Source organism: Streptomyces sp. NPDC028635, from assembly GCF_040637635.1.
GTDB lineage: Bacteria > Actinomycetota > Actinomycetes > Streptomycetales > Streptomycetaceae > Streptomyces.
Map to the genome: position 1 here is coordinate 1 of NZ_JBEZWX010000008.1, position 57,092 is coordinate 57,092.

Sequence of the window (57,092 nt, forward strand, 5' to 3'; positions counted from 1 at the left end):
GTCCGTCCTCGGTCCGGCCGGCCGTCACTCGATACGGCGCCCACCGCCGGTGCCGGCCGCTGCGGGCGGACACCCCCCACCCCGTCCCCTTCCCGCCGTCGGCGGCTGCGGGCCGTCGCCCCTTCCCGTTCGGGGGGGGCGGTCGCCCCTTCGGGTCCGGCGCGGGGCGCGGGGAACTGCGCGATCAGCCGCGGCGCGTCTGCGCATGGACAGCGAAACGCCGGGCGCTTCGTCGCGCGCCCGGCGTTTTCGGGGTCAGGCCGTGAGGCGGGTGATTGCCTCGGCGACCGGGAGTTCCTCGCGGTCGCCCGTGCGGCGGTTCTTCAGTTCGACGACGCCCTCACCCGCGCGGCGGCCCGCGACCAGGATCCAGGGGACGCCGATCAGTTCCGCGTCGGTGAACTTCACGCCCGGGGAGACGCCCGCGCGGTCGTCGACGAGGACGCGGACGCCGGCCGCGGCCAGCTTGTCGGAGACGTCGAGGGCCAGCTCGGTCTGCAGCGCCTTGCCCGCGGCGACCACGTGGACGTCGGCCGGGGCGACCTCCTTGGGCCAGCACAGGCCCTTGTCGTCGGCGGTCTGCTCGGCGAGGGCCGCGACCGCGCGGGAGACGCCGACGCCGTAGGAGCCCATGGTGACGCGGACCGGCTTGCCCTGCTGGCCGAGGACGTCCAGCTTGAGCGCGTCGGCGTACTTGCGGCCCAGCTGGAAGATGTGGCCGATCTCGATGGCGCGGTCCAGCTTCAGGCCGGTGCCGCACACCGGGCAGGGGTCGCCGTCCTGGACGACCACGACGTCGACGTACTCGTCGACCTCGAAGTCACGCCCGGCGACGACGTTCTTGGTGTGGGTGTCCGCCTTGTTCGCGCCGGTGATCCACGCCGTGCCGGGGGCGACGCGCGGGTCGGCGAGGTACTTCACCTTGTCCAGGCCCTGCGGGCCGACGTAGCCGCGGACCAGGTCGGTGCGGGTCGCGAAGTCCTCTTCGGTGACCATCTCGACCGTGGCGGGCGCGAAGTGCGCCTCGACCTTGTCCATGTCGACCTCGCGGTCGCCGGGCACGCCGACGGCGACGATCTCGCCGTCCACCTTGACCAGGAGGTTCTTGAGGGTGGCGGAGGCGGGGACGCCGAGGTGGGCGGCCAGGGACTCGATGGTGGGGGTGGCGGGGGTCGGGATGTCCTCGGCGGCGGGCGCGTCCGTGGCGTCGACCGGCTGCAGCGTGTAGTGGACCGCCTCGGTGTTGGCCGCGAAGTCGCAGTTCGGGCAGTCGGCGAAGGTGTCCTCGCCGGCCTCGGCGGGGGCGAGGAACTCCTCGGACTTGGAACCGCCCATCGCCCCGGCGGTCGCGGCGCAGATGCGGTAGTCCAGGCCCAGGCGGGCGAAGATGCGCTGGTAGGCCTCGCGGTGCAGGGCGTAGGACTGCGCCAGGCCCTCGTCCTCCAGGTCGAAGGAGTAGGAGTCCTTCATCAGGAACTCGCGGCCGCGCAGGATGCCGGCGCGGGGGCGGGCCTCGTCACGGAACTTCGTCTGGATCTGGTAGAGGATCACCGGCAGGTCCTTGTAGGAGGACGCCTGGTCCTTCACCAGGAGGGTGAAGATCTCCTCGTGGGTGGGGCCGAGAAGGTAGTCGCCGCCCTTGCGGTCCTGCAGGCGGAACAGCTCGGCGCCGTACTCGTCCCAGCGGCCGGTCGCCTCGTAGGGCTCGCGGGGCAGCAGGGCGGGCAGGAGCACCTCCTGGGCGCCGATGGCGTCCATCTCCTCGCGCACGATGCGCTCGACGTTGGCGAGGACCTTCTTGCCGAGCGGCAGCCAGGTCCAGATGCCGGCGGCGGTGCGGCGGACGTAACCGGCGCGGACGAGCAGCTTGTGGCTGAGGACCTCGGCGTCCGCCGGGTCGTCGCGCAGCGTCTTCGCCATCAACTGGGACATGCGCTGGACCGGTGCGTTCGCCATGGCTCTCTTACTCCCGCTACGTGTAGGTGATGGCTAGGAGGTTAGCCGGGCGGCCGCCGTGGCCGGAAATCCGTTTCACGGGCGGCGCAGCGGCAGGGGGGCGCCCATCACGGCGTACGGCTTGGGGGCGCTCGGGAAGTGAACCTGGCGGGCGAGGTCGCGGTAGCCGAGGGAGCGGTAGAGCGCGCGGGCGGGGCTCTCGCTGTCGATCGCGGAGAGGATCGAGCGGGGTTCGGTGGCGCTGTCGGTGATCGTGGTGATCAGACGGCGGCCGATGCCGCGGTTCTGGTGGTCGGGGTGCACGTGCAGCTCGGTGATCACGAAGGAGTCGTCGAGCCACTCCTCGTGGCCCTGGGCGCGCAGGTAGGGCTCGACGACCGTCGACCACCAGTGCGCGCGGTCGTTGGGCATGCCGTAGACGAACCCGACGAGGCGGCCCTCGACGGTGGCGCCGAGGGCGCGGGCGCCGGGGTGGGTCATGTGGCGGACGACGATCTGACGGCGTACGGCGACCTCGTCGGGGCCCAGTCCGAAGGCGACGGCCTGGACGGCCAGTGCCTCGTCGACGTGGGCGGACAGGTCCATCGGGCCGATCACGACATCCATGCCGGGAGCCTACAGGGGGGCCTCGCCGCCGGGTTCAGAAAAGCACGCTCATGAACTCGCCGACTTCCCTGAAGCCGACGCGCCGGTACGTCCTGCGTGCCGGGGTGTTGAAGTCGTTGACGTACAGGCTCACCACGGGGGCCACGTCGGCCAGCGCGTAGCGCAGGACGGCCGCCATGCCGGGGGCGGCGAGGCCCTTCCCGCGGTAGCGGGGGTCGACCCACACGCCCTGGATCTGGCAGGCGTGCGGGGTGGCCGCGCCGATCTCCGCCTTGAACATCACCTTGCCGTCTTCGTCGACGCGGGCGAAGGAGCGGCCGGAGCCGACGAGTTCGGCGACCCGGGCCTGGTAGAGCAGGCCGCCGTCACCGGCCATCGGGGAGACGCCGACCTCCTCGGTGAACATCGCCACGCAGGCCGGCATGATCGTCTCCATCTCGTCCTTGCGGACGCGGCGGACGTAGGGGTCCGGGGCGATGTCGTCGGGCATGCGGTCGGTGACCATCAGCGGCTGGTGCGCGCGGACGTCGCGGGCGGGGCCCCAGCTGGGTTCGAGGAGGCGCCACAGCTCGGAGGTCGGGCCGGAGGGGCCGACGATCGAGGAGCAGCGGCGGCCGGCCCGCCGGGCGCGGTCGGCGAAGGCCCGCACCGCGCGCGGGGTGGCGCAGATCGGCACCAGGTTGGCGCCCGCGTAGCACAGGGACGTGAGCATGCCGTCCTCGTACCAGCCCCACATCTCGCCGCCGAGCCGCCACGGGTCGAGGCCCGCGATCTGGACGCGCGAGGTCACGAAGGCGTTCGCGACCGGCTCGCGGTGCAGGACGGCGAGCGCGGCGTCCAGGTCGCTCGGTTCGAGGACCCGTGAGGTGGTCTGGGTCAGCACGGGTGGGGCCTCACGGTCGGGTGTGCACTGATCTCCGCACTATAGCTGCGCCGCATCGCCGGGCGCCTTCTCGATCAGGGGGCTGTGCGGCTCGGCGGGTGCGGGTCGCCGGTGGCCGGTCGCGCCCGTGTGACGGAGCCGCCCGGCGCGGGAATGCTCAGCCCGCCACCGTCACCGAGGGTTCGCCGGACTCGGTGCCCTCGGACTGCATCTGCTCGGCGAGCTTCAGCGCCTCTTCGATCAGGGTCTCGACGATCTTGGACTCGGGGACGGTCTTGATGACCTCGCCCTTGACGAAGATCTGGCCCTTGCCGTTGCCGGAGGCGACGCCGAGGTCGGCTTCGCGGGCCTCGCCGGGGCCGTTGACGACGCAGCCCATGACGGCGACGCGCAGCGGGACGTCCATGCCGGTGAGGCCGGCGGTGACCTCCTCGGCGAGCTTGTAGACGTCGACCTGGGCGCGGCCGCAGGACGGGCAGGAGACGATCTCCAGGCCGCGCTGGCGCAGGCCGAGGGACTGCAGGATCTGCAGGCCGACCTTGACCTCCTCGGCGGGCGGCGCGGACAGCGAGACGCGGATGGTGTCGCCGATGCCCTGGGAGAGCAGGGCGCCGAAGGCCACGGCCGACTTGATCGTGCCCTGGAAGGCGGGGCCGGCCTCGGTGACGCCGAGGTGGAGGGGGTAGTCGCACTGCTCGGCGAGCTGGCGGTAGGCCTCGATCATGACGACCGGGTCGTTGTGCTTGACCGAGATCTTGATGTCGCGGAAGTCGTGCTCCTCGAAGAGGGACGCCTCCCACAGGGCCGACTCGACCAGGGCCTCGGGGGTCGCCTTGCCGTACTTCTGGAGCAGGCGCCGGTCCAGGGAGCCGGCGTTGACGCCGATCCGGATCGGGGTGCCGTGCTCCTTGGCGGCCTTGGCGATCTCCCTGACCTTGTCGTCGAACTGCTTGATGTTGCCGGGGTTGACGCGCACGGCGGCGCAGCCGGCCTCGATCGCGGCGAAGACGTACTTCGGCTGGAAGTGGATGTCGGCGATGACCGGGATCTGCGACTTGCGGGCGATGGTGGCGAGCGCGTCGGCGTCGTCCTGGGTGGGGCAGGCCACCCGCACGATCTGGCAGCCGGAGGCGGTGAGCTCGGCGATCTGCTGGAGCGTGGCGCCGATGTCGGACGTGCGGGTCGTCGTCATCGACTGCACCGACACGGGGGCGTCTCCGCCGACGGCCACGGATCCGACCTGGATCTGCCGGCTCTTCCGGCGCTCGGCGAGCTTGGTCGGAACGGACGGCATGCCGAGAGAAATCGCAGTCATCTGCTGTGCAACCCCAAGTCGTGGATCAAGGTCCCGGTCCCGTCAGCGGCGGGCTCCGGACTTCGAGATTACGGCACGGGCGATCGCGCGGGCACATCACACCCGTAAACCCACTCGATGGGAGGCGGCCGGGCCCGCGCGGGTGCCCGGCCGCCGTGAACGCCGTGTGGCTAGGAGATTCTCACCGGGTTGACGACGTCCGCGATGAGGACGAGGACGGTGAAGCAGATGAAGATCCCGGCCACCACATAGGCCACCGGCATCAGCTTCGCCACGTCGAACGGGCCGGGGTCCGGGCGGCGCAGCACCTTGGCGGTGTTGCGGCGCAGGGCCTCCCACAGGGCGCCCGCGATGTGCCCGCCGTCGAGCGGGAGCAGCGGGAGCATGTTGAACAGGAACAGGGAGAGGTTGAAGCCGGCGACCAGCATCAGGGCCATGCCGAGCTGCTGGGTCGGCGGGATGTGCAGGGTGAAGATCTCCCCGCCGACACGGGCCGCGCCGACGACGCCCATGGGCGAGTCGGGGGCGCGGGGGGCGCCGTGGAAGGCGGAGTCCCACAGGGCGGGGATCTTGGCCGGGAGGGCTGCGAGGGAGTCGACCGCGTCGCCGACCCGGTCGGTCATCCAGGTGACCGACTGGCCGAGGTCCTGCTTGACGACGCCGGTGGCCGCGCTGAAGCCGAGGAAGCCGGCCTTGACGTACTGGCCCTGGACGTAGGCGCCGGAGGCGTCCTTCTTGGCGACCATGTTGGTGGCGATCTTCGCGTGCAGGGTCACTTCCTGGCCCTTGCGCTCGACGGTGATCGGCACGGTCTTGCCGGCGCTGTCGCGGATGAGGTCGGACAGCGTGTTCCAGTCCTCGGTGCGCCGGCCGTCGAAGGCGACGATCTTGTCGCCGGCCTTCATTCCGGCGGCCGCGGCCGGGGAGGCGGGGTCGCCCTTCTTGCACGTGTCGCGGTTCTCGCTCTGGGAGATCACGCAGGGCGAGACGGAGCTGACGGCGGTGGTCTGCTGCTGGATGCCGAAGCCCATGAGGACGACGAGGAAGAGGGCGACGGCGAGGATCAGGTTCATGAAGGGGCCCGCGAACATCACGATGACCCGCTTCCACGGCTTGCGCGTGTAGAAGAGCCGTGACTCGTCACCGGGCTGCAGTTCCTCGAAGGCCGCGGAGCGGGCGTCCTCGATCATGCCGCGCCACGGGGAGGTGGAGCGGGCGGTGATCCGGCCGTCGTCGCCGGGCGGGAACATGCCGATCATGCGGATGTAGCCGCCGAAGGGGATGGCCTTGACGCCGTACTCGGTCTCGCCCGTCTTCCGCGACCAGATGGTCGGGCCGAAGCCGACCATGTACTGCGGCACGCGGATGCCGAACAGCTTGGCCGTGGACAGATGCCCCAGCTCGTGCCAGGCGATCGAGACGAGCAGGCCGACCGCGAAGACCACTATGCCGAGGATCATCATCAGGGTCGTCATGCACGGGCCTCCGCCGTCTTCGCTGTCAGTTCCCTGGCCCGGGCCCTCGCCCAGGTCTCCGCTTCGAGGACGTCCGGCACGGTGAGTGAAGTTCCCGTGACCGGCGTGTCGTGTTCCTCGACCACCCGGATGACGGTGTCCATGATCCCGTTGAACGGCAGCGCGCCGCGCAGGAACGCGTCCACGCACTCCTCGTTGGCCGCATTGAACACCGCCGGGGCGGTGCCCGCGAGCGTACCCACATGCCGGGCGAGGTTCACGGAGGGGAAGGCGTCGTTGTCCAGCGGGAAGAACTCCCACGTGGAGGCCTTGCTCCAGTCGAAGGCGGGGGCGGCGTCGGGGACGCGTTCGGGCCAGCCGAGACCGATGGCGATCGGGCCCCGCATGTCGGGGGGCGTCGCCTGGGCCATCGTCGATCCGTCCGTGAACTCCACCATCGAATGGACATACGACTGCGGGTGCACGACGACCTCAATGCGGTCGAAGGGAATGTCGTACAGCAGGTGTGCCTCGATGACCTCCAGGCCCTTGTTGACGAGGGTCGCGGAGTTGATCGTGATGACGGGTCCCATGGCCCAGGTGGGGTGGGCGAGGGCGTCCTCGACGGTGACCTGGGCGAGGTCGGCGCGGGTGCGGCCGCGGAAGGGGCCTCCGGAGGCGGTGACGACGAGCTTGCGCACGTCCGCGCGCGTGCCGGCGGCGAGCGCCTGGAAGAGCGCCGCGTGTTCGGAGTCGACCGGGATGATCTGACCGGGCTCGGCCAGCGCCTTGACCAGCGGGCCGCCGACGATGAGCGACTCCTTGTTGGCGAGCGCGAGGGTGCGGCCCGCCTCCAGGGCGGCGAGGGTGGGCGCGAGGCCGATGGAGCCGGTGATGCCGTTGAGGACGGTGTGACAGTCGGAGGCGGCGAGCTGCGTGGCCGCGTCGGGTCCGGCGAGGATCTCGGGCAGCGGCTCCCCGGCGCCGTACTGCGCGGCGAGCGCTTCGCGCAGGTGCGGTACGACGTCCTCGCGGGCCACCGCGACGGTGCGCACCCTCAGCCGGTGGGCCTGCTCGGCGAGCAGGGCGACGCGGCCGCCGTTGGCGGACAGGCCGGTGACCCGGAACCGGCCGGGGTTGCGCAGCACGAGGTCGACGGCCTGGGTGCCGATCGAGCCGGTGGAGCCGAGGATCACGACGTCCTTCGGGCCGTCCGCCGTCACCGGGTCGTAGACGAGGTGCGGATCGGCGAGGGGTGCGGGACTGTCACTCATGCCCCCCATTCTTGCCCCTCCCGGGCCGCGGACGTGTTCACGGGGTGGCGCGCCGGAACTTGTGCCACTGCGCGTCCACCACGTCCTGCGGTACGCCGCCGACGTCCTCGGTGCTGTGCGTGTCAGCGCGGAAGGAGAGGGTGGTGGAGCCGGAGCGGATGACGGTGAGGTAGTCGTACAGCTTCAGGTGTGCGTCCTCGACGTCCTGCGTGGTGATGCGGAAGGCGTACGCCTCGTCGCCCGCGGCGGGCGGCCGGAGGGTGTCGACCCGCAGAACCCTGGCGTCGGTGAGCGCCCGCTGTTCGGTGAAGCCGTGCGCGCACTCCCGGCCCGCCCGGGCGAGGGCCCGCATGACGGCGGCGGCGTCCCGGGCGGTGTAGGAGCGCAGGTGCAGGTCGACGTCGACGCCCCGTTCGGCGTCCGGGTCCCAGACGGTGCGGACGATCTCGGCGGCGGGATCGTACGGTGTGGCGCCCTTGGCGAGGCTGACGAGGGGCTGGCAGACGGCCGGTTCGGCGGTGAACATGTCGCCCGCGGGCGGCTCGCCGTCGACGGGTTCGTCCGCGGTGTAGGCCCCGGCGTCGTCGTCCTCGGAGAGGGCCACGGCCAGCAGCTGCGTCCGGGTGAGTGGCCGCGGGCCGGCCGGGGCGGCGGCGTGCGGGGCGGGCGAGGAGGCGGCCGGTGCGGCGGGTGACGGGGCGGCCGGCCGGCCGGCGCCGTCCCCGCCGCAGGCGGCCGTGGCCATGAGGACGGCCGCCGCGAGTGCGGCGGCCGCCGTCTGCCGGGCCCGTGCGCCGAGCATCCCCACCCCCGGGGGTCGTGTGCCGTTGGTCGATCGGTCGACGATTGTGCACCACGCACCGGGGCGGGGGACGCGGGATGTCACCGGATCGGGCGGTGCACGTTCTCCTTCGTGCTCGGGCCGGGGGTGGTGTCGGCGATCCAGGGGCCGTCGCCGGAGGCGTCGATCACGCCGTCCTCCAGCCACGCGTACGTGCCGCTGAGGACGCCCTTGACGACCGTGCGATCCATGTCGTCGGTGTTGTTCCACAGGCGGCCGAAGAGTTCCTCGACGCGCAGCCGGGACTGGTGGCAGAAGGCGTCGGCGAGCTGGTACGCCTCGCGGCCGTTGCGGCCCTGGGCGCGCAGCAGTTCGGCACGCACGCAGGCGGCGCTCATGGCGAACAGTTCGGCACCGATGTCGACGATCCGGCCGAGGAAGCCCTGCTTGGACTCCATGCGGCCCTGCCAGCGGGACATGCCGTAGAAGGTGGAGCGGGCGAGCTTGCGGGCGGTGCGCTCGATGTAGCGCAGGTGCGGGGAGAGGTCCACCTCGTGCCTGAACTGCGCGTAGGAGGTGGGCAGCTGGCCCGGTCCGGCGACCAGCTTCGGCAGCCACTTGGCGTAGAAGACGCCGGCGTTCGCGCCCGCCCTGGCCTTGTCGGACAGGGACTTGCCGGGGTCGATGAGGTCGCCCGCGACCGACAGGTGCGCGTCGACGGCCTCCCGCGCGATCAGCAGGTGCATGATCTCCGTCGAGCCCTCGAAGATGCGGTTGATGCGCAGGTCGCGCAGCAACTGCTCGGCGGGTACGGCGCGTTCGCCGCGGGCACGCAGCGACTCGGCGGTCTCGAAGCCGCGGCCACCGCGGATCTGGACGAGTTCGTCGGCCATCTTCCACGCCATCTCCGAGGCGTAGAGCTTGGCCAGCGCGCCCTCGATGCGGATGTCGTTGCGGTCCTCGTCGGCCATCTGGGAGGCGAGGTCGGTGACGGCCTCCAGGGCGAAGGTGGTGGCGGCGATGAAGGAGATCTTCGCGCCGACCGCCTCGTGCTCGGCGACGGGCTTGCCCCACTGCTCGCGGGCCGCCGACCACTCGCGGGCGATCTTCAGGCACCACTTGCCGGCGGCGACGCAGGAGGCGGGCAGGGAGAGCCGGCCGGTGTTCAGGGTGGTCAGGGCGATCTTCAGGCCCTGGCCCTCCTCGCCGATGCGGTGGGCGGCGGGGACACGGACCCGGTGGAAGCGGGTGACGCCGTTCTCGATGCCGCGCAGGCCCATGAAGGCGTTGCGGTTCTCCACCGTGATGCCGGGCGAGTCGGCCTCCACGACGAAGGCGGTGATGCCGCCCTTGTGGCCCTCGCCGCGCGGCACCCGGGCCATGACGACGAGCAGGTCGGCGACGACGCCGTTGGTGGTCCACAGCTTCACCCCGTCGAGGACGTAGTCGTCCCCGTCGGGTACGGCGGTGGTGGCGAGCCGGGCCGGGTCGGAGCCGACGTCGGGCTCGGTGAGCAGGAAGGCGCTGATGTCGGTGCGCGCGCAGCGCGGCAGGAACGTCTCCTTCTGCTCCTGGGTGCCGAACATCTTCAGCGGCTGGGGCACGCCGATCGACTGGTGCGCGGACAGCAGCACGCCGATCGCGGGGGACGCCGAGCCGGCCAGGGCGAGCGCCTTGTTGTAGTACATCTGGGTGAGGCCGAGCCCGCCGTACTTGGGGTCGATCTTCATGCCGAGGGCGCCGAGCTCCTTGAGGCCGTCGATCACCTCGTCGGGGATGCGGGCCTCGCGCTCGATGCGGGCCGCGTCGACCCGGGTCTCGACGAAGTCGCGCAGCTTGGCGAGGAAGGCCTCGCCGCGCTGGACGGCGTCGTCGGCGGGCAGCGGGTGCGGGTGGATGAGGTCGAGCCGGAAGCGGCCGAGGAACAGCTCCTTGGCGAAGCTGGGCTTGCGCCAGTGCTGTTCCCGGGCGGCCTCCGCCACCTCACGGGCCTCGCGCTCGCTGACGGCGGGCCGGGAGGGCGGTGGGGTGGCGGGAGAGGAGGAGGGAGTGGTGGGGGCGGACATGAGGGTCACCTCGCCGCGAAGAGGGATGTTCGGGGACCGTTCGTTACCGACCAGTGCTACTGGATCGTTGGTACCCGAAAGCGGACGTCCCCACCAGTCCTCGCGCGTCCGTTCAGCCGATGCCGGTACCTTCGGGCCACGGGCACGGGCCGGCGGCCCGAGATGCGCGCGCCGGTCGGCCGAGGTGCGCGAGCCGGTCGTTCGATCTGCGTGAGCCGGGCGACCGAGCCGAGAACCCGGTCGTCGAAGCGCTTCGACGCGCCGCGTGGACAGCCATGCGGAGGCGAGCTAGGGTCGCACCACTCAGAAATCCCGCCCATCACAAGCGCAGTCGAAGCGCTTCACACCGCCTGGAGCACCGGATGGTCACCCTCGCCGAGGTCGCCCGGCACGCCGGAGTCTCGGCGAGCACGGTGAGCTACGTCCTCAGCGGCAAGCGGTCCATCTCCGCGACCACCCGCCGGCGCGTCGAGCAGAGCATCCGGGAGCTGGGCTACCACCCCAACGCCGGAGCGCGTGCCCTGGCCAGCAGCCGCTCGAACATCATCGCGCTGATGATCCCGCTGCGCACCGACATGTATGTGCCGGTGATGATGGAGATCGCCATCGCGGTCGCCACCACCGCCCGCACGCACGGGTACGACGTGCTGCTGCTCACCGGCGAGGAGGGCCCCGACGCCGTACGCCGGGTCACCGGCAGCGGGCTCGCCGACGCGATGATCCTCATGGACGTGCAGCTGGAGGACGAGAGGCTGCCCCTGCTGCGCGAGAGCCGCCGGCCCGCCGTACTGATCGGCCTTCCCGCCGACACCACCGGCCTGACCTGCGTCGATCTCGACTGGAGCGCGACGGGCGCGCTGTGCCTGGAGCATCTGGCGGAGCTCGGCCACCGGGACGTCGCCATCATCGGCGAAGCACCGGCCGTCTACGAACGGCACACCGGCTTCGCCGAGCGCACCCTGGACGGGCTGCGTGCGCGCGCCCGCGAGCTGGGTCTGCGCGTGCTGCACCGCCCGAGCGAGGGCGGGTACGACGCGGTGGCCGCCACCCTCGCCCGCATCCACGACGAGCGGCCCGGCACGACCGGGTTCGTCGTGCAGAACGAGGCGGCGGTCGAGCCGCTGCTCGCAATTTTGCGCCAGCAGGGCCGTGCCGTGCCGGAGGACGTGTCGGTGGTGGCCATCTGCCCCGAACCGGTCGCCACCCAGGGCTCGGTGCGGCTCACGTCGGTCGCCGTGCCCGCGCAGCAGATGGGCCGCAACGCCGTCGAGCGCCTGGTCGCCAAGCTGGACGGGCGGGAGGGCGAGGACGTCGTACTGATCACGCCGGAGCTGACGGTCCGGGCGAGTTCGGGACCGGCGCCGCTCCGAGGGCCGAACGGGTGAGCACGGACGCTCGGTGACGGAACACCGGATCCCGGCACGACAACGGCCCGAGCTCCCGCACAGTGAGCTCGGGCCGTTGGCCTTGGGGGGTCGGTCAGAGGGCGATGCCCGTCAGGACCAGGACCCGCTCGTAGGTGTAGTCGTCCATCGCGAACCGCACGCCTTCGCGGCCCACGCCGGACTGCTTGACGCCGCCGTACGGCATCTGGTCGGCGCGGTAGGAGGGGACGTCGCCGATGACGACGCCGCCGACCTCGAGGGCGCGGTGGGCGCGGAAGGCGGTCTGCAGGTCGTGCGTGAAGATGCCCGCCTGGAGGCCGAACTTGGAGTTGTTGACCGCGGCGAACGCCTCGGCCTCGCCGTCGACCTTCTGCACGGTGAGGACCGGCCCGAAGACCTCCTCGCAGGCGATCGTGACATCGGCCGGGACCTCGGCGAGGACGGTCGGCGCGTAGGAGGCGCCGTCGCGCTTGCCGCCGGCGAGCAGCTTCGCGCCGGCCGCCACGGCCTCGTCCACCCAGGACTCGACGCGCTGGGCGGCGGCCTCGCTGACCAGCGGGCCGACGTCCACCTTGTCGTCGGACGGGTCACCGGTGACCTGCGCCTCGACGGCGGCGACGATGCGCGGCAGGAGGCGGTCGTACACCGACGCGTCGGCGATCACGCGCTGCACCGAGATGCAGGACTGGCCGCCCTGGTAGTTGGAGAAGGTCGCGATGCGGGTCGCGGCCCAGTCCAGGTCCTCGTCGCTCGCCCAGTCGCCGAGGACGACGGCCGCGCCGTTGCCGCCCAGCTCCAGGGTGCAGTGCTTGCGCGGCACCGAGTCCATGATCGCGTAGCCGACCGTGTCGGAGCCGGTGAAGGAGATGACCGGCAGGCGCTCGTCCTTGACCAGGGCGGGCATCCGGTCGTTCGGGACCGTCAGGACGGACCAGGACCCGGCCGGCAGGTCCGTCTCGGCCAGCAGCTCGCCGAGGATCAGGCCGGAGAGCGGGGTGGCCGGGGCCGGCTTGAGGATGATCGGGGCGCCGGCGGCGATCGCGGGGGCGACCTTGTGCGCGCACAGGTTCAGCGGGAAGTTGAACGGCGCGATGCCGAGCACGACGCCCTTCGGGAAGCGGCGGGTGATCGCCAGGCGGCCCTGCCCGCCGGCGTCGGTGTCCAGGCGCTGGCCGTCGCCGCCGTTGAAGCGGCGGGCCTCCTCGGCCGCGAAGCGGAACACGGACACGGCACGGCCGACCTCGCCGCGGGCCCACTTGATCGGCTTGCCGTTCTCCGCGGAGATCAGCTGGGCGATCTCCTCGGTGCGCTCGACGAGCCGCTTGCTCACGTGGTCCAGGGCGGCGGCGCGTACGTGCGCCGGGGTGGCGGCGAACTCGTCCCGCACGGCGTACGCGGCGGCCACGGCCTCCTCGACCTGCGCCTCGGTGGGCACGGCGACCGTGCCGACCAGCCGGCCGTCCCACGGGGAGGTGACGTCGAAGGTGTCGTCGCCGGTGGCCTGGCGGCCGGCGAGCCAGAAGGCGTGGGTGGAAGTCATAGTGGCGAGTCCCGGCCCTTCCGCGTAGGGGGTGTGCGTGCTTTCGCCACCACGGTAGGGCCGGGACGGGCGGCGGTCGTTTGTCCGACCCGTATTAGTCGGAGGCGAGCATGCGCCGCTTTGGCGTACGACTATTCGGTCGATGTCGCCTTCAGCGCCAGCCACAGCTCCATGCGGACGTCCGGGTCGTCCAGGGAGCGGCCGAGGATCTCCTCCACGCGGCGCATCCGGTAGCGCAGGGTGTGCCGGTGCACGCCCAGGTCGGCGGCGGCCGCGTCCCACTGCCCGTGCCGGGACAGCCAGGCGCGCAGGGAGGCCACGAGGTCGCCGCGGCCCGTCGCGTCGTGCTCGTGCAGGGCCCGCAGCAGACCGTCCGCGAACGCCTTGACGGCGTCGTCGGCGAGCAGCGGCAGCACCGACCCGGAGGCCAGGTGCTCGTGCTCCACGCACACCCGGCCGCGCCGGCGGGCCACCGACAGTGCCTGTTCGGCCTGCTTGTACGCGGCGGCGGCCGCGATCGGCCCCGAGGGCGCGGACAGGCCCACGATCAGCTCGTCCTCCTCGCCGCCGGCCTGTTCATGCAGCTCCGTGGTGCGCCCCGCCTCCAGGGCCGCCGCGTACGCGGTGCAGGCGCCGACCGCGGCGCCGCCGTCGGTGGCGAGCACCACGAGCCGTTCGCCGTCGGGGACGACGAGCACGGCCTCCCCGGCGCGGGCGGCGGCCGCCTCGACGGTCTCCGCGAGGGCGCCGAGCGGGTCCCCCGAGGAGTCGACGGCGGCCGCGGGTCCGGCCGCGGCCGGTTTCGCCGCGGTCACGTGCGCGTGGGCGTCGGCGTGCGCCCGCGCGGCGGAGGCGGACGCCGACTCGGCGACGATCACCCGGAACGGCGCGTCCAGCAGCGTCCCGTACAGGTCCCCGGCGACGGCCCGCGCGTGGTCCGGTTCGCCGGCGAGCAACATCCGCAGGACGGCGGTGCCGACGCGCTGCTCGGCGGCGTGCAGCGAGCGGGAGCGCTCGGTGGTGAGGGTGAGCAGGGCGATCGCGGAGTGCACGGCGTAGCGCTCGGCGGTGCCGAGGGTGGCGGCGGTGCCGACGGCGAGGGCGGCGCGGGGGCGGCGGCCGGTGCCGATGGAGTGCAGTTCGACGCGGTCCTCGTGGTCGGGGCCGCCGACCACGGAGGAGGCGGGGGCGGGCCGCTCGCGCAGCCGTTCCACGTCCGCGGTGAGCCGGGCCGCCCGGCGTACGGCCCAGTCGGGCGCGGTGGCGACGACGGCACCGGAGGCGTCGTACAGCGCCGCCCAGCCGTCGACCTGCGCGGCGAGCGCGGCGAGCAGCCCCTCGGGGCCTGAGTTCAGAGCCTGTTTGGTCAGCTCGCGCTGGGCGGCGAAGCCGGCGGTGACGGCCCGGTACTGGTCGGCGGCGATCGCGGCGGACACGGCCTTGCTGATCGCGAGGAAGGGGGTGCGGCGGGGCACCTCCAGCAGCGGCAGGCCCTCCTCGGCGCAGGCGTCGACCAGGGCCTTGGGGGTCTCCTCGTAGTTCACGCCGACGGCGAAGCCGATGCCGACGACGCCCGCGCCGGCCAGCCGCCGCACGTACCGCCGCATCGCCTCGGGGTCCTCGGCGTCCAGCTTCAGCGCGGTGATCAGCAGCAGCTCCCCGCCCTCCATGTACGGCACGGGGTCGGCGAGCTCGCTGACGTGCGCCCAGCGCACGGGCACGTCCAGGCGGTCCTCGCCCGCCCGCACGGTCAGCTTGAGCGCCGAGTGGTGGACGAGGGAGGCGAGCGTCAGGGGCATGGGGCCTTCAGGTCTGCGGCAGGGCTGCGGATGTCGTGGGAGCGCTGTGATCGCTGTGATCCTTTGGCCGCCACGTATGAACGACCTATGTCGATTCTGCCTCACCGTACGGTCGCCGCGCGCCGCTCGCCCGGAGTTCCGGTCAGCCGCGCAGGTCCACCAGCAGCGGTGGGGCGTGCTCGCCCGTCACCGTGGTCAGCGACAGCACCGCGTGCCCCGGCGGCACCGAGTGGGCCAGCTCGGAGGCGGACCACCGCTCCCGCTCGACCTGCCGGACGGTGACCGCCTCGGTGGTGACGGCCTTGCCGGTGACCAGCTTGCGCAGCGCGTGCAGGGCCCGGGTCATGGGCTGGTCGGCGAAGACGGTGTGCTGGGCGACGTCCCGGGTCTCCACCCACTCGGTGCCCCACGCCCCGGCGAACCGGGTGCCGTCCCAGGTGCTGACCCCCGACAGTGCCATACGGCAGCCGACGGCGGCGTACAGCGGCCCGTGCAGCGCCTCGGGCACGTCGGCGACGGTGCGCAGGGCGAGGACCACGCCGGCGTTCTGCGAGCGCAGCCGCTGGACGCGGCGGACGGACTCGGCGGTGACGGCCCCGGTGGCGTCGTCCAGGACGAGGCAGGCGAAGTGGTCGCGGCCGCCCTCCCGGGCGACGGCGGCGAACTGGGCGAGGACGAGCCGGGTGAGCAGCCGGGCGGCTTCCTCGTGGCCGTGCTCGGGCAGGTCGATGCGCACCCGCAGCGGGTGGTGGGCGAGGGCGCGCAGGGAGAACGGCCGGATCGTGTCGTCGCCCGCACCGCTCGCGGGTGAGCCGGCGCCGAAGAACTCCGCGAACACCGGCCGGTCCAGCAGTGCGAGCCGGTCGGCGAGGGCGAGCCCCGGGTCGCCCGGGGTGCCGGACTGGCGGACCCGGGCGTCCAGCTCGCGCCGCATCACGGCGTGCCGCTCCTCGGTGAGGGCGGCGCGCAGGTCGGTGAGCGGCGCGGGTTCCCCGGCGAGGAGTTCGCGCAGCACGGGCAGGGCGGGGAAGGTGCCGTAGGCGGCCCGGTAGGGGCCGAGCAGCTGGGCCAGCGCGGTCGCGGCACGCTGGGCGCCGACGGTGTCGAGGTCGCCGGCGAGGGCCTCGGCGAGCAGGGCGGCGGCTTCGTCGGGGTCGGTGGTGCCGGCGTAGGGGTCGAGGTCGTGCACGGAGGCGGGGTCGCCGATGCGGACCACCACGTCGAAGGAGGTGTCGGGACCGGTGCCGGAGCCCACCGCGACGACGGCGCACTGCCCGGTCAGCGCCTGCAGGGCGAGGGACTCGACCAGGGGCGCGATCACCTGCCGGGTCTTGCCGGCGCCGGAGGGACCGACGACCAGCAGGGAAGTGCCGAGGGCGGCCGGGTCGAGGGCGGCACCGGCGTCGCCGTACGCCGGTGGGGTGCGCTCCCCGGCGACCCAGCGGCCGATGCGCACCTGCCCGGCGCGCAGGTCGTGCCGGGCGGTGCGGGCGGGCAGGTCGCGGGCGCCGGAGGGGTGGGTGAGCGCGGCGGAGCCGTGGCGCAGGACGGCGTCGGTGAACTCGGCGAGGCGGCCCCGGCCGCGGGCCAGGGTCCAGGCGTGCTCCAGCCGGGCGCAGTCCACGTCGTTCATCCGTCCGGCGAGCACGTCGGCGGTGAGCAGATCGGCGGCCTGGTACTGGCCGGCCTCGCGCAGCGCGGGCCACTGCGTGGGCGGGACGGGCTTGTCCGGCACGGCGGCGGTGGTCTGCGTCTCGCGGCGGGCGGTGAGCCGTTCCCTGGCGTACGGCAGCCAGGCGCCCAGGCGGGCGAAGGGCCACACCACGAGGGCGGTGACGACGGCGTAGAGCAGGTCGGTGACCCAGGGCGAGGTGAAGACGTCGTAGCCGCCGGTGACCAGGGCGACCAGGGAGAACACCGGTCCGACGACGGGCAGCGCGTCCCAGCCGACGCCGGGGAAGGCGCTGGGGAAGACGAAGCTCAGAGCGACCAGGGCGAACAGCAGCGCGAGCAGGGCGCGGGCGGGCTGCGGGCGGCGCGCCACGACGTGCCGGACGACGCCGGGCCAGCTGCCGAGCCGGCCCATGGCGTAGACGAGCACGCCGAAGAAGACGCCGCCGTAGACGACGGTGGCCTCGGCGCCCTGCCAGCCCTTGGGGGAGGCGAAGGTGCCGCCCCACCACCAGTCGTCGGGCGTGACCAGGCGCAGCAGGCTCCACTGATAGGGGACGCTGCCGTGCCGCCACAGCGACCACAGCAGCAGCCCCACGACCAGGGGGACCGCCATGCCGACGAGGGTGACGGGGGCGAGCCGCTCGCGGCCCGTCCCGGGGTCGGGGCGGCGGTAGCCGAGCCGCCAGATCCCCGGCTCGGCGTCCGGACGGGGCGCGTCCAGCCACTCGGCGACGGGGGACGCGGGGGCCTGGCCCGGTGCCTGGCCCGGCAGGGGGGCCTGCCCCGGGGCGTGCGCGGGCCGTGGCGGCACGCCAGGAGCCCCGGGCGCGCCGGAGACGTGTGCGCCTTCGGATCCCGCACCGGCCCCCGGCACCTGCGGCGGCCCGGCCGGGCGTGGCACCGGGTGGGCATGGGTGCCCGGCCGGGCGCCCGGCCAGGCACCCGATCGGGCGCCCCGCGCCTCGTGCGTCCCGTCGCTCTCCATCGCCCCTGCCCCCTGACCAGCCGTTCCGTCGACCACTAGCGAGCCAATCTAACGCCCCCGCAAGGGGAGTTCACCGGTTGCGCGGCCGGTCCTGCGTCGCCGGAGCGTCGCCTGCCGCCCCCACCTCTATATCCATCACGGACAACGGGCATCCCCGACAACGCCCACATGGAGCATGCCCGCCCCTCCTCCCCCGTCTTAGCCTGCGAGAAAAGAAGGCAAGCATCCGCAAAACCCCCAGGAGCCCCGCATGACCGCACTTCCGCAGGAGCGCCGCGTCGTCACCGCCATCCCCGGCCCGAAGTCGCAGGAGCTTCAGGCCCGCCGTCTCGCCGCGGTCGCGCAGGGCGTGGGCTCCACGCTGCCGGTGTTCGTCACGCGCGCCGGCGGCGGCGTCATCGAGGACGTCGACGGCAACAGCCTGATCGACTTCGGCTCCGGCATCGCCGTGACCTCCGTCGGCGCCTCCGCCGAGGCCGTGGTGCGCCGCGCCTCCGCGCAGCTCGCCGACTTCACCCACACCTGTTTCATGGTCACCCCCTACGAGGGCTACGTGGCCGTCGCCGAGGCGCTGGCCGAGCTCACGCCGGGTGACCACGCGAAGAAGTCGGCCCTGTTCAACTCGGGCGCCGAGGCCGTCGAGAACGCCGTCAAGATCGCCCGTGCGTACACCAAGCGCCAGGCCGTCGTCGTCTTCGACCACGGCTACCACGGCCGCACCAACCTCACGATGGCGCTGACGGCGAAGAACATGCCGTACAAGAACGGCTTCGGTCCGTTCGCCCCCGAGGTCTACCGCGTCCCGGTCGCCTACGGCTACCGCTGGCCCACCGGTGCGGAGAACTGCGGCCCCGAGGCCGCCAAGCAGGCCATCGAGCAGATCACCAAGCAGGTCGGCGCGGACAACGTGGCCGCGATCATCATCGAGCCGGTGCTCGGCGAGGGCGGCTTCATCGAGCCGGCCAAGGGCTTCCTGCCGGAGATCGTAAAGTTCGCCAACGACAACGGCATCGTCTTCGTCGCCGACGAGATCCAGTCCGGCTTCTGCCGCACCGGCCAGTGGTTCGCCTGCGAGGACGAGGGCATCGTCCCGGACCTGATCACCACCGCCAAGGGCATCGCCGGCGGTCTGCCGCTGGCCGCGGTGACCGGCCGCGCCGAGATCATGGACGCCGCGCACGCGGGCGGCCTGGGCGGCACCTACGGCGGCAACCCGGTGGCCTGCGCCGGTGCGCTCGGCGCCATCGAGACGATGAAGGAGCTGGACCTCAACGCCAAGGCGAAGAACATCGAGGCGATCATGAAGTCCCGCCTCACCGCCATGGCCGAGAAGTTCGACATCATCGGCGACATCCGCGGCCGTGGCGCGATGATCGCCATCGAGCTGGTCAAGGACCGCGACACCAAGGAGCCGAACGCCGAGGCGGCCGCCGCCCTGGCCAAGGCCTGCCACCAGGAGGGCCTGCTGGTCCTGACCTGCGGCACCTACGGCAACGTGCTGCGCTTCCTGCCGCCGCTGGTCATCGGCGACGACCTGCTGAACGAGGGCCTCGACATCATCGAGCAGGCCTTCACCCGCATCTGAGTGCGACGTGCGCACGCACCTGGTGCGCACGTCCGGCGGCCCTGCGGCAGAGGGTGTGAAGAAGGTGTGCGAGGTGGATGACAGGACGCCGTTCCTGCTGTTCCCCGCGCATCCCCTGCCGTAGGTTCTACCCAGATGAGAGATACACCCCCGCCCACAGGGGACTGTGGGTGATCTCAGGCCGAGGCCTCCCCAGCTTCGACCTGGTCGTGCCTCGCGCACACAGACGGAGCCCCTGGGCTCCGGATCTCCTCACCGATCGGACGGTCGCCCGCCCCAAACCCCCCGGGGCGCGCGACGTTCCGGTCAGTTCGGCCGCCCCGGAACCACCCCCCCTGTTCCGGGGCGGCCGGCCTCCTTCTCCCCCCGGCCCGCCGTCCGCTGACGGATCATGGGCCCCATGCTTCTGCTGCTCCTGCCGGCTCTGCTCCTCGCCCTCATCACCTGGCAGGTCGTCACCGACGGCCCGCTGCTCACGGCCGACGAGCATCTCAGCGGCGACATCGTGCACCCGGACCGCTTCTGGGAGCTGCTCTCCGACCTCGGCAACGTGGAGGTCGCGGTGCCGGTGCTGGTCCTGGCGGTGGTCTGGGCCGCCTGGCGCGGCCGGGCCGCGGGCCTGGGCCGCTGGTGGCTCCCTCCCGCCGCGGCGGCGCTCACCATGGCGCTGGTCCCGGCCGTGGTCGTCCCCCTCAAGGACTGGACCGCCCGCCCCAGCACCCCGGTGATGCCCCCGGCCGTCGGTTACTTCCCGTCCGGACACACGGCGACGGCAGCGGTGGCCTACGGCGCCGCGGCCCTGCTCCTGCTGCCCTGGCTCCGCTCCCCCACCGCCCGTCGCGTCACCGTCGCCGTGTGCACGGCACTGGTCCTCGCCGTGTCCACCGGACTTCTGCTCAGGGGGTACCACTGGCCGCTGGACGTGGTGGCCAGTTGGTGCCTGGCCACCGTCCTGCTGACGGCACTGTGGCGCGTGATCAGCCGAAGTAGCCGTCGAACGTCCGCTGGAACTCCCAGCCCGCGAAGCGGTCCCAGTTGACCGACCATGTCATCAGGCCGCGCAGGGACGGCCAGGTGCCGTGGGGCGTGTAGGAACCGCAGTTGGTCTTCCGCGTCAGGCAGTCGAGGGTCTTGGTGACCTCGGCCGGGGTGACGTAGCCGTTGCCGGCGTTGGTGGAGGCGGGCATGCCGATGGCGATCTGGTCGGGGCGCAGGGGCGGGAAGACACGGGTGGGGTCACCGGCGACGGGGAAGCCGGTGAGCAGCATGTCGGTCATCGCGATGTGGAAGTCGGCGCCGCCCATGGAGTGGTACTGGTTGTCGAGGCCCATGATCGGGCCGGAGTTGTAGTCCTGGACGTGCAGCAGGGTCAGATCGTCGCGCAGGGCGTGGATCACCGGCAGGTACGCCCCGCAGCGCGGATCCTGGCCGCCCCATTTGCCGGTGCCGTAGTACTGGTAGCCGTTCTGCACGAAGAAGGTCTCGGGGGCCATCGTCAGCACGAACTTCGCGCCGTACTTCGCCTTCAGCGTCTTCAGCGCGGAGATCAGGTTGACGATCACCGGGGTCTTCGGGTTCCGGAAGTCGGTGTCGTCGGCGGCGAGCGACAGGGAGTGGCCCTCGAAGTCGACGTCGAGGCCGTCGAGCCCGTACTCGTCGATGATCTTCGAGACGGAGGTGACGAAGGTGTCGCGGGCCGCCGTCGTCGTCAGCTGGACCTGGCCGTTCTGGCCGCCGATGGAGATCAGGACCTTCTTGCCGGCCGCCTGCTTGGCCTTGACCGCCGCCTTGAACTCGGCGTCCGACTCGGCGGTCGGGCACTCGGTGACCGGGCAGCGGGTGAAGCGGATGTCGCCGGAGGTGGCCGAGGTGGGCTCGCCGAAGGCCAGGTCGATGACGTCCCAGCTGTCGGGGACGTCGGCCAGGCGGGTGTAGCCGGCGCCGTTGGCGAAGCTCGCGTGGAGGTAGCCGACCAGGGCGTGCGGGGGGAGGTCGCCGGAGCCGCCGCCGGTGCTCGCGCCGGTCGTCGCCGTCACGGCCGCCGACTTCGCGGACTCGCCGGCGCCGCTGGTCGCGGTGACCTGGAAGGAGTACGACGTCGAGGGGGCGAGGCCGGTCACCGTCGCCGTCGTACCGGTCACCGTCTGCACCTTCGTGCCGTCCCGGTAGACGGCGTAGCCGGTGGCGCCCGGAACGGCCGGCCAGGACAGGGCGACGGACGTGGAGGTGACGGTGCCGAGGGTCGGGGCGGCCGGGGCGGCGGGCGGCTGCGTGCTCGTGCCGCCGGGGCCGGTGAGGGTGAGGTCGTCGGCCTGGTAGGCGCCGGTGCCGTACCAGCCGTGGGTGTAGAGGGTGACCGCGGTCGTGGTGGCGCCGGTGCGGAAGGTGGTGGTGAGCTGCTGCCAGTCGGGGGCGGACTGGGTCCAGGTGGAGACGTCGGTGGTGCCGGTGCCGCTCGCGCCGAGGTAGACGTAGGAGCCGCGGACGTAACCGGACAGCGTGTACTGCGCGTTCGGCTGCACGCTCACCGTCTGGGCGCACTGGGCGTTGTCGTTGCCGGCCGGGGTGGCCTGCAGCGCGTGAGTGCCGCTGTGCACCGGTGAGGTGACGGTCTGTCCGGCGGGGCAGGTCCAGCCGTCGAGGCCCGACTCGAAGCCGCCGTTCACCGTGAGGTTCGCGTCGGCCGCACGGGCGGCCGACGAGAGCGCGGTGATACCGGGGAGGGTCAGGACGGCGGCCGCGATCAGGGCGGCCAGGGGTCTGGTGCGGTCCACAAGTGCCTCCGGGCATGGGGGAAGTGGAGGGGTGGAGCGCGCCCAACTTGGTCCAGACCAATCCTGTTGTCAAGGCCTCCGGCGGATCAGCCCTCCTCGCCCCCGGCCGCCAGGGCCGCCGCCGCCTCGTGCATCGCCAGCTCCAGCAGCGCCGGGTCGGTCAGCGTGCCGGAGCCGTCCGGCTGCACGAGCCAGCGCACCGCACCGGCGGACCGGCCGGGACGGGGCACCACGATCCAGGTGCCGGCCCCGGCCGAGCGGACGCCGGTGCCGACCCAGCGCCCCGCGGTCCCCGGCGGCACGAAGAAGCCCATGCGGTGGTCGCCGAAGTCGACCAGGACGGGCCCGGGCCGGTCCAGGATGCGGGTGAGGACGTCCAGCGTCGGGTAGCCGAGGTCGCCCGGCAGGATCAGCACGTCCCAGGCCCGGCCGGCGGGCAGCAGCGCGACCCCGAGCGGACTGCGCTCCCACTCCCAGCGGCAGGCCTCGGGATCCGGCGCCACCGATGCCAGCCACTCCACCGCCGTCTTCGCCCCTGCCATGAGAAGACCTCCCTGTCTCGAACACGTGCCGCGACGCGGTGCGCGCCGCGAGCGCCACGAGTTCAGAGGGAGGTCTTCCGGGAGCATTACGCGGGTTGTGGCAACCCGTTGGAGTGATCCGGGTCACGCACGTCAGCTGTCGAAGCCGAGCCCCAGCTTGTCCATCGTGCGCAGCCACAGGTTGCGGCGGCCGCCGTGGGCGTCCGCGCGGGCCAGGGACCACTTGGTGAGGGCGATGCCGGTCCAGGCGAACGGCTCCGGCGGGAACGGCAGCGGCTTCTTGCGGACCATCTCCAGCGCGGTGCGCTCGGTGCGCTCGCCCGCCAGCAGGTCCAGCATCACCTCCGCGCCGAAGCGGGTCGCGCCGACGCCGAGGCCCGTGTAGCCCGCCGCGTACGCCACCCGGTCCTGATGGGCGGTGCCGAAGAACGCCGAGAAGCGCGAGCAGGTGTCGATCGCGCCGCCCCACGCGTGCGAGAACCGCACGCCCTCCAGCTGCGGGAAGCAGGTGAAGAAGTGCCCCGCCAGCTTGGCGTAGGTCTCGGGGCGGTCGTCGTACTCGGACCGCACCCGGCCGCCGTAGGGGTAGATCGCGTCGTAACCGCCCCACAGGATGCGGTTGTCGGCGGACAGCCGGAAGTAGTGGAACTGGTTCGCCGAGTCGCCGAGGCCCTGCCGGTTCTCCCAGCCGATCGACTTCAGCTGCTCGGCCGTCAGCGGCTCGGTCATCAGCGCGTAGTCGTAGACGGGCACCGTGTAGGAGCGCACCCGCTTGACCAGGCTCGGGAAGATGTTGGTGCCGAGCGCCACCTGCCGGGCGCGGACCTGACCGTACGGCGTGCGCACGGCCATGCCGGCGCCGTACGCCTTCAGGGTGAGGGCGGGGGTGCGCTCGTAGACGCGTACGCCCAGGTCGAGGCAGGCGCGCTTGAGGCCCCAGGCTAGCTTGGCCGGGTTCAGCATCGCCACGCCCCTGCGGTCCCACAGGCCCGCCTCGAAGGTCGGGGAGTTCACCTGCGCGCGCACCGCGTCGGCGTCGAGGAACTCGATGCCCTCGGCGAGCCCCTTGGCCTCCAGCTCGTCGTACCAGTCGCGCAGCTCCCACGCCTGGTACGGCTCGGTCGCCACGTCGATCTCACCGGTGCGCTCGAAGTCGCAGTCGATGGCGTAACGGGCCACCGCCTGCTCGATCGCGTCGAGGTTGCGCCGGCCCAGCTCCTCGAGCTTCTCGATCTCCCCCGGCCAGCGGGTCAGCCCGTTGGGCAGCCCGTGGGTGAGGGAGGCGGCGCAGAAGCCGCCGTTGCGGCCGGAGGCGGCCCAGCCCACCTCGCGGCCTTCCAGCAGGACCACGTCCCGCTGCGGGTCGCGCTCCTTGGCGATGAGCGCGGTCCACAGTCCGCTGTATCCGCCTCCGACGACCAGCAGGTCGCAGGAGTCGGTGGCGGTCAGCGCGGGCTCGGGGCGCGGCCTGCCGGGGTCGTCCAGCCAGTACGGGACCGGCTGCGCTTCGGAAAGAGACTCTGTCCAACGGCTCATGGCGCTTGGGGCCATGATTTCAACTCCCTACGAGGGTGTGCGAAAAGGGGCTTACGCCTTTTGCTTGGTACGGCGGTTTCCGACCACCATGGCGAACAGCACGCACAACACGGCGACCAGGAACATGGCCGTACCGATGACATTGATCTGGACGGGCGTGCCGCGCTGCGCCGAACCCCACACGAACATGGGGAAGGTGACGGTCGAGCCGGCGTTGAAATTGGTGATGATGAAATCGTCGAAGGAGAGCGCGAAGGCGAGCAGCGCGCCCGCGGCGATTCCGGGGGCCGCGATGGGCAGGGTGACCCGCAGGAAGGTCTGCGCGGGACCGGCGTACAGGTCCCGGGCGGCCTCCTCGAGACGCGGGTCCATCGACATCACGCGCGCCTTGACCGCGGTGACGACGAAGCTGAGGCAGAACATGATGTGCGCGATGAGGATCGTCCAGAAGCCGAGCGGCGCGCCCATGTTGAGGAACAGGGTGAGCAGCGAGGCCGCCATGACGACCTCGGGCATCGCCATCGGCAGGAAGATCAGCGAGTTGACCACGCCGCGGGCGCGGAAGCGGTAGCGCACCAGCGCGAACGCGATCATCGTGCCGAGCAGGGTGGCGCCGATGGTGGCCCACACCGCGATCTGGAGGCTGATGCCGAGCGAGCCGCACATGTCGGCGACTCCGCATGGGTCCTTCCAGGCGTCCGTGGAGAACTGCTGCCACTCGTAGTTGAAGCGGCCCTTGGGTTTGTTGAAGGAGAACACCGTGACGACGATGTTCGGCAGCAGCAGATAGCCGAGGGTGAACAGGCCCGCGATGACGACGAGCTTCTTCTTGAACCAGTTGACGAAGGGCATTTAGACCAGATCCTCCGTCCCGGACCTGCGGATGTAGATGGTGACCATGAGGAGGATCGCCGCCATGAGGATGAAGGACAGCGCGGCGGCCGTCGGATAGTCCAGGATCCGCAGGAACTGTGTCTGGATGACGTTGCCGATCATGCGGGTGTCGGTGGAGCCGAGCAGTTCGGCGTTGACGTAGTCACCGGCCGCCGGGATGAAGGTGAGCAGCGTGCCGGAGACGACGCCCGGCATCGACAGCGGGAAGGTCACCTTGCGGAAGGTGGTCCACGGCCGGGCGTACAGGTCGCCGGCCGCCTCGTGCAGCCGCCCGTCGATGCGCTCCAGGGACGTGTACAGCGGCAGGATCATGAACGGCAGGAAGTTGTACGTCAGACCGCACACCACCGCGAGCGGGGTGGCGAGCACCCGGTCGCCGGCCGTCCAGCCGAGCCAGGTGGTGACGTCCAGGACGTGCAGCGTGTTCAGGGCGCCGACGACCGGGCCGCCGTCGGCGAGGATCGTCTTCCAGGCGAGGGTGCGGATCAGGAAGCTGGTGAAGAACGGCGCGATCACCAGGATCATGACCAGGTTCTTCCAGCGGCCCGCGCGGAAAGCGATCAGATACGCCAGCGGGTAGCCGAGCAGCAGGCACAGCACGGTCGCGGCGGCCGCGTAGGCGACCGAGCGCAGGAACTGCGGCCAGTACTCGGCCAGCGCGTCCCAGTAGGTCGCGAAGTGCCAGGTGACCTTGTAGCCGGTCTCCAGGGAGCCGGTCTGCACGGAGGTGGAGCCCTGGTAGATCATCGGCAGCGCGAAGAACACGATCAGCCACAGCATGCCGGGCAGCAGCAGCCAGTACGGCGTGAAGCGGCCCCGCTTGCGCGGCGGCTTCTTCTCCGGTGCGGTCGGGGTGAGCGGCGGGGGCGCCTCGGTGAGCGTCGACATCAGGCCGCCGCCTCTTCCTCGGTGCCCGCGTCGATGTCCTGGGTCGCGTCCATGCCGAACGTGTGCGCCGGGTTCCAGTGCAGGACGACGTCGGCGCCGGGGACGAGGCGGCCGTCGCGCTCGACGTTCTGCACGTACACCGCGAGCTCGTCGCAGACGGGGCTGTCGATGACGTACTGCGTGGAGACGCCGATGAAGCTGGCGTCGGCGATCTTGCCGGTGACGCGGTTGCGGCCCTCGGGGATCGAGCCCGCGTCGTCGGCGTGCGTGAGCGCGATCTTCTCCGGGCGGATGCCGACCAGCACCTTGCCGCCCGCGGTGGCGGGTGCAGAACATCGGGCCTGCGGCAGGACCAGCTTGCCGCCGCCCGCCTTGAGGACGATGTCGTCGCCGCTCTTGGTGTCGACCTCGGCCTCGATCAGGTTGGAGGTGCCGAGGAAGTTCGCGACGAAGGTGGTCTGCGGGTTCTCGTACAGGTCGGAGGGCGCGCCGAGCTGCTCGACCCGGCCCGCGTTCATCACGGCGACCGTGTCGGCCATGGTCATGGCCTCCTCCTGGTCGTGCGTGACGTGCACGAAGGTGATGCCGACCTCCGTCTGGATGCGCTTGAGCTCCAGCTGCATCTGGCGGCGCAGCTTCAGGTCGAGCGCGCCGAGCGGCTCGTCGAGGAGCAGCACCTTCGGGTGGTTGATCAGCGCGCGGGCGACCGCGACGCGCTGCTGCTGGCCACCGGAGAGCTGGTGCGGCTTCTTGCGCGCCTGCTCACCGAGCTGGACCAGCTCCAGCATGTCCTCGACCTGCTTCTTCACGCTCTTGATGCCGCGCCGGCGCAGACCGAAGGCGACGTTCTCGAAGATGTCGAGGTGCGGGAAGAGGGCGTAGGACTGGAAGACCGTGTTCACGGGCCGCTTGTAGGGCGGCAGGTGGGTCACGTCCTGGTCGCCGAGCCGTACGGTGCCCGTGGTGGGCTCCTCCAGGCCGGCGATCATGCGCAGGGTGGTGGTCTTGCCGCAGCCGGAGGCACCGAGCAGGGCGAAGAAGGAGCCCTGCGGCACGGTCAGGTCGAGCGGCTGTACGGCGGTGAAGCCGTTGTCGTAGGTCTTGCTGATCCCGGAGAGGCGGACGTCGCCGCTGTGGTCTGTCGTCGTCATGATCGTCACGCCCCAGTGAGCTTCGCGAATTTCTGTTCGTAGGCGGTCTCTTCCTTCTGCGTCAGGGAGCGGAAGGGGTGAGACCTCGCCTGCATGGCCTTGTCGGGGATGATCAGCGGGTTGTTCGCCGCATCCTTGTCGATCTTCGCAAGCTCCGCCTTCACGCCGTCGACCGGACAGACGTAGTTGATGTAGGCGGCGAGCTCGGCGGCCGGCTGCGGCTCGTAGTAGTAGTCCATGAGCCGCTCGGCGTTGGTCTTGTGACGCGCCTTGTTGGGGATCAGCATCACGTCGGTCGAGGTGATGTAGCCGCTGTCCGGGATGACGAAGTCGACGTCCGGGCTGTCCGCCTTCAGCTGGACGACGTCACCGGCCCACGCCAGACAGGCGGCGAGGTCGCCCTTGGTGAGGTCGGAGGTGTAGTCGTTGCCGGTGAAGCGGCGGATCTGGCCGCTGTCCACGCCCTTCTGCAGACGGGCGATGGCGGCGTCGAAGTCGTCGTCGGTGAACTTCGCCGGGTCCTTGCCCATGTCCAGCAGCGTCATGCCGATGCTGTCGCGCATCTCGGTGAGGAAGCCGACACGGCCCTTGAGCTTCTTGTTGTCGAGCAGGTCGGAGACCGACTTCACCTCGACGCCGCCGAGGGCCTTCTTGTTGTAGGCGATGACCGTGGAGATGCCCTGCCAGGGGTAGGAGTACGCGCGCCCCGGGTCCCAGTCGGGGTTGCGGAACTGCTGCGAGAGGTTGGCGTAGGCGTGCGGCAGGTGCGCCGGGTCCAGCTTCTGCACCCAGCCCAGGCGGATCAGCCGGGCGGCCATCCAGTCGGTGAGGACGATCAGGTCGCGGCCGGTGTCCTGGCCCGCGGCGAGCTGCGGCTGGATCTTGCCGAAGAACTCGTTGTTGTCGTTGATGTCCTCGGTGTAGCGGACCGTGATGCCGGTGCGCCGGGTGAACTGGTCGAGCGTCGGGTGGTGCTTGCCCGCGTCGTCGACGTCCATGTACTCGGTCCAGTTGGAGAAGTTGACGGTCTTCTCCTGCGCCGAGTGGTCCTCGGCGGACGTGCCGCCCGCCGTCTTGCCGGCCGCGGGGATCCCGCAGGCGCTCAGCGCCCCGAGTCCGCCGACCGCGAGCGCGCCGCCCGCCGAGGCACGCAGCAGCGATCGGCGGGTGAGGGCGGCCCGCCCGTTGGTGAAACTGCGCCGCATGGCGGCCGCTTGGGCCGGGGTCAGGCGGTCGGGCTCGTACTGCTCCATGCGCGTGGTTGCCCTTTCGGGAGGGATGGGCCGTGGTGGCAGGCCCGTCGTGGCTATCGGTCCCCGAAGATCGTGCGGTGCCAGTCCTTCCTGACGACCGCCGTGTTGTCGAACATGACGTGCTTGATCTGCGTGTACTCCTCGAACGAGTACGATGACATGTCCTTGCCGAAGCCGGACGCTTTGTAGCCGCCGTGGGGCATCTCGCTGATGATCGGGATGTGGTCGTTGATCCACACGCACCCCGCCTTGATCTCGCGTGTCGCACGGTTCGCCCGGTACACGTCCCGGCTCCACGCGGAGGCGGCGAGGCCGTAGGGGGTGTCGTTGGCCAGCCGGATGCCTTCATCGTCGCTGTCGAACGGCAGGACGACCAACACGGGGCCGAAGATCTCCGCCTGCACGATCTCGCTGTCCTGCGGCGCGTCGGCGACCAGGGTGGGCCGGTAGTAGGCGCCCTTGGCCAGCTCGCCGCCGGGTGCCTCGCCGCCGGTGACCACGCGCGCGTAGGCACGCGCCCGGTCGACGAAGCCGGCCACGCGGTCGCGCTGGGCGTGCGAGATCAACGGTCCGAGGTCGGTGCCGGAGGCGAAGGGACCGCCGAGCCGCACCGTCTCCATCAGCGCGGCTGTCCGGGCGACGAACTCCTCGTACAGGGGGCGCTGCACGTACGCGCGCGTGGCGGCCGTGCAGTCCTGCCCGGTGTTGATGAGCGCGCCGGCGACCGCGCCGTTGACGGCCGCGTCCAGGTCGGCGTCGTCGAAGACCAGGAAGGGGGCCTTGCCGCCCAGTTCCAGGTGCAGGCGCTTGACGGTGGCGGTGGCGATCTCGGCGACCCGCTTGCCGACGGCGGTGGAGCCGGTGAAGGAGGTCATGGCCACGTCCGGGTGACCCACCAGGCGCTCACCGGCCTCCTTCCCGGTCCCGGTGACGACGTTGATCACACCGTCGGGAATGCCGGCCGCGGTGGCGGCCTCGGCGAACAGCAGCGAGGTGAGCGGGGTCAGCTCGGCGGGCTTCAGCACGATGGTGTTGCCCGCGGCGATCGCCGGGAGGATCTTCCAGGCCGCCATCTGCAGCGGGTAGTTCCACGGCGCGATGGACCCGACGACCCCGATCGGCTCACGGCGGACGTACGACGTGTGGTCGCCGGAGTACTCACCGGCCGACTGCCCCTGGAGGTGCCGCGCGGCACCGGCGAAGAAGGCGGCGTTGTCGACCGTCCCCGGCACGTCGAACTCGCGGGTGAGCTTGAGCGGCTTGCCGCACTGCAGGGACTCCGCGCGGGCGAAGTCCTCCGCCCGGTCGGCCAGGACCGAGGCGAAGCGGTGCAGGGCGTCGGACCGCTCCGCGGGCGTGGCACCGGCCCAGCCGGGGAAGGCCGCGCGGGCGGCGGCCACGGCCGCGTCGACGTCGTCGGCCCCCGCCAGCTCGTAGGTGAAGACCTCCTCGCCGGTGGCCGGGTCGACGACCGCGTGGGTACGGCCCGAGGTGCCCCGGGTGAGACGTCCCGCGATGTACTGCGCGCCGTCCGCGAAACGCTCCTGTGCGGGGAATTCCACGGACCTCTCCGGGGTGGTGCCCGGGTTGTGCATGTCGCTCTCCTCCGCCGTCGTCCCCCTGTCCCGTGAGGGGGTGGATGGCTGTCCCGTGGGGGGTGGGTGGCGTAGCTACAGCTCGATTTGAGTGCCGATCCTGACAGAGGCCCTGGAGGCGGACAAGGGATTCCGTTGTTGCCTTTCGGTTACGCGACGAATTCGGTCGACCAGGTGTCGAGTGATACGGGAAAAGGCCGGACGCAGTGTCAGTGGCGCGTGCCAGACTCCCGTGCATGACGAAGATCGATTCTCGGGAAACCCTGGTCAGGGCGGTCCGCGCGGGGGCGAGGATCAAGTACCTCTGCTTCTGGGGGCACCGGCCGCGCCCCGACGGGCGCGTGGGCGCGAGCTGTCTGAGCCAGTGGTGGCCCTCACCGTTCGTGATCGACGGCGTGCGGTACGCCACGGCCGAGCACTGGATGATGGCCGGCAAGGCCAGGCTGTTCGGCGACGCGGAGGCGGAGCGGCAGATCCTGGCCGCCGCTCATCCGTCGGAGGCGAAGAAGGCGGGGCGCCTGGTGCGGGACTTCGACGAGGCGGTCTGGGAGCGCGAGCGGTTCCGGATCGTCGTCGAGGGCAGCGTGCACAAGTTCTCGGCCGACCCGGAGCTGCGGGCGTTCCTGCTGGGCACCGGGGACCGGGTGCTGGTCGAGGCCAGCCCCGTCGACCGCGTCTGGGGCATCGGCCTCGCGGCGGACGACGAGGCGGCGACGGACCCGGAGCGGTGGCGGGGACCGAACCTGCTGGGCTTCGCACTGATGGAGGCACGGGAGCGGATCGGCCTGCGGGCGGTGTGAGAGCGGTCTCCGGCCGGTGCGAGCGCGGGCCGATGGCGCGGTCTGCGGGCCTGCGGGATCGCGGCCGGTGGAGCGGTCTGCGGGCGGTGTGAGAGCGGGCCGGCGGCCGGCTTGAGGGCGGGGCCGACGGCGCGGTCTGCGGGCCTAGTGAGCGTGGGCCGGTGGATTGGTCTGCGGCCGGTGTGAGAGCGGGCCGGTGGCGCGGTCGGCAGAGCGGTCTGCTGCCTGGGTCAGGGCGGGCCGGTGCCTCGGTGAAGGGACGGACCTGCGTCGCGGCACCCGGAACGGGACACCGGCCCGGGTGCGCCGGTGTCAGGAGGCCGCGATCACCAGGACCAGGAAGCCGACGCCGAGGACGATGCCCGCGGCGCCGCAGATGATGCCGGCCAGGGCCTGACCCGGGTTGGTGGCCTCGCCGCGCTTGGCCTTGCTGCGGCCGATCGCTCCGAAGATCACCCCGAGGACGCCCGCGACGATGGCCAGCGGCCACGCGCAGAAGATGACCGCGCCGATGATGCCGAGCACCAGCCCGGCCGTCCCCATGCCGTTGCTGGGCAGGGGCTGCATACCGGACCAGCCGTAGTAGCCGGCCGGGTATCCCTGCGCCTGCGGGCCGGCCGGGTATCCCTGGGCCTGCGGGCCATGGGCACCGCCAGGGCCGGCCGTTCCGGGGTAGCCGTAACCGCCGGGGTAGCCGTAGGCCACCTGGCCGGGACCGTCCGGCGCGATGGGCGGCGGCGGAACCGGCTCACCGTGCCCGGAGGATGCGGCCGGGGGCGCGAAGGCACCGGCCGCGCCGGCGGCCTGGCCCGGGTGGGGCGCGGCGAAGGGGTTGGCACCGCCCGCTTGGTCCGGCTGCGGCGCGGCGAAGGGATGGGACCCGCCGGCCTGCTCGGACTGCGGCGCGGCGAAGGGATGGGACCCGCCGGTGTGCTGGGACTGCGGCGGGGCGAAGGGGTTCGCACCGCCTGCCTGCTCGGACTGCGGCGCGGCGAAGGGGTTCGGTTCCGGCCAGGCGTGCGGCTGCGGGGCGTCCGTGCCGCTGGGGACGGAGACGAACGTCTGCTGCTCGTGCAGCGGCGCATGGGCCACCGGCCCCGAGGAGGCGACCGTGTGTCCGGGGCCGTCCACCGCGCCGGGCGCTGCCCACGGGGCGGGTCCGCCGGAAGGGGACGCGCCTCCGGAGACGGGCGCCTCGGGGCCGTCGGCGGCGGACGCACCCCCGGCCGCCGGGCCCTTGCCGAGCGACACCCTCGCGCTCTCCCCCGCGCCGGACCCCTCCGAGGTCCCGTTCTCCGGAATTCCCGGGACCCCCGGTATCCCCGGCGTCCCCGTCTCGTCGGCCATGCGCGAATCCCCCTCTGCGAACGTCCCGCCATGCTACGGCCCGACCTCGCGCCCCTCCCCAGGCCCCCTCCCCGGATCCCCTGCTCAGCCGCGGCGACAAGTGACAGCACGGGCCTCCCGCCCAGGGCGCCGTTTCCCTGCGCCCACCCGGCACGCCCGCTCCTGCGCCCACCCCCTGGGCACCCGGTCATCCCTCTCCCCCGGCACCCCGTCCTCCCCGCCCCGCCCCCGGCCTACGATGAGCCGGAACCACCGATCAGCCGATCACCGCGTCCCCGCACCGGCACCGCCGGCCGGGGGCGCCGTCCCGGGGAGGACCCCTTGACCGAGCACTTCGACGCCGCCGCCGCGCCCGTCCCGCGCGATCCGCACGCCTTCATCGCCGGACTGCCCAAGGCCGAACTGCATGTGCACCACGTCGGATCCGCCTCCCCCCGGATCGTCTCCGAGCTGGCCGCCCGCCACCCCGACTCCAAGGTCCCGACCGATCCCGAGGCGCTGGCCGACTACTTCACATTCACGGACTTCGCCCACTTCATCGAGGTCTACCTGTCCGTCGTCGACCTGATCCGCACCCCGGAGGACGTCCGCCTGCTCACCTACGAGGTGGCCCGCGACCTGGCGCGTCAGCAGGTGCGTTATGCCGAGCTGACCATCACCCCGTACTCCTCCGTGCGCCGCGGGATCGACGAGCGGGCGTTCATGGCGGCGATCGAGGACGCCCGCAAGGCGGCCGAGGCCGAGTTCGGCACGGTGCTGCGCTGGTGCTTCGACATCCCCGGCGAGGCCGGCCTGGAGGCCGCCGAGGTGACGGCCCGGCTCGCCACGGACGACGCGGTGCGCCCCGAGGGGCTGGTCTCCTTCGGGCTCGGCGGGCCGGAGATCGGGGTGCCGCGCCCTCAGTTCAAGCCGTACTTCGACCGGGCGATCGCGGCCGGCCTGCACTCGGTGCCGCACGCCGGCGAGACCACGGGCCCGCAGACCGTGTGGGACGCGCTGACGTACCTGGGCGCCGAGCGCATCGGGCACGGCACGAGCTCCGCGCAGGACGCGAAGCTGCTCGCGCACCTCGCCGAGCACCGCATCCCGCTGGAGGTGTGCCCGACGTCGAACATCGCCACGCGCGCGGTGGCCACGCTCGACGAGCACCCGATCAGGGAGTTCGTGCGGGCGGGTGTCCTGGTGACGATCAACTCCGACGACCCGCCGATGTTCGGCACCGACCTGAACAACGAGTACGCGGTCGCCGCCCGGCTGCTCGACCTCGACGAACGGGGCCTCGCCGAGCTGGCGAAGAACGCCGTCGGCGCCTCCTTCCTGGACGGCGCCGGAAAGACCCGTATCCGCGAGGAGATCGACGCCTACACCGCGCGGTGGCTCGCTCCCTGACACGCGGGGGCCGGGTGCCGTCACAATGGCCCGCATGCAGACCCTGACGGCCGTGGCGCACCGCGGCGACCCGTACCGCGTCCGGGAGAACACGATCGCCTCCCTGCGTTCCGCGCTCGCCGCAGGCGCGGACGCCGTGGAGATCGACGTACGGCTCACCCGGGACGGCGTGCCCGTTCTCCTGCACGACGAGACGCTGAAGCGGCTGTGGGAACAGGACCGTCCGCTGCTCGGCCTCTCCCTGGCCGAGGTGGAGGGGCTGACCGGCGGCGGGGTACCGACGCTGGCGGCGGCACTGGTGGCGGTGGACGGCAGCCGGGTAATGGTCGATCTGCCCGGCACGCCGGACGTGAAGGCGGCGCGCCGGGTCGTGGACGCGGTCCGGGAGGCGGGGGCGCAGGACCGCGTGTACTACTGCGCGGACGCCCGGGCCATGCTGGCGCTGCGGGCCGCCGACCCGTCCGCGGAGATCGCGCTCACCTGGACGAGCCTCGCGCCGCCGCGCCCGGAGCTGCTGGAGGCGGTGCGGCCGCGCTGGCTCAACTACCGCTTCTCGCTGGTGGACCACGCCCTGGCCGAGCGTGTCCACCGCGACGGCTACCTGCTGTCCGTCTGGACCCCCGACACCCGCCGCGCCATGCGCCGCCTGATCGAAGCGGGCGTGGACTCGATCACCACCAACCGCATCGACGTCCTGACCGCGCTGCGCCAGGGCTAGGGGCGTCCGCGAAGTCCCGTCCGTCCTGCGGGCGAACGACGCATCCTAGGGACCCGTCCCGACGCCCCTACGCCCCGGCGGCTCAAGCGAGTTGACAGGATTCCGGCACTGCGACGCCACGGACCACGCTCCAGCCCGGCCGCCGAGCGGACAACCGGGGCGATCCGCCGGCCGAGGTCACCGGCCGAGCGCCCGCCGCGCCGCCGCGTGCGCCACGACAGTGACGGCGCCGGCTGTCGCCAGGGCGACGGCGAGGTCGCGGAGGCGGGTCAGGCGCAGTACACCGGCGCGGCGCAGGCGACCGCGGGCCCAGAGGGTGAACGGCACGACGACGAGCGGGGAGGTCGCGACCCCGGGGGTGTAGCCCCGTACGGCTGCGGCCTGGGCCATGTGGACCAGGCCGTGGAGGCCGAAGCCGTTCAGCGCGGCCTGGTAGAGGGCCGCCCGGCCGCCGCTGACGTGCCCGGCGGCCGACGCGGCGGCGACGAACGCGCCGACGGCCGCGACCGCCAGGGGGAACTCCCGCTCGTCGACGGCCTCCATCCGGCGCCATGCCCGCTCGGGCACGACCGGGAACCGTTCACGCAGCCCGGGCAGGCTGCGGCGGACCCAGCGCGGGCCGGCCGCCAGTTCCTCGAGGTCGTGGAGCGACCAGGCGGCGAGCAGCCCGAAGGTCACCCAGCCGGACAGGTTTTCACCACCCGACGTGTCACCACGCGTCTCGGCACCACGCGTCTGGGCACCACTCGTTTCTTCACCACTCGCTTTTTCACCACGCGATGAAATATCCACGCGGGCGATTTTCCTACAACCCGACGATCTTGTTCCACCGCTTGGCGAACTCCACCCGCTCCCCGGCCGTGATGTCGCGGGCGATCGCGAGCCGGCGGCGCATGGCCGCGTCCGGGAAGATCAGCGGGTCCTCCGCGAGGGCCGCGGTGTCCTTGTCGTCGGAGGAGGCCAGGACGTGCTGGGCGGCCGGGACCGGGCAGACGTAGTTGACCCAGGCGGCCAGCTCGGCGGCGACCTCGGGCCGGTAGTAGTAGTCAATCAGCTGCTCGGCGTTGGCCTTGTGCCGGGCGAGGTTCGGGACCATGAGCGACTCCGCCCACAGTTCGGCGCCCTCCTCGGGGACGACGAACTCGATGTCGGGGTTGTCCGCGCGCAGCTGGATCACGTCGCCGGAGTAGGCCTGGCAGGCCAGGACGTCGCCGCTGACCAGGTCCTTGGTGTAGTCGTTGCCGGTGAAGCGGCGGATCTGGCCGCGCCGCACCTGGGCCTGGACCTGGTCGCAGACCCGGTGGAAGTCGTCCGCCGTCCAGCGGGTGATGTCGACGCCGTTGCCCAGCATCAGCAGCGCGAAGGACTCGTCCAGCCCGGAGAGCAGCGTGACCCGGCCGCGCAGATCGTCGGCCCACAGGTCGGAGACATGCCGTATCTCACGGCCGAGCTTGCGGCGGTTGTAGGCGATGCCGGTGATGCCGGACTGCCACGGCACCGTGTATCTGCGTCCCGGGTCGAAGGCCGGGGAGCGCAGCAGCGGGTCGAGATACCGGGCGACGTTCGGCTGCCGGGCGCGGTCCAGCTCCTGCACCCAGCCCAGGCGGACGAACCGCGCGCACATCCAGTCGCTGATGACGACGAGATCCCGGCCGGTGGTCTGGTGGTTCATCAGCGCCGGGCTGATCTTGCCGAAGAACTCGTCGTTGTCGTTGATCTCCTCGACGTAGTCGACGGAGATCCCGCTCTGCCTCTCGAAGGCCTCCAGCGTGGGCCGCCGGTTCGGGTGGTCGTCGTCGGTGTCGATGTACAGCGGCCAGTTCGCCCACGTCAGCCGTCTGTCGCGGGCGGAGTCGTCGGCTGCGGCGCGGTCGCCGGGCTGGACGTAGGCCGCGGGCACGCCGCAGCCGGCCAGCGCGCCGAGCGCGGCGGTGCCGCCGAGGGCGCTCAGCAGTGAACGGCGGGAGACGGTCTGGTGTGGGAGGGCCATGGGCGCAGCATGCCGCCCGGTGACACGCGTGATCAATTGACGCCGCGTCGAGCGAAACGACGCCTGCCCGACAGGTTGTCGATCACCGTGCCCGCCCCGGGGGGGCCGGGATGCGCGGCCTCGGGCGCGCACGGCGGCGCCGGACACACCGCGGCCCCGGACGGTCCGTCCTCCGTCCGGGGCCGCGAGCCGTGGATGAGGCCGGCCGGCCTCAGCGCACCCGCAGGGGTGGTGTCACGCGTCCAGGGACGTCATGACGTGCTTGATGCGGGTGTAGTCCTCGAAGCCGTACGCCGACAGGTCCTTGCCGTAGCCGGACTTCTTGAAGCCGCCGTGCGGCATCTCGGCGACCAGCGGGATGTGGGTGTTGATCCACACGCAGCCGAAGTCGAGCTTCTTGGACATCCGCATCGCGCGGCCGTGGTCCTTGGTCCACACCGAGGAGGCCAGGGCGTACTCGACGCCGTTGGCCCACTCGACGGCCTGGTCCTCGTCCGCGAAGGACTGGACGGTGATGACCGGGCCGAAGACCTCGTTCTGGATGATCTCGTCGTCCTGCTTGAGACCGGAGACCACGGTGGGCGCGAAGAAGTAGCCCTGGTCGCCGACACGCTTGCCGCCGGCCTCCACGCGCGCGTGGGCGGGCAGCCGCTCGATGAAGCCCTCGACCTGCTTGAGCTGGTTGGGGTTGTTCAGCGGGCCGAAGAGCACGTCCTCGTCGTCCGGCTGGCCGGTCTTGGTCTCGGAGGCGGCCTTGGCGAGCGCGGAGACGAACTCGTCGTGGATCGACTCGTGCACGAGCACGCGCGTGGCGGCCGTACAGTCCTGGCCGGCGTTGAAGAAGCCCGCCAGGGAGATGTCCTCGACGGCCTTGGCGATGTCGGTGTCCTGGAAGACGACGACCGGGGCCTTGCCGCCCAGCTCCAGGTGGACGCGCTTGACGTCCTTGGCGGCGGACTCGGCGACCGCCATGCCCGCGCGCACCGAGCCGGTGATGGAGGCCATCGCCGGGGTCGGGTGCTCGACCATCGCCCGGCCGGTCTCGCGGTCGCCGCAGACGACGTTGAAGACACCCTTGGGCAGGATCTCGCCGAGGATCTCGGCGATCAGCACGGTGGAGGCCGGGGTGGTGTCCGACGGCTTCAGCACGACGGTGTTGCCCGCGGCGATCGCCGGGGCGAACTTCCACACGGCCATCATCATCGGGTAGTTCCACGGCGCGACCTGCGCGCAGACGCCGACCGGCTCACGGCGGATGATCGAGGTCATCCCCTCCATGTACTCGCCGGCCGAGCGGCCCTCCAGCAGTCGCGCCGCGCCCGCGAAGAAGCGGATCTGGTCGACCATCGGGGGGATCTCCTCGGAGCGGGTCAGCCCGGTCGGCTTGCCCGTGTTCTCCACTTCGGCCGCGATGAGGTCCTCGGCCCGCTCCTCGAACGCGTCCGCGATCTTCAGCAGGGCCTTCTGGCGCTCCGCCGGGGTGGTGTCGCGCCAGGCCGGGAAGGCGCGCGCGGCGGCCTCCATGGCGGCGTCGACGTCCGCCTGGCCGGACAGCGGCGCGGTGGCGTACGCCTCGCCCGTCGCGGGGTTGACCACCTCCGTGGTCCGTCCGTCGGCGGCGTCCCGGAACTCACCGTCGATGTAGTTGCGCAGACGACGCAGCTCGGTGCTCACTGCCGGCCCTCCAAGGTTGGGTGTGTCCAATCACTGAGATGCCCAGACTAATCGCTGAGCCCACGTTTTCAACACCCCTGATCCCCTCACATCTGCGAAATCCGTCGGTCTCAGTCTCGCAAACAACGAATTTCATCGATCGGGGCTTGCACAACTGTCGAGACGTCGTGCACAGTGAGGTCGTGGCCAGTCGAAGCGCAGACCCCAGGGACGCAAGGGACTCCCGCGAGTCCCTCCGCGACACCCCTCGTGAGTCCAGGAACGGGAGCAACCCCAACCTGGACGCCGTCTCCCTCGCCATCATCGAACAGCTTCAGGAGGACGGCCGCCGGCCGTACGCCGCCATCGGCAAGGCCGTCGGCCTCTCCGAGGCGGCCGTGCGCCAGCGCGTCCAGAAGCTGCTCGATCAGGGCGTGATGCAGATCGTCGCCGTCACGGACCCGCTCACCGTGGGCTTCCGCCGGCAGGCGATGGTCGGCATCAACGTGGAGGGCGACGTCGAGGCGGTGGCCGACGCGCTGACCGCCATGTCGGAAGTCGAGTACGTGGTGATGACCGCGGGCTCGTTCGACATCCTCGCGGAGATCGTCTGCGAGGACGACGACCACCTGCTGGACGTCATCAACAAACGCATCCGGTCCCTGTCCGGCGTGCGCTCCACCGAGAGCTTCGTCTACCTCAAGCTCAAGAAGCAGACCTACATGTGGGGAACCCGATAACCGTGAGCACAAAGGACCTCAGCAAGTCCGCGTACGACCACCTGTGGATGCACTTCACCCGCATGTCCTCGTACGAGAACTCCCCCGTCCCGACGATCGTCCGGGGCGAGGGCACCTACATCTACGACGACAAGGGCAAGCGCTACCTCGACGGTCTCGCCGGCCTGTTCGTGGTCCAGGCCGGTCACGGCCGCACGGAACTCGCCGAGACCGCCGCCAAGCAGGCCCAGGAGCTCGCCTTCTTCCCGGTGTGGTCCTACGCCCACCCCAAGGCCGTCGAGCTGGCCGAGCGGCTGGCCAACGAGGCCCCGGGCGACCTGAACAAGGTCTTCTTCACCACCGGCGGCGGCGAGGCCGTCGAGACCGCCTGGAAGCTCGCCAAGCAGTACTTCAAGCTGACCGGCAAGCCCACCAAGTACAAGGTCATCTCCCGCGCGGTCGCCTACCACGGCACCCCGCAGGGCGCCCTGTCCATCACCGGCCTGCCGGGCCTGAAGGCCCCCTTCGAGCCGCTGGTGCCGGGTGCGCACAAGGTGCCGAACACCAACATCTACCGCGCCCCGCTCTTCGGCGACGACCCCGAGGCCTTCGGCCGCTGGGCCGCCGACCAGATCGAGCAGCAGATCCTCTTCGAGGGCCCCGACACCGTCGCCGCGGTCTTCCTGGAGCCGGTGCAGAACGCCGGCGGCTGCTTCCCGCCTCCCCCCGGCTACTTCCAGCGCGTGCGCGAGATCTGCGACCAGTACGACGTGCTGCTCGTGTCGGACGAGGTCATCTGCGCCTTCGGCCGCCTCGGCACGACGTTCGCCTGTGACAAGTTCGGCTACGTCCCGGACATGATCACCTGCGCCAAGGGCATGACCTCGGGCTACTCCCCGATCGGCGCGTGCATCGTCTCCGACCGCCTCGCCGAGCCGTTCTACAAGGGCGACAACACCTTCCTGCACGGCTACACCTTCGGTGGTCACCCGGTCTCCGCGGCCGTGGGTCTCGCCAACCTCGACCTGTTCGACCGCGAGGGCCTCAACCAGCACGTGCTGGACAACGAGGGCGCCTTCCTGAAGACCCTGCAGAAGCTGCACGACCTGCCGATCGTCGGCGACGTCCGCGGCAACGGCTTCTTCTACGGCATCGAGCTGGTGAAGGACAAGGCCACCAAGGAGTCCTTCAACGACGAGGAGACCGAGCGCGTCCTGTACGGCTTCCTCTCCAAGGCGCTGTTCGACAACGGCCTGTACTGCCGTGCCGACGACCGTGGCGACCCGGTCATCCAGCTCGCCCCGCCGCTGATCTCCAACCAGGAGACGTTCGACGAGATCGAGCAGATCCTGCGCGCGACGCTCACGGAGGCGTGGACGAAGCTCTGAGCCCCGTCCGGGCGGCTGCGGCCGCCCCGACGGCTCCGACGACCGCCGCGACGGCCCTCACCGTCCCGGCGGTCACGGATCCTCCGGCGGCGCTGATCGGTCCTCCTGCCGATCTGCCTTCTGGATGATCATCCCGGCCCCGGTGCCCCCGTTCGAGTGAGAAACGGGGGCCCGGGGCCGCGTGCTGTCCGGGCTCCGGGCATCGCCTGCCTAGCGTGCCAGTGACCGATCGGCCCTGCCTTCGTTCGCCCGCATGGGGGAACGGCACGGGAACTACGGATCTGACACGAGGTGTACGCCCATGGAGGCCCCGCCGGACAACGACGTGCTCTGGGCACGCTCCCTGCACTTCACGCACAGCGACGGCTCCCCCGCGCTCCAGGGGATCTCGCTCGGCGTGCGCGAGGGCGAGATCCTCGCCGTCGGCGGCCCGCGCGGCAGCGGCAAGACGACGCTGCTGCGTTGCCTGTCCGGACTCGCCCCCGCCCAGCGCGGCGAGGTGTGGTTCAACAGCGTGCCGCTGCACACCATGGGCCCGGTCACCCGCGAACGTCTGCGCCGCGACCGCTTCGGCTGGATCGACCCCGCCCCGCTGCTGGTGCCCGAGCTGAACGTGTGGGAGAACGCCGCCCTGCCGCTGATGCTGCGCGGCGTGAGCCGGCGCCGCGCCAAGGTCGCCGCCACCGAGTGGCTGGAACGCGTCGACATCGGCGACAAGGCCCGCCGCCGGCCGCACGAGCTGACCCAGGCCGAGCGGCAGCGCGCCTGCATCGCCCGCGCCCTCGCCCCGGCGCCCGCGGTGCTCTTCGCCGACGAGCCCACCGCGCCCCTGCACCGCGCCGACCGCGCCCACGTCCTGCGCACCCTGACCACCGCCGCCCGCTCCCACGGCATCACCGTGGTGCTGGCCACCGCCGACCCGGAGACGGCCGCGCTCGCCGACCGCACCGTGTCGCTGCTCGACGGACGCCGGGTGAAGACGGTGCACCTCCCGCCGGCCACCGAGACGGAAGGCCGGACCGCGTGGTCGCTCTCCGTCTGACCCGCGGCGCCCACCCGGCCGTCCATCTGCGCCGCCTGCTGGTGGCGACGGCGTCGGCGGGCACCGGCTTCCTGCTCCTGTGCACCCTCGGCTACGCGCTGGGCCACCCCGGCGCCTCCCCGGCGTCCCTGCTGCTGCGCCTGGCGTGGTGCGTCGTACCGCTGGCCGCCACGGTGTGGTTCGCGCTGGCGGTCGCCCGCACCGACCCCGCGACCAGGCCCCGCCCCGGCCTGTCCGCCGTGGGCCTGGGTCCCGCCCGCCTGATGGCGATCGCGGCCCTGACGACGGCGCTGTCCACCGCGCTGGGTTCGGCGCTGGCCCTGCTGTTCTTCCTGTACCTGCGCGGCGACCTCACCGGCACGCCGTTCGACGGCGCGGCCTCCCAGTTCCTCGCGGCGGACCAGCCGCTGCCGCTCCCCGCGGCGCTCACCCTGCTCGCCGTCCTCCCGGTCACGTCCTCGGCCCTGGTCGCTCTCGCCCGGCGCCCCCGCGAGCCCCGCCCCCGGCCCGCCGCGCACGCCTACGGCCGCTTCGGCGCGTACAGCAGGACGGCGGTCCGCGAGACGTTCGGGGCGTACGGCAGGTTCGGCGCACGGCTGCGGGGCAGCGAACCGGTCAGCGGGCCGAAGCCCGCGGAGGGCGCCGCCGGGCAGGTGGACCATGGGGACACGGACGTCCTCACGCGCCCAGCGGCCGACGACACCGGCCCCCGGGAGACCCCGGCCGGGAGCACCCGCCCCGCGCCGCCCGCCGAGCCCCAGCCCACCGCCCTCCTCCCCTGGGGGGTCACCCTCCTCGCCGCCGGCCTGGCCACCGAGGCCTACGCCACCCGCACCACCGACCCGACCACCCTCCCCCTGCCCGGTGGCCTGACCTCCGGCCCCGTCGCCGTGCTCCTCGGCTGGGTGCTCGCCGCCGCCGGCCTCGCCCTCGCCGGGCCCGGCCTCACCCACCTCACCGGCCGCCTGCTGCAGGCCGTCCGCCCGGGCGCCCTGCGTCTGCTCGCCGGGCGCGTGCTGATGGCGGAGGCCACCCGCATCGGCCGTCCCCTCGGGGTCGTCTGCGCCGTCGCGTCGGCCGCGTTCGCCACGACCGCCCTGCGCGCCGCCGGCTCCCCCGGGCTCGGCCCGCTGACCACCCTCGGCGCCCTCGTCGTCGCCGGCTGCGCGGTGGGGACCCTGTTCACCGCAGCCGTGGAGACACGCCAGGACCGGGCCGACACCACCGGGGCACTGCTCCGGCTCGGCGCCCCGGCCTCGATGCTGCGCTCGGCCGCGGCCCTGCGCGCGGCCGCCCTGCTGGCCGTGTTCGGCCCGCTGACGCTGCTGGTGGCCGAGTTGGCCGCACTGCCCCTCGCCCGCTGACCGAAAAAATCTTCGGCCGACGATGAGTTCCGCGCGGCGGCCCGGTCTACCCCCCGACAACACCGCACCACCTACGGGAGAGGCCCCATGTACCAGCAGATGATCTTCGTGAACCTGCCCGTGAACGACCTCGAGGCCTCGAAGACGTTCTTCACCGGCCTCGGCTACACGATCAACCCGCAGTTCAGCGACGAGAACGCCGCGTCGGTCGTGATCAGCGACACGATCGTCGTGATGCTGCTGACGAAGCCCTTCTACGCGACCTTCACCGACAAGGGGATCGCGGACACGAAGACGACCAGCGAGGTGCTGATCTGTCTGAGCGCCGAGAGCCGCGAGAAGGTCGACGAGCTGGTCGACCGTGCGATCGCGCTCGGCGGCGCCGCGACCGGCAAGACGCAGGACATGGGCTTCATGTACGGCCGGGCCTTCGACGACCTCGACGGCCACACCTGGGAGATCATGTGGATGGACCCGGCGGCCGTCCAGGGCTGACGCGACGCGGTGCCTAGCATGGGCGGGTGCATTCGACACCCGCCCAGCCGTACGACGGCTCCCACGACCGTGAGATCGAGTCCCTCGCCCAGTTCGACGAGGTGGTCGCGCGCGGCGGCACCCTTGCCGGTTTCCGCGTCCAGGCCGTGGACCTGACGGGCCGTACGGACGTGCTGCTGTCCGTGGACACCGCGGGCGCCGTCTTCCTCGGCTGCCCGATGGCCCCCGAGGCGGCCGCTCGCGTCCGGGCGTCCGACGCCCTGGTCTTCCCGCCCGTGCCCGGCCTGCCCTTCGATCCCTACCGGGGATTCGTCTACTCCGCCGAGGAACTCTTCGCCGGACTCGACCGCGGCTACGAGGCCACCCCCGACGCGCTCGCCTACGCCTGGTTCCAGCAGACCAGGGCCGACGGCGACATATTCGCCTCCATGCTGCGCTCGATCCACGACGACGCGGTCTCCGACGCCCTCGACGAAGTCCTCGTCGGCGCGCGGGTCGTGGGCGTCATGGGCGGCCACGCGATGGCGCGCGGAAGCCGTGAGTACGCCGGTGCCGCGCGCCTCGGCAGCGCCCTGGCCCGGACCGGCCTCACGGTGGCGACGGGCGGCGGACCCGGCGCGATGGAGGCGGCGAACCTGGGCGCGTACGCGGCGCCCTTCGACGACGACATGCTGACCGCCGCCCTCGAACACCTCGCCCCGGTGCCCTCGTTCAGGCCGTCGGTCACCGACTGGGCGCGGGCGGCCTTCGAGGTGCGCGCCCGCTGGCCGCGCGGCGGCACGTCGATCGGCATCCCGACCTGGTTCTACGGCCACGAGCCGCCGAACCCGTTCGCCACGCACATCGCCAAGTACTTCGCCAACGCCACCCGCGAGGACGGCCTCCTGGCCCGCTGCACCGCCGGTGTGGTGTTCCTGCCGGGCGCCGCCGGCACCATACAGGAGATCTTCGACAACGCGACGCCGAACTACTACGAGTCCCGCGGCGAGGCGACGCCGATGGTGCTGGTGGACCGGGCGCACTGGACGGAGCGGCTGCCGGCGTGGCCGCTGCTGGAGTCGCTCGCCCGGGACCGTTCGATGGCGTCCCGGATCGCGTTGGTCGACCGGATCGAGGAGGCGCCGGAGGCGCTGAAACGTCTCGCCGGTTAATAAGCGGGCAAAGTCAACGCCCCTGACGGGCATATGCGTTGACACTCCTTATGGAGCACTTATAAACCTGTGAGCCTCATGGGGCGGTGGTGCCGGGCGGTTGTGATCGCATCTCCTCGGCGTCCCATCCCCCCTTCAACCCCCCGCAGTTGGATCCCGTAAAGGACAAACGTGTCCATATCCCGCCGTACTGCCGCCCGTTCCGTGCGCGCCCTCGGGGTCGCCTCCGCCGCGGCGGCGCTCGCGCTCGGTGTCGCCGGAAACGCGCTCGCCTGCAACATCAGCGAATTCTCCGCCAAGGCCTCGTGCGAGGGTGACAAGGGCGTCATCACCGTCACCGACGTCGACGCCTCCGGCACCGCGGCCGTCGTCTCCGTCTTCCTGGAGAACAAGGGCAGCGACGACCACAAGGTCGGCGAGCAGACCGTCACCGGCTCGGCCGAGGGTGTGACCATCACCTTCGCCGAGGACTGGAAGCCGAACGCCACCTACCGCGTCCACGTCCTGGCCGGCGACGCCAAGCACCCCATCGTGGACGAGGACATCACGCCGAACCTCACCACGCCGCCCACCGCCTGCAAGAAGGACACCCCCTCGACGCCGCCGGCCCCGCCGACCAGCCCGGCGCCGAAGCCGTCGCAGTCGACCCCGGCCGAGGACACGCCGAGCCCCTCGGCCCCGGCCAGCACCGCCCCCGCGGGCACCCCGAGCAACGCGCCGTCCCCGGCGGCCGGTGACTCCAACCTCGCCGAGACCGGTGCGAACTCCAACACCGGCCTGATCGCCGGCGTGGCGGGCGCCCTGGTCGTCGTCGGCGGCGGTGCCGTCTTCCTCGGCATGCGCCGCCGCGGGGCCAAGAGCAACGGCTGACCCCGCGCACGTACGCCGGCCCGCCCCCGGGAGACCGGGGGCGGGCCGTTCGCATGAACCCGGAAGCCCTCAGCCGAGGACGACGACTTCGGCCCCGTCGAAGGCGACGCCGACCTCGGCACCGACCTCGGGCGCCTCGCGCAGCGCGCAGGCGGCCTCCAGGCGGGGCGCGTCCTCGGGCTGGAGGTGCACCGCGACATGGGTGCCCCGGAAAGTACGGGCGGTGACGGTGCAGCGCAGCCCCTGCGCCACCTCGGTCAGCCGGACCCCGGCCGGGCGGACCAGCACGTCGCGCGGACCCTGCGGGGAGCCGTCGGGCACCGGCAGCTTGCCCCAGGGCGTGTCGGCGGCCTCGCCGACGACGGTTCCCGGCACCACGTTGTCGAAGCCGAGGAACCGGGCGACGAACGCGTCCGCCGGGTGCTGCCACACCTGAAGGGGCGTGCCGGACTGGGCGATCCGCCCGTCCCGCATCACCACGACCCGGTCGGCGAGTGCGAACGCCTCGCCCTGGTCGTGGGTGACGGCGAGCACGGTGGTGCCCAACCGGCCGAACAGCTCCCGCAGTTCGACGACGAGGCGTTCGCGCAGCGAGCGGTCGAGCTGACCGAGCGGCTCGTCCAGCATCAGCAGCCGGGGCCGCGGCGCGAGCGCCCGGGCGAGCGCGACCCGCTGCTGCTCACCGCCGGACAGCGCGCCCACGGCCCGCCGCCCGGCCCCGGGCAGCCCGACCAGGTCCAGCAACTCACCTACCCGCTCGCCCTGTTCGCCCTTCCCGGCGCCGTGCATACGCAGCCCGAAGGCGACGTTTCCGGCCACGTCCCGCTGCGGGAAGAGCTGGTGGTCCTGGAACATCAGCCCCACACCCCGCTTGTGCGCGGGCACCTTCGCCTGGTCCCGGCCGTCCAGCAGGACCCGGCCCGCATCGAGTGGCTGGAGTCCGGCGACCGCCCGCAGCAGCGTCGACTTGCCGCTGCCGCTCGGGCCGAGCACGCACACCACCTCGTGCTCGGTGACGTCCAGGTCGACGGCGTCGAGGACGGTCCGCTCGCCGAAGCGGACGGTCGCGGCATCGAGGCTGAGCAGCATCTAGAACTCCCCCGTCCGGTCGGGCACCCGCAGGCTCTCCAGCACGAGCAGCGCCACGGCGCACACCACCATCAGAATCGTCGACAGGGCCATCGCCTGCCCGTAGTTGAGGTCACCGGGCCGCGCCAGCAACCGGGCCACGGCCACCGGCAGCGTCGGCGTGTCGGGCCGTGCGATGAACACGGTCGCCCCGAACTCGCCCAGCGACACGGCGAACGCGAACCCGGCGGCGATCAGCAGCGCCCGCCGCACCATCGGCAGATCGACCTCCCGCCACACCCGCCACGGCGAGGCCCCGAGCACGGTCGCCGCCTCCCGCAGCCGTCCGTCGACCGCGCGCAGCACGGGCAGCATGGTCCGGATGACGAAGGGGACGCCGACGAGCGCTTGGGCGAGCGGCACCAGGATCCAGGAGCTGCGCAGGTCCAGCGGCGGCTTGTCGAGCGTGATCAGGAAGCCGAAGCCGACGGTCACCGCGGACACGCCGAGCGGCAGCATCAGCAGCGCGTCGAAGCCGCGCACCAGACGTCCGGCGTCGCGGCGGGTCAGCGCGGCGGCGGCGAACCCGCCGATCAGCAGCGCGATGCCGGTGGCGGCAAGGGCGTACTGCAGCGAATTGCCGATGGCCTCGATCGGCGGCACGAGGAAGGTGTTGCCGTCCTGGGCGGTCAGCTCCCGGTAGTAGCGCAGACCGCCGTCCAGGGAGCGCTGCACCAGTACCGCGGGCGGCAGCACGAGCAGCGCGGCGATGGTCAGCAGCACACCGGCGAGCAGCGCCCACTGCCCGGCGCCGCGCGGCCGGCGGGCCGTCGTCGCCGCGTCCACCAGCTTCAGCGCGCTCTCCCGGCGCCGCACCGTCCAGGCGTGCACGGCGAGGATCACGCCGACGGCGACGAACTGCACGATCGTCAGGACGGCGGCGGTGGACAGGTCGAAGATGTCGGCGGTCTGCCGGTAGATCTCCACCTCCAGGGTGGAGAAGCCGGGCCCGCCGAGGATCTGGACGATGCCGAAGGAGGTGAAGCAGAACAGGAACACCATCAGCCCGGCCGCCGCGACCGCCGGCGCCAGCGCGGGCAGGGTGACCGTGCGCCAGGCGGTGAAGCGGGACGCGCCCAGCATCCGCGCCGCGTCCTCCTGGCGCGGGTCGAGCTGGGCCCACAGACCGCCGACGGTGCGCACGACGACGGCGTAGTTGAAGAAGACGTGGGCGAGCAGGATCGCCCACACCGTGGTGTCCAGCCGTACGCCCCACAGCTGGTCGAGCAGCCCGCCGCGGCCGACCAGCGCCAGGAAGGCCGTGCCGACGACGACGGTCGGCAGCACGAACGGCACCGTCACCACCGCCCGCAGCAGCCGCTTGCCGGGGAAGTCGAAGCGGGCGAAGACATACGCGCCGGGCAGGGCGAGCAGCAGGGTGAGCCCGGCGGAGACCAGCGCCTGCCAGGTGGTGAACCACAGCACGTGCCGGATGTCGGACTGGCCGAGCACATCGGTGAGCCGTCCGAACTGCCAGACGCCGTCCACCTTCAGGCCGCGGGCGACGATCGCCGCCACGGGGTAGGCGAAGAACACGGCGAAGAACGCGACGGGCAGGGCCATCAGGCCGAGCCGCGCCGCGCTCCCCGCGCGGTGCGTGCGGCGGGCTACTTCAGTACGAGCGAGGTCCACTGCTTGACCCACTGGTCGCGGTGGTCGGCGATCTTGCCGGGGGCGAGGGTCTCGGGGTCCTTGGCGGCGGGGCCGTACTGGGTGAACTCGGCGGGCACCTCGGCGCCGTCGACGACCGGGTAGACGAACATGTTCAGCGGCATGTCCTGCTGGAACTCCTTGGAGACCAGGAAGTCGATCAGCGCCTTGCCGCCCTTGGTGTTCTTCGCGTTGCTGAGCAGCCCGGCGAACTCGATCTGCCGGAAGCAGGTGCCGGTGGCGACACCGGTGGGCGCGGTCTTCGGCTGCGGCTTGGCGAAGACGACCTCGGCGGGCGGGGAGGAGGCGTAGGAGACGACCAGCGGCCGGTCGCCGTGGGCCTTCCTGCCGCCGGCCGAGCCGGAGAACTCCTGGTCGTAGGCCTGCTCCCAGCCGTCGACCACCTTCACGCCGTTGGCCTTCAGCTTCTTCCAGTAGCCCTGCCAGCCGTCGTCGCCGTACTTGGCGGCGGTGCCGAGCAGGAAGCCGAGGCCGGGCGAGGAGGTCGCGGCGTTCTCGGTGACCAGCAGGTTCTTGTACTCCGGCTTGATCAGGTCGTCGAAGGAGGCCGGCGGGGTCAGCTTGTGGTCGGCGAAGTACTTCTTGTCGTAGTTGACGCAGATGTCGCCGTGGTCGATCGGCGTGACCCGGTGCTTGCCCTGGTCCAGCTGGTACTGGGCGCCGATGGTGCCGAGCCCCTTGGCCTGGTACGGCTGGAAGAGGCCGTTGTCCAGGGCGCGGGAGAGCAGGGTGTTGTCGACGCCGAAGAAGACGTCGCCCTGCGGGTTGTCCTTGGTGAGGATGGCCTTGTTGACGGCCTGCCCGGCGTCGCCGTCGGGCAGGACGCGGACCTTGTACCCGGACTGCTTCTCGAAGTCCGCGAGGACGTTCTTGGACACGGCCCATGAGTCGTGGCTGACGAGCGTGACCGTCTTGGACTCGGCGGACGTCTTCTCGCTCCCGCCCGACGACCCGCACGCGGACAGCGTGACGAGGCCGACGCCGACCACCAGGACCGTGGCCTTCTTGGTGATGCTCACTGACATTCCTCCTGGAGTGACCAGGAAGAGACGCGGCCCTGCCCGGGACGCCTCACGGTGTCCCGGGCAGGGCGCAACAGCTCGAGTGATGACCGATCTCCCTACCCAGAATGACCTGGGCGAGGTTCGGAGGGTCTGCGGCCCTGTCCGCCGCACTCTCAGCGCTGTGGCGCTCCCCTGTCGGAATATGTAGATGTACTGACGCCAGTCAGATTACCGCTCGGTGGCGGCGAGCTGACCACACGCCCCGTCGATCTCCTGCCCACGGGTGTCCCGGATGGTCACCGGTACACCATGAGCGGCGATCGCCTCGACGAACGCCTTCTCGTCCTCGGGCCGCGAGGCGGTCCACTTGGACCCCGGGGTCGGGTTGAGCGGGATGAGATTGACGTGCACGGGCTTGCCCTTGAGCAGCCGCCCGAGCCGGTCGCCCCGCCACGCCTGATCGTTGATGTCCCGGATGAGGGCGTACTCGATGGACAGCCGGCGCCCGCTCTTCTCGACGTACTCGAACCCGGCGTCGAGCACCTCGCGCACCTTCCACCGCGTGTTCACGGGGACGAGGGTGTCGCGCAGCTCGTCGTCCGGGGCGTGCAGCGAAATCGCGAGCCGGCACTTGAAGCCCTCGTCGGCGAACCGGTGGATGGCGGGCACGAGCCCGACCGTCGACACGGTGATGCCGCGCTGGGACAGACCGAGACCGTCCGGCGCGGGGTCCGTGAGCGCGCGGATCGCTCCGACCACCCGCTTGTAGTTGGCGAGCGGCTCACCCATGCCCATGAAGACGATGTTGGACAGCCGGGACGCACCGCCGGGGATCTCCCCGTCCCTGAGCGCCCGCATGCCCTCGACGATCTGGTGCACGATCTCGGCGGTGGACAGGTTCCGGTCGAGACCGGCCTGCCCCGTCGCACAGAACGGGCAGTTCATGCCACAGCCCGCCTGCGAGCTGATGCACATGGTGACCCGGTCCGGGTACCGCATCAGCACCGACTCGACGAGCGTCCCGTCGAACAGCCGCCACAGCGTCTTGCGCGTCTCCCCCTCGTCGGTCGACAGATGCCGTACGACGGTCATCAGCTCGGGAAACAGCGCCTCCCGCAGCTTGTCACGCGCACCGGAGGGGATGTCGGTCCACTGCTCCGGGTCGTGCGCGTACCGCGCGAAGTAGTGCTGCGACAGCTGCTTGGCGCGAAACGGCTTCTCCCCGATCTCGGCCACGACCGCCTTGCGCTCGGCGGGCGAGAGATCGGCAAGATGCCGCGGCGGCGACTTCGCTCCGCGCGGCGCGACAAAAGTAAGTTCTCCGGGCTTGGGCATGGTGCTACCAGTGTCGCAGATCGACTCGGGTGGCCCGCTCGGCCGGTGCGGCGCCCTTGCGGTGCGCGGCGGTACGTGCGACGGCCGGGCCCGTCAGTTGAGGAGCGCGCCGATGAACACCGCGACAGTGGAGCCGTAGGACTTCCAGCGGTGCGAGCGGCGGCAGTAGCGGCGGGGCTTGCGGCGCACCGCCTGGTCGATCAGCGTCTTGCACCACTTGCACGGCAGGTCACCGTGGCAGGTGCCGTCGTCCGCGAGTCTCGCCCTCCCCATGATCGCGACTCCAGCCGCCGCCGAGCGGCGGGGTCTACGCGGCCGTGTGCTCCAGGTGCTGCTTGAGCAGCTGCTCGTTGCGCGGGAACTCCTTGCGCACCTGCGGGCGGACGACCAGCGGGATGAGGACCTTGCCGAGGCCGTGGCCCTCGAAGTCGAGGTCCATGGTCAGCCGGGTGCGCCGGCCCTCGTCGACAGGCGTGACCTCACCGCGGAAGGTGCCGCGTACCGTCCCGTCGATGCCGTGCACGCTCCACGAGCGCCCCGGCTCGTACTCGGTGCACTGCATCGTCATGGGAACGTCGCGGCGGCCGAGGTGACGGGTGACCCGGACCCGGGAGCCCACTCCGAACGGGCCGTCGTCGAGCTGCTCGGCTGACACCGCGCTCTCCTGCCAGTCCGGCAGGTGGGCGGGGTCGGTGACGAACGTCCACACCTCGTCGGGGCGGCAGTTGAGAACGATCTCATCGTGGAAACCGGACATGGTGGCCCCCTTTCCAGGGCGAGCCGGTCGGGGCTTACACCCGAAATCGTCCCACCGCACCCGCCCACCGGCCATCCGGCCATCGGGGGGCGGGCGGGGCCTCCACGACGACGAGCCCCGCCCTCCCTGACAGGAGGACGGGGCTTTGAAGGCCGTGCGCGCCGGTCAGCCGGCGCCGACGAACAGCACCAGCAGCAGCCACACCACCGGAGCCGTCGGCAGCAGCGAGTCCAGGCGGTCCATGATGCCCCCGTGCCCGGGGAGCAGCGTGCCCATGTCCTTGATGCCCAGGTCCCGCTTGATCATCGACTCGCCGAGGTCGCCCAGCGTCGCGCTGGCCGCGACCGCGAGACCCAGCAGCAGCCCCTGCCACCAGGTGCCGTCGTCGATCAGGAACTGCAGGCACAGCGCACCGGCGACCATCGCGAACGTCACGGCGCCGAGCAGGCCCTCGCGGGTCTTGCCGGGGCTGATCCGCGGGGCGAGCTTGTGCTTGCCGAAGCGCCATCCGACGGCGTACGCGCCGGTGTCGCTGACCACCGTGAGGAGCAGGAACGTCAGCACGCGCCAGGGGCCGTCGTCGGCGGTGAGCATCATCGCCACGAACGTCGCCAGGAACGGCACGTAGAAGGCCGCGAAGACGCCGGCCGTGACGTCCTTGAGGTAGCCCTCCGGCGGCTCGGTCATCCGCCAGACCAGCACCGCGAGCGCCGTGAGCGCCATGGCGACCCACGCGCCCTCGGCGCCGCGCACATACCCGGCGACAACCATGGCGGCGCCGCCGATCGCGAGCGGCACCAAGGGCGCGCGGATCTCCTTGCGCTCCTGGAGCCTGCTGGTCAGCTCCCACAGGCCGACGACGACGGCGACGGCGATCACGCCGACGAAGACGGCCTTGACGATGAACAGCGAGGCGATGATGACCGCACCGAGCCCGACCCCGACCCCTATGGCGGAGCTCAGGTCGCGACCCGCGCTCTTCTTCTGCGGGGCGGGCGCCGGCTGCGGGGCGTCGGGCATGGGCTCCGGATTCTGCTCGCGGAAGGTGTCGGTACGGACGCGGTGGTCGCGGAGGTCGTCGTCCCGGGCGCTCTCGGCGCGGACGCTTGCACCGCGCGCGTTCTCGTCGCGGAACAAGGGGCCGCTCAGCCGAGCGGCCCCCCGGTCGTCATCCTGGTCTCCGCCATGTGCGGGTCCGTCGGGCACGATGGGCATGGGGCGAGTCTGCTGCGCTTCCTGCGCATCGTACGCGGGACCCGCCGGGCCGGTGCCCGGGACGGGCGCCTGGTCGGCGGGTCCCCAGTACCCGGCCTGCCCGGCGTGGGGCGGTGCCCCCCAGGAAGAGTCGTTCATCAGACCTCGAGCAGTTCCGCTTCCTTGTGCTTGAGAAGCTCGTCCACCTGGGCGACGTACTTCGACGTCAGGTCGTCGAGTTCCTTCTCCGCACGGCGGCCCTCGTCCTCGCCGACCTCGCCGTCCTTGATCAGCTTGTCGATGGCGTCCTTGGCCTTGCGGCGCACGGAGCGGATGGAGACCTTGGCGTCCTCGCCCTTGCCGCGGGCGACCTTGATGTACTCGCGGCGGCGCTCCTCGGTCAGCTCGGGGAACACCACACGGATGATGTTGCCGTCGTTGCTCGGGTTGACGCCGAGGTCGGAGTCGCGGATCGCCTGCTCGATGTTGCGCAGCGCGGTCTTGTCGAACGGGGTCACGACGGCCATGCGCGGCTCCGGCACGGAGAACGAGGCCAGCTGGTTGATCGGCGTCGGCGCGCCGTAGTAGTCGGCCACGATCTTGTTGAACATCGCCGGGTGCGCACGGCCGGTGCGGATCGCGGCGAAGTCCTCCTTGGCGACCACGACGGCCTTCTCCATCTTCTCCTCGGCCTCGAGGAGGGTCTCTTCGATCACCACTTGCTCCTGCGTGTCTTGAGTAGGCCCGGCTGCGGTTCCTGGCTGTGGTCGGCGGCCGGCTGCGTCGCGTCTTCTTCCTGCACGGTTCCCGACCTGCAGGACATTGTCCATCCCCCGGTCAGGGTCGGGGTGAATCCCCGGTCAGTCCCGGCTGCCCTGTTCACCCACGAGCGTGCCGATCTTCTCACCCTTGACGGCGCGGGCGATATTGCCCTCCTTCAGGAGCTCGAAGACCACGATCGGGAGCTTGTTGTCGCGGCAGAGCGTGATGGCCGTGGCATCGGCGACCTTCAGGTCGCGGGTGATGACCTCGCCGTAGCCGAGCGAGTCGAACTTCACGGCGTCCGGGTTGGCCTTCGGGTCGGAGTCGTAGACCCCGTCCACACCGTTCTTGCCCATGAGCAGTGCCTCGGCGTCGATCTCCAGGGCGCGCTGGGCGGCGGTGGTGTCGGTGGAGAAGTACGGCATGCCCATACCGGCGCCGAAGATCACCACACGGCCCTTCTCCAGGTGCCGCACGGCGCGCAGCGGGATGTACGGCTCCGCGACCTGGCCCATGGTGATGGCGGTCTGGACGCGGGAGACGATGCCCTCCTTCTCCAGGAAGTCCTGGAGGGCGAGGCAGTTCATCACGGTGCCGAGCATGCCCATGTAGTCCGAGCGGGCACGGTCCATGCCGCGCTGCTGGAGCTCGGCCCCGCGGAAGAAGTTGCCGCCGCCGATGACGACCGCGACCTGCGCGCCGTCACGCACGACGGCGGCGATCTCGCGGGCGATCGCGTGCACCACGTCCGGGTCGACGCCCAGCCCACCGCCGCCGGAGAAGGCCTCTCCGGACAGCTTCAGCAGAAACCGGCCGCGTACTTTGCCGTCATCGCTCTTGTCGGGCTTGGTGGTCATGGGGATCCCGCCTCTTTCAACGTGGTGCACATGCGAAGAAGGCCATTGCCGGCGGGGCGTGGTTCACATCCCATGCGGCAATGGCCTCCTCGTCAGATCTGCTGCCGTCCGTCACGCGCGCGTGTGACGCCGTGCGCGGACGGCAGGGACGACTGATGTCGACCCTATCGGGGTCGAGCGTCGATCGCCGTACGGACTCAGATGCCGACCTTGATGCGCGCGAAGCGCTTCAGGGTGACACCGGCCTCCTGCAGAACCTTCTCGACGCTCTTCTTGTTGTCCAGCGCGTACGGCTGGCCGAGGAGCGTGGCGTCCTTGAAGAAGCCGTTGAGGCGACCCTCGACGATCTTGGCGATCGCGGCCTCGGGCTTGCCCTCGGCGCGGGTGGTCTCCTCGGCGATGCGGCGCTCGGACTCGACGACCTCGGCCGGGACGTCGTCCTTGGCGAGGTACTTCGGGGCGAAGGCGGCGATGTGCTGCGCGACACCCTTGGCGATCTCGGCGTTCGGCTTGTCCAGCTCGACGAGGACACCGATCTGCGGGGGCAGGTCGGGCATCGTGCGGTGCATGTAGGCGAGCACGAAGCCGTCGGTGAACTGCGCGAAGCGGTCCAGGACGATCTTCTCGCCGAGGTTGGCGTTGGCCTCGTCCACGAACGCCTGGACGGTCTTGCCGGGCTCGATCTCGGAGGCGAGCAGGGCCTCGATGTCGGCCGGGTTCGACTTGGCGACGTGCTCGGCGATCGCGTTGGCGACGGCCTGGAACTTGTCACCCTTGGCGACGAAGTCCGTCTCGCACTTCAGCTCGACCAGGACGCCGGAGGAGTTGTCGTCGGCGATGATCGAGACCACGGCGCCGTTCTCGGCGGAGCGGCCCTCGCGCTTGGCGACGCCCTTCTGGCCCTTGATGCGCAGCGCCTCGACGGCCTTCTCGACGTTGCCCTCGGCCTCGTCCAGCGCCTTCTTGCAGTCCATCATGCCGGCGCCCGTGAGCTCGCGGAGCTTCTTGACGTCGGCGGCGGTGTAGTTCGCCATGAGTCTGTGAGTCTTTCTCGAAGTCTGGAGGATCGACGATCTGCGGGGTGCGGACTCCATGTGCTCGGAGGCCGCTGTCCTGCCGCTGACCTACGGGTGAACGGCGGGAGCGGACTGGATGTCGCCGCTCCCGCCGTCAACGCTGACGCCGACGGGTCAGGCCTGCTCGCCCTCGGCGGCCTTCTCGCCCTCGGCGGCCGGAGCGGCCTCGGCGGCGGGGGCCTCGGCGGCCGGAGCCTCGGCGGCGGGGGCCTCGGCAGCCGGAGCGGCCTCGTCGGCCTTCTTCTCACCCTCGAGCAGGTCGCGCTCCCACTCGGCGAGCGGCTCGCCCGCGGCCTTCTCGCCCTTGTCGCCGGTGGCGACGCCGGAGCGGGCGATGAGGCCCTCGGCGACGGCGTCGGCGATCACACGGGTGAGCAGGGTGACGGAGCGGATCGCGTCGTCGTTGCCCGGGATCTTGTAGTCGACCTCGTCGGGGTCGCAGTTGGTGTCGAGGATCGCGACGACCGGGATGTTCAGCTTCCGGGCCTCACCAACGGCGATGTGCTCCTTCTTGGTGTCCACGATCCAGACGGCGCTGGGCACCTTCTGCATCTCGCGGATACCACCGAGGGTCTTCTCCAGCTTGGCCTTCTCGCGGGAGAGGACCAGGAGCTCCTTCTTGGTCAGACCGGAGGCCGCGACGTCCTCGAAGTCGATCTGCTCGAGCTCCTTCAGGCGCTGCAGGCGCTTGTAGACGGTCGAGAAGTTGGTGAGCATGCCGCCCAGCCAGCGCTGGTTGACGTAGGGCATGCCGACGCGGGTGGCCTGCTCGGCGATGGCCTCCTGCGCCTGCTTCTTCGTGCCGACGAACATGACCGTGCCGCCGTGGGCGACGGTCTCCTTGACGAACTCGTAGGCGCGGTCGATGTACGACAGCGACTGGAGCAGGTCGATGATGTAGATGCCGTTGCGCTCGGTGAAGATGAAGCGCTTCATCTTCGGGTTCCAGCGACGGGTCTGGTGACCGAAGTGGACGCCGCTCTCCAGCAGCTCCCGCATCGTGACGACGGCCATGGCCGTATCTCCTTGAGTTCTCGGTTGTGCCGCGTCCGCCGGACGGCGGTCGCGCCTGACGCCCGCGGTGCGCCGTGCCACGAAGGACCGAGGGGCGCTGATACGGACCGTTTCCGGTGGCCGTAGCGGGGCGTGCGAAGTCGACCCGGTGACCCGGATCGCCAGAAGAAGTGTACGGGACCGGCGGGGTGCCGGGTGACGCCGCTGTCCACAACCCGGGAGCCGTCCACAGGTCCCGGCCGACGCCGCGCGGGGTGCGGGACCGTCTGAGGCATGGGGACACGGCGATGTGCAGGGGTGATGTGGGCGGTGCTGCTGGGGCTGGTGGTGACGGTCCTGGCCCCGCTGGCGTGGGCGCAGGCGCCGCCGCCCGGGCCGTCGGGCACGGGCGGGCGGGTGCCGGCGGTGGCGACGACCTGGCCGGTCGGCGTCCGCCCGCGCATCCTCCGCGGCTGGTCGCCTCCCGCTTCCCCGTACGGCCCGGGTCACCGCGGAGTCGACCTGGCGGCTCCGGCGGGCGCTCCGGTCCGGTCGGTGGCGGCGGGCCGGGTGTCCTTCGCGGGGCGGGTGGCGGGGAGGGGCGTGGTGTCGGTGGAGCTGCGCGGGACGGGCACGCCGCCCCTCAGGACGACGTACGAGCCGGTACGGGCGTCGGTGCGGGCGGGCGACGAGGTGGCGGCGGGCGCGGTGATCGGCGCCGTGGAGCCGGCGGGCGGCCACTGTACGCTGCCGTGCGTGCACTGGGGCCTGCGCAGAGCCGGGACCTACCTGGACCCGCTGCTGCTGCTCCCGCCCCAGCTGCGCAACGGGGGGCCGTCGAGGCTGCTGCCGGTGCTGGGGGTGCCACTGCCGCCGTGACGCGTCGAGGCCGCTGGCGGTGCTCGGGATGCCACTGCCCTCGTGACGCATCGAGGCCGCTGGCGGTGCTCGGGATGCCACTGCCGTCGTGACGCCGTCGGAGTCGCGGGCCCCGCCCCGGAGGCCGCTCAGCCCCGCACGCCCCGCACGCCCCGCAGGACCATCGCCACTGCCGTCGTGACGCGTCAAGGCCGCTGCCGGTGCTGGGGGCTGCCAGTGCCGCCGTGACGCCGCCGGAAGCGCGGGCCCCGCACCGGAGGCGGCTCAGCCCCGCACGCCCCGCAGGACCATCGCCACGGCCGCCTCCGCGATCACCGACGGCTCCTCCGCCGCCCCCAGCTCCAGGCGCCGCACCGCGGCGTCCACGACGCCCTGCACGAGCATCGCGGCCAGCCGGGCCTCCGCGTGCCCCAGTTCCTCCAGGGCCTCGACGATCAGCGCGACGAGCCCTCCGTGGGCGGCGCGGATCTTCTCCCGGGCTCCCGCCTCCAGCTCGCTCGCGGAGATGGCGACCACGGCGCGGTGCCGCCGGTCCCCCACCAGCTCCAGCTGTGTGCGTACGTACGCCTCGACC

The 57,092-nt window shown here is 71.8% G+C and carries 49 protein-coding genes and 1 riboswitch (1 of these 50 running past the window's edge); of the genes, 14 read left to right on the forward strand and 35 right to left on the reverse strand.

What is annotated here, in order from left to right; genetic code table 11:
* Nucleotides 1-255: 255 nt before the first annotated feature.
* The 8 genes from AB0E88_RS11035 to AB0E88_RS11070 form a co-directional block, all read right to left on the reverse strand.
* Nucleotides 256-1,956, reverse strand: coding sequence for a proline--tRNA ligase (locus AB0E88_RS11035; protein WP_361627433.1), 1,701 nt, complete (start codon nt 1,954-1,956; stop codon nt 256-258).
* A gap of 75 nt (nt 1,957-2,031) precedes the next feature.
* Entirely contained in the window at nt 2,032-2,562 is a 531-nt protein-coding gene (locus AB0E88_RS11040; protein ID WP_361627436.1) for a GNAT family N-acetyltransferase, read from the reverse strand.
* A gap of 34 nt (nt 2,563-2,596) precedes the next feature.
* The gene (locus AB0E88_RS11045; protein WP_361627439.1) at nt 2,597-3,445 is read right to left on the reverse strand and encodes a GNAT family N-acetyltransferase; all 849 of its coding nucleotides are present in this window, start codon (nt 3,443-3,445) and stop codon (nt 2,597-2,599) included.
* Nucleotides 3,446-3,602: 157 nt separating this feature from the next.
* Nucleotides 3,603-4,760: a flavodoxin-dependent (E)-4-hydroxy-3-methylbut-2-enyl-diphosphate synthase gene (ispG, locus tag AB0E88_RS11050; protein WP_361627442.1), complete on the reverse strand. Its 1,158-nt coding sequence runs from the start codon at nt 4,758-4,760 to the stop codon at nt 3,603-3,605.
* Between the two features lie 170 nt (nt 4,761-4,930).
* On the reverse strand, nt 4,931-6,235 hold the full coding sequence (locus tag AB0E88_RS11055; RefSeq protein WP_361627445.1) for a site-2 protease family protein: 1,305 nt from the start codon (nt 6,233-6,235) through the stop codon (nt 4,931-4,933).
* Nucleotides 6,232-7,488 carry a 1-deoxy-D-xylulose-5-phosphate reductoisomerase gene (gene dxr / locus AB0E88_RS11060; RefSeq protein ID WP_361627448.1) on the reverse strand — a complete coding sequence of 419 codons (1,257 nt, stop codon included), beginning with the start codon at nt 7,486-7,488 and terminating at the stop codon, nt 6,232-6,234. The genes AB0E88_RS11055 and dxr overlap by 4 nt, the downstream gene beginning before the upstream one ends.
* 37 nt (nt 7,489-7,525) lie before the next feature.
* Nucleotides 7,526-8,290 carry a hypothetical protein gene (locus AB0E88_RS11065; RefSeq protein ID WP_361627451.1) on the reverse strand — a complete coding sequence of 255 codons (765 nt, stop codon included), beginning with the start codon at nt 8,288-8,290 and terminating at the stop codon, nt 7,526-7,528.
* Nucleotides 8,291-8,370: 80 nt separating this feature from the next.
* Nucleotides 8,371-10,335 carry an acyl-CoA dehydrogenase family protein gene (locus AB0E88_RS11070; RefSeq protein ID WP_361627454.1) on the reverse strand — a complete coding sequence of 655 codons (1,965 nt, stop codon included), beginning with the start codon at nt 10,333-10,335 and terminating at the stop codon, nt 8,371-8,373.
* 362 nt (nt 10,336-10,697) lie between these two features.
* On the opposite strand from AB0E88_RS11070, the gene AB0E88_RS11075 reads away from it, so the two are divergent.
* On the forward strand, nt 10,698-11,720 hold the full coding sequence (locus AB0E88_RS11075; RefSeq protein WP_361627457.1) for a LacI family DNA-binding transcriptional regulator: 1,023 nt from the start codon (nt 10,698-10,700) through the stop codon (nt 11,718-11,720).
* A 94-nt stretch (nt 11,721-11,814) separates the two neighbouring features.
* Here the strand turns inward: AB0E88_RS11075 and AB0E88_RS11080 are convergent, their stop codons facing one another.
* From AB0E88_RS11080 to AB0E88_RS11090, 3 genes are all read right to left on the reverse strand, one after another.
* Complete coding sequence (locus tag AB0E88_RS11080; RefSeq protein ID WP_361627460.1) at nt 11,815-13,260, reverse strand: aldehyde dehydrogenase family protein; 1,446 nt, start codon at nt 13,258-13,260, stop codon at nt 11,815-11,817.
* Between the two features lie 131 nt (nt 13,261-13,391).
* Nucleotides 13,392-15,059, reverse strand: coding sequence for a PucR family transcriptional regulator (locus AB0E88_RS11085; protein ID WP_361627463.1), 1,668 nt, complete (start codon nt 15,057-15,059; stop codon nt 13,392-13,394).
* Nucleotides 15,060-15,201: 142 nt separating this feature from the next.
* Nucleotides 15,202-17,718 carry an ATP/GTP-binding protein gene (locus AB0E88_RS11090; RefSeq protein WP_361627466.1) on the reverse strand — a complete coding sequence of 839 codons (2,517 nt, stop codon included), beginning with the start codon at nt 17,716-17,718 and terminating at the stop codon, nt 15,202-15,204.
* Between the two features lie 250 nt (nt 17,719-17,968).
* Between AB0E88_RS11090 and gabT the strand changes: the two genes are divergently transcribed.
* Both gabT and AB0E88_RS11100 read left to right on the forward strand, forming a co-directional pair.
* The gene (gabT, locus tag AB0E88_RS11095) at nt 17,969-19,303 is read left to right on the forward strand and encodes a 4-aminobutyrate--2-oxoglutarate transaminase (protein WP_361627469.1); all 1,335 of its coding nucleotides are present in this window, start codon (nt 17,969-17,971) and stop codon (nt 19,301-19,303) included.
* A gap of 400 nt (nt 19,304-19,703) precedes the next feature.
* A complete protein-coding gene (locus AB0E88_RS11100; protein WP_361627472.1) occupies nt 19,704-20,342 on the forward strand; it encodes a phosphatase PAP2 family protein in 639 nt (212 codons plus the stop codon).
* Here the strand turns inward: AB0E88_RS11100 and AB0E88_RS11105 are convergent.
* The 8 genes from AB0E88_RS11105 to AB0E88_RS11140 form a co-directional block, all read right to left on the reverse strand.
* Entirely contained in the window at nt 20,281-22,077 is a 1,797-nt protein-coding gene (locus AB0E88_RS11105) for a glycosyl hydrolase family 18 protein (protein ID WP_361627475.1), read from the reverse strand. The two genes, AB0E88_RS11100 and AB0E88_RS11105, sit on opposite strands and share 62 nt — an antisense overlap.
* Nucleotides 22,078-22,163: 86 nt before the next feature.
* Nucleotides 22,164-22,619, reverse strand: coding sequence for a hypothetical protein (locus AB0E88_RS11110; protein ID WP_361627478.1), 456 nt, complete (start codon nt 22,617-22,619; stop codon nt 22,164-22,166).
* Between the two features lie 132 nt (nt 22,620-22,751).
* Nucleotides 22,752-24,170 (reverse strand): FAD-dependent oxidoreductase, encoded by a 1,419-nt coding sequence (locus AB0E88_RS11115; RefSeq protein WP_361627481.1) that lies wholly within the window; start codon nt 24,168-24,170, stop codon nt 22,752-22,754.
* 36 nt (nt 24,171-24,206) lie between these two features.
* Nucleotides 24,207-25,007: an ABC transporter permease gene (locus AB0E88_RS11120; protein ID WP_361627484.1), complete on the reverse strand. Its 801-nt coding sequence runs from the start codon at nt 25,005-25,007 to the stop codon at nt 24,207-24,209.
* Complete coding sequence (locus AB0E88_RS11125; protein ID WP_361627487.1) at nt 25,008-25,937, reverse strand: ABC transporter permease; 930 nt, start codon at nt 25,935-25,937, stop codon at nt 25,008-25,010.
* Nucleotides 25,937-27,088 carry an ABC transporter ATP-binding protein gene (locus AB0E88_RS11130; protein ID WP_361627490.1) on the reverse strand — a complete coding sequence of 384 codons (1,152 nt, stop codon included), beginning with the start codon at nt 27,086-27,088 and terminating at the stop codon, nt 25,937-25,939. Before AB0E88_RS11130 ends, AB0E88_RS11125 begins: the two co-directional genes overlap by 1 nt.
* 5 nt (nt 27,089-27,093) lie before the next feature.
* Complete coding sequence (locus AB0E88_RS11135) at nt 27,094-28,341, reverse strand: spermidine/putrescine ABC transporter substrate-binding protein (protein ID WP_361627493.1); 1,248 nt, start codon at nt 28,339-28,341, stop codon at nt 27,094-27,096.
* A gap of 53 nt (nt 28,342-28,394) precedes the next feature.
* Nucleotides 28,395-29,936 (reverse strand): gamma-aminobutyraldehyde dehydrogenase, encoded by a 1,542-nt coding sequence (locus AB0E88_RS11140; protein WP_361627496.1) that lies wholly within the window; start codon nt 29,934-29,936, stop codon nt 28,395-28,397.
* A gap of 236 nt (nt 29,937-30,172) precedes the next feature.
* Here AB0E88_RS11140 and AB0E88_RS11145 point away from each other — a divergent pair, with 236 nt between their 5' ends.
* Nucleotides 30,173-30,736, forward strand: a complete 564-nt coding sequence (locus tag AB0E88_RS11145; protein ID WP_361627499.1) for an NADAR family protein — start codon at nt 30,173-30,175, stop codon at nt 30,734-30,736.
* A gap of 312 nt (nt 30,737-31,048) precedes the next feature.
* Here the strand turns inward: AB0E88_RS11145 and AB0E88_RS11150 are convergent, their stop codons facing one another.
* Complete coding sequence (locus AB0E88_RS11150) at nt 31,049-32,083, reverse strand: hypothetical protein (protein WP_361627502.1); 1,035 nt, start codon at nt 32,081-32,083, stop codon at nt 31,049-31,051.
* A 189-nt stretch (nt 32,084-32,272) separates the two neighbouring features.
* On the opposite strand from AB0E88_RS11150, the gene AB0E88_RS11155 reads away from it, so the two are divergent.
* Both AB0E88_RS11155 and AB0E88_RS11160 read left to right on the forward strand, forming a co-directional pair.
* Nucleotides 32,273-33,472, forward strand: coding sequence for an adenosine deaminase (locus tag AB0E88_RS11155; protein ID WP_361628012.1), 1,200 nt, complete (start codon nt 32,273-32,275; stop codon nt 33,470-33,472).
* Nucleotides 33,473-33,506: 34 nt separating this feature from the next.
* The gene (locus AB0E88_RS11160; protein WP_361627505.1) at nt 33,507-34,190 is read left to right on the forward strand and encodes a glycerophosphodiester phosphodiesterase; all 684 of its coding nucleotides are present in this window, start codon (nt 33,507-33,509) and stop codon (nt 34,188-34,190) included.
* A gap of 177 nt (nt 34,191-34,367) precedes the next feature.
* Here AB0E88_RS11160 and AB0E88_RS11165 read toward each other — a convergent pair whose 3' ends face one another.
* The 3 genes from AB0E88_RS11165 to AB0E88_RS11175 form a co-directional block, all read right to left on the reverse strand.
* Nucleotides 34,368-34,868: an HXXEE domain-containing protein gene (locus AB0E88_RS11165; protein ID WP_361627508.1), complete on the reverse strand. Its 501-nt coding sequence runs from the start codon at nt 34,866-34,868 to the stop codon at nt 34,368-34,370.
* 127 nt (nt 34,869-34,995) lie between these two features.
* Nucleotides 34,996-36,180 (reverse strand): spermidine/putrescine ABC transporter substrate-binding protein, encoded by a 1,185-nt coding sequence (locus AB0E88_RS11170; RefSeq protein ID WP_361627511.1) that lies wholly within the window; start codon nt 36,178-36,180, stop codon nt 34,996-34,998.
* 234 nt (nt 36,181-36,414) lie between these two features.
* Complete coding sequence (locus AB0E88_RS11175; protein WP_361627514.1) at nt 36,415-37,854, reverse strand: gamma-aminobutyraldehyde dehydrogenase; 1,440 nt, start codon at nt 37,852-37,854, stop codon at nt 36,415-36,417.
* A 167-nt stretch (nt 37,855-38,021) separates the two neighbouring features.
* Between AB0E88_RS11175 and AB0E88_RS11180 the strand changes: the two genes are divergently transcribed.
* The 7 genes from AB0E88_RS11180 to AB0E88_RS11210 all read left to right on the forward strand — a co-directional run bounded on the left by AB0E88_RS11180 (nt 38,022) and on the right by AB0E88_RS11210 (nt 44,862).
* A complete protein-coding gene (locus tag AB0E88_RS11180) occupies nt 38,022-38,573 on the forward strand; it encodes an Lrp/AsnC family transcriptional regulator (RefSeq protein ID WP_361628015.1) in 552 nt (183 codons plus the stop codon).
* A gap of 2 nt (nt 38,574-38,575) precedes the next feature.
* Nucleotides 38,576-39,940, forward strand: coding sequence for an aspartate aminotransferase family protein (locus AB0E88_RS11185; RefSeq protein WP_361627516.1), 1,365 nt, complete (start codon nt 38,576-38,578; stop codon nt 39,938-39,940).
* Nucleotides 39,941-40,241: 301 nt separating this feature from the next.
* On the forward strand, nt 40,242-40,982 hold the full coding sequence (locus AB0E88_RS11190; protein WP_361627519.1) for an ATP-binding cassette domain-containing protein: 741 nt from the start codon (nt 40,242-40,244) through the stop codon (nt 40,980-40,982).
* Complete coding sequence (locus AB0E88_RS11195) at nt 40,964-42,346, forward strand: hypothetical protein (protein WP_361627522.1); 1,383 nt, start codon at nt 40,964-40,966, stop codon at nt 42,344-42,346. The genes AB0E88_RS11190 and AB0E88_RS11195 overlap by 19 nt, the downstream gene beginning before the upstream one ends.
* 87 nt (nt 42,347-42,433) lie before the next feature.
* Nucleotides 42,434-42,841, forward strand: a complete 408-nt coding sequence (locus AB0E88_RS11200) for a VOC family protein (protein ID WP_361627525.1) — start codon at nt 42,434-42,436, stop codon at nt 42,839-42,841.
* A 26-nt stretch (nt 42,842-42,867) separates the two neighbouring features.
* Nucleotides 42,868-43,992 carry an LOG family protein gene (locus AB0E88_RS11205; RefSeq protein WP_361627528.1) on the forward strand — a complete coding sequence of 375 codons (1,125 nt, stop codon included), beginning with the start codon at nt 42,868-42,870 and terminating at the stop codon, nt 43,990-43,992.
* 171 nt (nt 43,993-44,163) lie between these two features.
* Nucleotides 44,164-44,862 (forward strand): LAETG motif-containing sortase-dependent surface protein, encoded by a 699-nt coding sequence (locus AB0E88_RS11210; RefSeq protein WP_361627531.1) that lies wholly within the window; start codon nt 44,164-44,166, stop codon nt 44,860-44,862.
* Nucleotides 44,863-44,931: 69 nt separating this feature from the next.
* Here the strand turns inward: AB0E88_RS11210 and AB0E88_RS11215 are convergent, their stop codons facing one another.
* The 11 genes from AB0E88_RS11215 to rpsB form a co-directional block, all read right to left on the reverse strand.
* Nucleotides 44,932-45,951, reverse strand: coding sequence for an ABC transporter ATP-binding protein (locus tag AB0E88_RS11215; protein WP_361627534.1), 1,020 nt, complete (start codon nt 45,949-45,951; stop codon nt 44,932-44,934).
* Nucleotides 45,952-47,553, reverse strand: a complete 1,602-nt coding sequence (locus AB0E88_RS11220; RefSeq protein ID WP_361627537.1) for an iron ABC transporter permease — start codon at nt 47,551-47,553, stop codon at nt 45,952-45,954.
* Nucleotides 47,554-47,597: 44 nt separating this feature from the next.
* On the reverse strand, nt 47,598-48,686 hold the full coding sequence (locus tag AB0E88_RS11225) for a thiamine ABC transporter substrate-binding protein (RefSeq protein ID WP_361627540.1): 1,089 nt from the start codon (nt 48,684-48,686) through the stop codon (nt 47,598-47,600).
* 74 nt (nt 48,687-48,760) lie between these two features.
* Nucleotides 48,761-48,869, reverse strand: a riboswitch (TPP riboswitch).
* Nucleotides 48,870-48,893: 24 nt separating this feature from the next.
* Entirely contained in the window at nt 48,894-50,000 is a 1,107-nt protein-coding gene (gene rlmN / locus AB0E88_RS11230; RefSeq protein WP_361627543.1) for a 23S rRNA (adenine(2503)-C(2))-methyltransferase RlmN, read from the reverse strand.
* A gap of 93 nt (nt 50,001-50,093) precedes the next feature.
* Nucleotides 50,094-50,273, reverse strand: coding sequence for a hypothetical protein (locus AB0E88_RS11235; protein WP_361627546.1), 180 nt, complete (start codon nt 50,271-50,273; stop codon nt 50,094-50,096).
* A gap of 34 nt (nt 50,274-50,307) precedes the next feature.
* Nucleotides 50,308-50,757: an SRPBCC family protein gene (locus tag AB0E88_RS11240; protein ID WP_361627549.1), complete on the reverse strand. Its 450-nt coding sequence runs from the start codon at nt 50,755-50,757 to the stop codon at nt 50,308-50,310.
* A gap of 165 nt (nt 50,758-50,922) precedes the next feature.
* Nucleotides 50,923-52,110 (reverse strand): phosphatidate cytidylyltransferase, encoded by a 1,188-nt coding sequence (locus AB0E88_RS11245; protein WP_361627551.1) that lies wholly within the window; start codon nt 52,108-52,110, stop codon nt 50,923-50,925.
* The gene (gene frr, locus AB0E88_RS11250; RefSeq protein WP_361627554.1) at nt 52,110-52,667 is read right to left on the reverse strand and encodes a ribosome recycling factor; all 558 of its coding nucleotides are present in this window, start codon (nt 52,665-52,667) and stop codon (nt 52,110-52,112) included. The genes AB0E88_RS11245 and frr overlap by 1 nt, the downstream gene beginning before the upstream one ends.
* Before the next feature lie 144 nt (nt 52,668-52,811).
* Nucleotides 52,812-53,570, reverse strand: a complete 759-nt coding sequence (gene pyrH / locus AB0E88_RS11255; protein ID WP_361627557.1) for a UMP kinase — start codon at nt 53,568-53,570, stop codon at nt 52,812-52,814.
* Nucleotides 53,571-53,767: 197 nt separating this feature from the next.
* Nucleotides 53,768-54,604 (reverse strand): translation elongation factor Ts, encoded by an 837-nt coding sequence (gene tsf / locus AB0E88_RS11260; protein ID WP_361627560.1) that lies wholly within the window; start codon nt 54,602-54,604, stop codon nt 53,768-53,770.
* 156 nt (nt 54,605-54,760) lie between these two features.
* Complete coding sequence (gene rpsB / locus AB0E88_RS11265) at nt 54,761-55,660, reverse strand: 30S ribosomal protein S2 (protein WP_361627563.1); 900 nt, start codon at nt 55,658-55,660, stop codon at nt 54,761-54,763.
* Nucleotides 55,661-55,933: 273 nt separating this feature from the next.
* Here rpsB and AB0E88_RS11270 point away from each other — a divergent pair, with 273 nt between their 5' ends.
* The gene (locus tag AB0E88_RS11270; protein WP_361627566.1) at nt 55,934-56,518 is read left to right on the forward strand and encodes a M23 family metallopeptidase; all 585 of its coding nucleotides are present in this window, start codon (nt 55,934-55,936) and stop codon (nt 56,516-56,518) included.
* A gap of 264 nt (nt 56,519-56,782) precedes the next feature.
* On the opposite strand, the gene AB0E88_RS11275 is transcribed toward AB0E88_RS11270, so the two are convergent.
* Nucleotides 56,783-57,092, reverse strand: the 3' portion of a protein-coding gene (locus tag AB0E88_RS11275) for a helix-turn-helix domain-containing protein (protein ID WP_361628018.1). Its footprint extends 248 nt past the window's final position; 310 of the gene's 558 nt are visible here — the last part of the coding sequence; its start codon lies beyond the right edge, outside the window; the stop codon is at nt 56,783-56,785.

Coding starts and splice junctions, on each gene's coding strand:
- gabT (WP_361627469.1), top strand. CDS start 17,969: ATGACCGCACTTCCGCAGGAGCGCCGCGTCGTCACCGCCATCCCCGGC.
- AB0E88_RS11245 (WP_361627551.1), bottom strand. CDS start 52,110: ATGAACGACTCTTCCTGGGGGGCACCGCCCCACGCCGGGCAGGCCGGG.
- AB0E88_RS11235 (WP_361627546.1), bottom strand. CDS start 50,273: ATGGGGAGGGCGAGACTCGCGGACGACGGCACCTGCCACGGTGACCTG.
- AB0E88_RS11075 (WP_361627457.1), top strand. CDS start 10,698: ATGGTCACCCTCGCCGAGGTCGCCCGGCACGCCGGAGTCTCGGCGAGC.
- AB0E88_RS11035 (WP_361627433.1), bottom strand. CDS start 1,956: ATGGCGAACGCACCGGTCCAGCGCATGTCCCAGTTGATGGCGAAGACG.
- AB0E88_RS11100 (WP_361627472.1), top strand. CDS start 19,704: ATGCTTCTGCTGCTCCTGCCGGCTCTGCTCCTCGCCCTCATCACCTGG.
- rpsB (WP_361627563.1), bottom strand. CDS start 55,660: ATGGCCGTCGTCACGATGCGGGAGCTGCTGGAGAGCGGCGTCCACTTC.
- AB0E88_RS11085 (WP_361627463.1), bottom strand. CDS start 15,059: ATGCCCCTGACGCTCGCCTCCCTCGTCCACCACTCGGCGCTCAAGCTG.
- AB0E88_RS11240 (WP_361627549.1), bottom strand. CDS start 50,757: ATGTCCGGTTTCCACGATGAGATCGTTCTCAACTGCCGCCCCGACGAG.
- AB0E88_RS11055 (WP_361627445.1), bottom strand. CDS start 6,235: ATGACGACCCTGATGATGATCCTCGGCATAGTGGTCTTCGCGGTCGGC.
- dxr (WP_361627448.1), bottom strand. CDS start 7,488: ATGAGTGACAGTCCCGCACCCCTCGCCGATCCGCACCTCGTCTACGAC.
- AB0E88_RS11145 (WP_361627499.1), top strand. CDS start 30,173: ATGACGAAGATCGATTCTCGGGAAACCCTGGTCAGGGCGGTCCGCGCG.
- AB0E88_RS11115 (WP_361627481.1), bottom strand. CDS start 24,170: ATGGCCCCAAGCGCCATGAGCCGTTGGACAGAGTCTCTTTCCGAAGCG.
- AB0E88_RS11270 (WP_361627566.1), top strand. CDS start 55,934: ATGGGGACACGGCGATGTGCAGGGGTGATGTGGGCGGTGCTGCTGGGG.
- AB0E88_RS11170 (WP_361627511.1), bottom strand. CDS start 36,180: ATGGCCCTCCCACACCAGACCGTCTCCCGCCGTTCACTGCTGAGCGCC.
- AB0E88_RS11120 (WP_361627484.1), bottom strand. CDS start 25,007: ATGCCCTTCGTCAACTGGTTCAAGAAGAAGCTCGTCGTCATCGCGGGC.
- AB0E88_RS11135 (WP_361627493.1), bottom strand. CDS start 28,341: ATGGAGCAGTACGAGCCCGACCGCCTGACCCCGGCCCAAGCGGCCGCC.
- AB0E88_RS11150 (WP_361627502.1), bottom strand. CDS start 32,083: ATGGCCGACGAGACGGGGACGCCGGGGATACCGGGGGTCCCGGGAATT.
- AB0E88_RS11215 (WP_361627534.1), bottom strand. CDS start 45,951: ATGCTGCTCAGCCTCGATGCCGCGACCGTCCGCTTCGGCGAGCGGACC.
- rlmN (WP_361627543.1), bottom strand. CDS start 50,000: ATGCCCAAGCCCGGAGAACTTACTTTTGTCGCGCCGCGCGGAGCGAAG.
- AB0E88_RS11130 (WP_361627490.1), bottom strand. CDS start 27,088: ATGACGACGACAGACCACAGCGGCGACGTCCGCCTCTCCGGGATCAGC.
- tsf (WP_361627560.1), bottom strand. CDS start 54,604: ATGGCGAACTACACCGCCGCCGACGTCAAGAAGCTCCGCGAGCTCACG.
- AB0E88_RS11065 (WP_361627451.1), bottom strand. CDS start 8,290: ATGCTCGGCGCACGGGCCCGGCAGACGGCGGCCGCCGCACTCGCGGCG.
- AB0E88_RS11070 (WP_361627454.1), bottom strand. CDS start 10,335: ATGTCCGCCCCCACCACTCCCTCCTCCTCTCCCGCCACCCCACCGCCC.
- AB0E88_RS11125 (WP_361627487.1), bottom strand. CDS start 25,937: ATGTCGACGCTCACCGAGGCGCCCCCGCCGCTCACCCCGACCGCACCG.
- AB0E88_RS11190 (WP_361627519.1), top strand. CDS start 40,242: ATGGAGGCCCCGCCGGACAACGACGTGCTCTGGGCACGCTCCCTGCAC.
- AB0E88_RS11040 (WP_361627436.1), bottom strand. CDS start 2,562: ATGGATGTCGTGATCGGCCCGATGGACCTGTCCGCCCACGTCGACGAG.
- AB0E88_RS11080 (WP_361627460.1), bottom strand. CDS start 13,260: ATGACTTCCACCCACGCCTTCTGGCTCGCCGGCCGCCAGGCCACCGGC.
- AB0E88_RS11160 (WP_361627505.1), top strand. CDS start 33,507: ATGCAGACCCTGACGGCCGTGGCGCACCGCGGCGACCCGTACCGCGTC.
- AB0E88_RS11200 (WP_361627525.1), top strand. CDS start 42,434: ATGTACCAGCAGATGATCTTCGTGAACCTGCCCGTGAACGACCTCGAG.
- AB0E88_RS11140 (WP_361627496.1), bottom strand. CDS start 29,936: ATGCACAACCCGGGCACCACCCCGGAGAGGTCCGTGGAATTCCCCGCA.
- AB0E88_RS11220 (WP_361627537.1), bottom strand. CDS start 47,553: ATGGCCCTGCCCGTCGCGTTCTTCGCCGTGTTCTTCGCCTACCCCGTG.
- AB0E88_RS11225 (WP_361627540.1), bottom strand. CDS start 48,686: ATGTCAGTGAGCATCACCAAGAAGGCCACGGTCCTGGTGGTCGGCGTC.
- AB0E88_RS11110 (WP_361627478.1), bottom strand. CDS start 22,619: ATGGCAGGGGCGAAGACGGCGGTGGAGTGGCTGGCATCGGTGGCGCCG.
- pyrH (WP_361627557.1), bottom strand. CDS start 53,570: ATGACCACCAAGCCCGACAAGAGCGATGACGGCAAAGTACGCGGCCGG.
- AB0E88_RS11090 (WP_361627466.1), bottom strand. CDS start 17,718: ATGGAGAGCGACGGGACGCACGAGGCGCGGGGCGCCCGATCGGGTGCC.
- ispG (WP_361627442.1), bottom strand. CDS start 4,760: ATGACTGCGATTTCTCTCGGCATGCCGTCCGTTCCGACCAAGCTCGCC.